Origin of the sequence: Corynebacterium sp. MSK044 (assembly GCF_030232825.1) — a bacterium.
In the GTDB taxonomy this organism is placed as follows: Bacteria; Actinomycetota; Actinomycetes; order Mycobacteriales; family Mycobacteriaceae; genus Corynebacterium.
In genome coordinates, this window is the sequence record NZ_JASPJJ010000013.1 from 1 (window position 1) to 57,671 (window position 57,671).

44 protein-coding genes, 1 tRNA gene and 1 pseudogene (1 of these 46 running past the window's edge) are annotated in these 57,671 nt (G+C 61.0%); 23 read left to right on the top strand and 23 right to left on the bottom strand.

All coding sequences use genetic code 11. From position 1 onward, the window contains the following. The first annotated feature begins 150 nt into the window (after positions 1–150). The 6 genes from QP994_RS08140 to QP994_RS08165 all read left to right on the top strand — a co-directional run bounded on the left by QP994_RS08140 (position 151) and on the right by QP994_RS08165 (position 8,660). A complete protein-coding gene (locus QP994_RS08140) occupies positions 151–1,146 on the top strand; it encodes a hypothetical protein (protein ID WP_284866105.1) in 996 nt (331 codons plus the stop codon). 194 nt (positions 1,147–1,340) lie between these two features. Further along, positions 1,341–2,000, top strand: coding sequence for a hypothetical protein (locus tag QP994_RS08145; protein WP_284866107.1), 660 nt, complete (start codon positions 1,341–1,343; stop codon positions 1,998–2,000). A gap of 158 nt (positions 2,001–2,158) precedes the next feature. Continuing rightward, positions 2,159–3,625, top strand: a complete 1,467-nt coding sequence (locus QP994_RS08150; protein ID WP_284866109.1) for a DUF3375 domain-containing protein — start codon at positions 2,159–2,161, stop codon at positions 3,623–3,625. Further along, entirely contained in the window at positions 3,622–4,236 is a 615-nt protein-coding gene (locus tag QP994_RS08155) for a DUF4194 domain-containing protein (protein WP_284866111.1), read from the top strand. Before QP994_RS08150 ends, QP994_RS08155 begins: the two co-directional genes overlap by 4 nt. Further along, positions 4,233–7,526, top strand: coding sequence for an ATP-binding protein (locus tag QP994_RS08160; RefSeq protein ID WP_284866114.1), 3,294 nt, complete (start codon positions 4,233–4,235; stop codon positions 7,524–7,526). Before QP994_RS08155 ends, QP994_RS08160 begins: the two co-directional genes overlap by 4 nt. Positions 7,527–7,532: 6 nt before the next feature. Then, a complete protein-coding gene (locus tag QP994_RS08165; RefSeq protein ID WP_284866116.1) occupies positions 7,533–8,660 on the top strand; it encodes a DUF3322 domain-containing protein in 1,128 nt (375 codons plus the stop codon). Here QP994_RS08165 and QP994_RS08170 read toward each other — a convergent pair. Genes QP994_RS08170 through QP994_RS08180 form a run of 3 tightly spaced genes read right to left on the bottom strand, consistent with a single transcriptional unit; the run spans position 8,657 to position 11,522 of the window. Further along, positions 8,657–9,331: an RloB family protein gene (locus QP994_RS08170; RefSeq protein WP_284866118.1), complete on the bottom strand. Its 675-nt coding sequence runs from the start codon at positions 9,329–9,331 to the stop codon at positions 8,657–8,659. The genes QP994_RS08165 and QP994_RS08170 overlap by 4 nt on opposite strands. A gap of 13 nt (positions 9,332–9,344) precedes the next feature. Continuing rightward, positions 9,345–10,745, bottom strand: a complete 1,401-nt coding sequence (locus QP994_RS08175; RefSeq protein WP_284855281.1) for an AAA family ATPase — start codon at positions 10,743–10,745, stop codon at positions 9,345–9,347. A gap of 9 nt (positions 10,746–10,754) precedes the next feature. Continuing rightward, a complete protein-coding gene (locus QP994_RS08180; protein WP_284866120.1) occupies positions 10,755–11,522 on the bottom strand; it encodes a class I SAM-dependent methyltransferase in 768 nt (255 codons plus the stop codon). 36 nt (positions 11,523–11,558) lie between these two features. On the opposite strand from QP994_RS08180, the gene QP994_RS08185 reads away from it, so the two are divergent. Then, positions 11,559–12,623: a glycosyltransferase family 4 protein gene (locus QP994_RS08185; RefSeq protein ID WP_284866122.1), complete on the top strand. Its 1,065-nt coding sequence runs from the start codon at positions 11,559–11,561 to the stop codon at positions 12,621–12,623. Between the two features lie 12 nt (positions 12,624–12,635). On the opposite strand, the gene QP994_RS08190 is transcribed toward QP994_RS08185, so the two are convergent. Further along, the gene (locus tag QP994_RS08190; protein ID WP_284866124.1) at positions 12,636–14,114 is read right to left on the bottom strand and encodes an MmpA family trehalose lipid delivery protein; all 1,479 of its coding nucleotides are present in this window, start codon (positions 14,112–14,114) and stop codon (positions 12,636–12,638) included. Further along, entirely contained in the window at positions 14,098–14,757 is a 660-nt protein-coding gene (locus QP994_RS08195; RefSeq protein WP_284866126.1) for a porin PorA family protein, read from the bottom strand. Before QP994_RS08195 ends, QP994_RS08190 begins: the two co-directional genes overlap by 17 nt. On the opposite strand from QP994_RS08195, the pseudogene QP994_RS08200 reads away from it, so the two are divergent. Next, positions 14,756–15,697: pseudogene (locus QP994_RS08200) on the top strand (acyltransferase family protein); the annotation flags it as partial. The gene QP994_RS08195 and the pseudogene QP994_RS08200 overlap by 2 nt on opposite strands. Positions 15,698–15,761: 64 nt before the next feature. Here the strand turns inward: QP994_RS08200 and QP994_RS08205 are convergent. Both QP994_RS08205 and QP994_RS08210 read right to left on the bottom strand, forming a co-directional pair. Further along, the gene (locus QP994_RS08205) at positions 15,762–18,767 is read right to left on the bottom strand and encodes an alpha-(1->3)-arabinofuranosyltransferase domain-containing protein (protein ID WP_284866128.1); all 3,006 of its coding nucleotides are present in this window, start codon (positions 18,765–18,767) and stop codon (positions 15,762–15,764) included. Next, positions 18,751–18,948, bottom strand: a complete 198-nt coding sequence (locus QP994_RS08210; protein WP_034662727.1) for a DUF2613 domain-containing protein — start codon at positions 18,946–18,948, stop codon at positions 18,751–18,753. The genes QP994_RS08205 and QP994_RS08210 overlap by 17 nt, the downstream gene beginning before the upstream one ends. A 68-nt stretch (positions 18,949–19,016) precedes the next feature. Here QP994_RS08210 and QP994_RS08215 point away from each other — a divergent pair, with 68 nt between their 5' ends. Next, entirely contained in the window at positions 19,017–20,159 is a 1,143-nt protein-coding gene (locus QP994_RS08215; protein ID WP_284855275.1) for a glycoside hydrolase family 3 N-terminal domain-containing protein, read from the top strand. A gap of 21 nt (positions 20,160–20,180) precedes the next feature. After that, positions 20,181–21,887 (top strand): VanW family protein, encoded by a 1,707-nt coding sequence (locus QP994_RS08220; protein WP_284866130.1) that lies wholly within the window; start codon positions 20,181–20,183, stop codon positions 21,885–21,887. On the opposite strand, the gene QP994_RS08225 is transcribed toward QP994_RS08220, so the two are convergent. Beyond that, complete coding sequence (locus QP994_RS08225) at positions 21,884–22,639, bottom strand: alpha/beta fold hydrolase (protein WP_284855273.1); 756 nt, start codon at positions 22,637–22,639, stop codon at positions 21,884–21,886. The two genes, QP994_RS08220 and QP994_RS08225, sit on opposite strands and share 4 nt — an antisense overlap. A 136-nt stretch (positions 22,640–22,775) precedes the next feature. Then, positions 22,776–22,849: transfer RNA gene (locus QP994_RS08230), tRNA-Gly, on the bottom strand. Between the two features lie 81 nt (positions 22,850–22,930). Between QP994_RS08230 and dcd the strand changes: the two genes are divergently transcribed. Next, positions 22,931–23,494, top strand: coding sequence for a dCTP deaminase (gene dcd, locus QP994_RS08235; protein WP_284866132.1), 564 nt, complete (start codon positions 22,931–22,933; stop codon positions 23,492–23,494). A 137-nt stretch (positions 23,495–23,631) separates the two neighbouring features. On the opposite strand, the gene QP994_RS08240 is transcribed toward dcd, so the two are convergent. Then, positions 23,632–24,180 (bottom strand): putative endonuclease domain-containing protein, encoded by a 549-nt coding sequence (locus QP994_RS08240; RefSeq protein WP_284855271.1) that lies wholly within the window; start codon positions 24,178–24,180, stop codon positions 23,632–23,634. 655 nt (positions 24,181–24,835) lie between these two features. Between QP994_RS08240 and QP994_RS08245 the strand changes: the two genes are divergently transcribed. Then, a complete protein-coding gene (locus QP994_RS08245) occupies positions 24,836–26,188 on the top strand; it encodes a UDP-glucose dehydrogenase family protein (RefSeq protein ID WP_284866134.1) in 1,353 nt (450 codons plus the stop codon). Between the two features lie 343 nt (positions 26,189–26,531). On the opposite strand, the gene QP994_RS08250 is transcribed toward QP994_RS08245, so the two are convergent. Next, the gene (locus tag QP994_RS08250; RefSeq protein ID WP_284866136.1) at positions 26,532–27,797 is read right to left on the bottom strand and encodes a pyridoxal phosphate-dependent aminotransferase; all 1,266 of its coding nucleotides are present in this window, start codon (positions 27,795–27,797) and stop codon (positions 26,532–26,534) included. A gap of 10 nt (positions 27,798–27,807) precedes the next feature. Continuing rightward, positions 27,808–28,446, bottom strand: a complete 639-nt coding sequence (locus tag QP994_RS08255; protein ID WP_284866137.1) for a DUF1707 SHOCT-like domain-containing protein — start codon at positions 28,444–28,446, stop codon at positions 27,808–27,810. Positions 28,447–28,582: 136 nt separating this feature from the next. On the opposite strand from QP994_RS08255, the gene QP994_RS08260 reads away from it, so the two are divergent. Then, positions 28,583–29,671 (top strand): hypothetical protein, encoded by a 1,089-nt coding sequence (locus tag QP994_RS08260; RefSeq protein ID WP_284866139.1) that lies wholly within the window; start codon positions 28,583–28,585, stop codon positions 29,669–29,671. Here the strand turns inward: QP994_RS08260 and QP994_RS08265 are convergent. Both QP994_RS08265 and QP994_RS08270 read right to left on the bottom strand, forming a co-directional pair. Then, positions 29,668–31,614, bottom strand: a complete 1,947-nt coding sequence (locus tag QP994_RS08265; RefSeq protein WP_284866141.1) for an ABC transporter ATP-binding protein — start codon at positions 31,612–31,614, stop codon at positions 29,668–29,670. The genes QP994_RS08260 and QP994_RS08265 overlap by 4 nt on opposite strands. Then, positions 31,611–33,284: an ABC transporter ATP-binding protein gene (locus QP994_RS08270; protein ID WP_284866143.1), complete on the bottom strand. Its 1,674-nt coding sequence runs from the start codon at positions 33,282–33,284 to the stop codon at positions 31,611–31,613. The genes QP994_RS08265 and QP994_RS08270 overlap by 4 nt, the downstream gene beginning before the upstream one ends. Before the next feature lie 137 nt (positions 33,285–33,421). Here QP994_RS08270 and QP994_RS08275 point away from each other — a divergent pair, with 137 nt between their 5' ends. Further along, entirely contained in the window at positions 33,422–34,576 is a 1,155-nt protein-coding gene (locus QP994_RS08275; protein WP_284866145.1) for a Fic family protein, read from the top strand. Between the two features lie 2 nt (positions 34,577–34,578). Here QP994_RS08275 and QP994_RS08280 read toward each other — a convergent pair whose 3' ends face one another. The 4 genes from QP994_RS08280 to QP994_RS08295 form a co-directional block, all read right to left on the bottom strand. Further along, complete coding sequence (locus QP994_RS08280) at positions 34,579–35,508, bottom strand: substrate-binding domain-containing protein (protein WP_284866147.1); 930 nt, start codon at positions 35,506–35,508, stop codon at positions 34,579–34,581. Beyond that, entirely contained in the window at positions 35,501–35,881 is a 381-nt protein-coding gene (locus tag QP994_RS08285) for a hypothetical protein (protein ID WP_284855262.1), read from the bottom strand. Before QP994_RS08285 ends, QP994_RS08280 begins: the two co-directional genes overlap by 8 nt. A gap of 11 nt (positions 35,882–35,892) precedes the next feature. Then, on the bottom strand, positions 35,893–37,230 hold the full coding sequence (locus tag QP994_RS08290; protein ID WP_284855261.1) for a Na/Pi symporter: 1,338 nt from the start codon (positions 37,228–37,230) through the stop codon (positions 35,893–35,895). Positions 37,231–37,384: 154 nt separating this feature from the next. After that, on the bottom strand, positions 37,385–38,008 hold the full coding sequence (locus QP994_RS08295; RefSeq protein WP_284866149.1) for a hypothetical protein: 624 nt from the start codon (positions 38,006–38,008) through the stop codon (positions 37,385–37,387). 444 nt (positions 38,009–38,452) lie between these two features. On the opposite strand from QP994_RS08295, the gene QP994_RS08300 reads away from it, so the two are divergent. Beyond that, positions 38,453–39,130: a GOLPH3/VPS74 family protein gene (locus QP994_RS08300; protein WP_284866151.1), complete on the top strand. Its 678-nt coding sequence runs from the start codon at positions 38,453–38,455 to the stop codon at positions 39,128–39,130. Here the strand turns inward: QP994_RS08300 and QP994_RS08305 are convergent. The 3 genes from QP994_RS08305 to QP994_RS08315 are packed head-to-tail and all read right to left on the bottom strand — an operon-like array spanning position 39,127 to position 42,148. Further along, the gene (locus QP994_RS08305; protein ID WP_284866153.1) at positions 39,127–40,185 is read right to left on the bottom strand and encodes a lipoate--protein ligase family protein; all 1,059 of its coding nucleotides are present in this window, start codon (positions 40,183–40,185) and stop codon (positions 39,127–39,129) included. The two genes, QP994_RS08300 and QP994_RS08305, sit on opposite strands and share 4 nt — an antisense overlap. Continuing rightward, positions 40,182–40,712, bottom strand: a complete 531-nt coding sequence (locus QP994_RS08310) for a type 1 glutamine amidotransferase domain-containing protein (RefSeq protein ID WP_284866155.1) — start codon at positions 40,710–40,712, stop codon at positions 40,182–40,184. The genes QP994_RS08305 and QP994_RS08310 overlap by 4 nt, the downstream gene beginning before the upstream one ends. Before the next feature lie 47 nt (positions 40,713–40,759). Beyond that, complete coding sequence (locus tag QP994_RS08315) at positions 40,760–42,148, bottom strand: AI-2E family transporter (RefSeq protein ID WP_284866157.1); 1,389 nt, start codon at positions 42,146–42,148, stop codon at positions 40,760–40,762. A gap of 362 nt (positions 42,149–42,510) precedes the next feature. Between QP994_RS08315 and QP994_RS08320 the strand changes: the two genes are divergently transcribed. Next, positions 42,511–43,362 (top strand): hypothetical protein, encoded by an 852-nt coding sequence (locus tag QP994_RS08320; protein ID WP_284866159.1) that lies wholly within the window; start codon positions 42,511–42,513, stop codon positions 43,360–43,362. A gap of 71 nt (positions 43,363–43,433) precedes the next feature. Here the strand turns inward: QP994_RS08320 and QP994_RS08325 are convergent, their stop codons facing one another. After that, positions 43,434–46,490 (bottom strand): Ig-like domain repeat protein, encoded by a 3,057-nt coding sequence (locus tag QP994_RS08325; RefSeq protein WP_284866161.1) that lies wholly within the window; start codon positions 46,488–46,490, stop codon positions 43,434–43,436. 131 nt (positions 46,491–46,621) lie between these two features. Here QP994_RS08325 and QP994_RS08330 point away from each other — a divergent pair, with 131 nt between their 5' ends. The 7 genes from QP994_RS08330 (at position 46,622) to QP994_RS08360 (ending at position 56,476) form a co-directional block, all read left to right on the top strand. Next, the gene (locus tag QP994_RS08330; RefSeq protein WP_284855253.1) at positions 46,622–47,431 is read left to right on the top strand and encodes a hypothetical protein; all 810 of its coding nucleotides are present in this window, start codon (positions 46,622–46,624) and stop codon (positions 47,429–47,431) included. Between the two features lie 226 nt (positions 47,432–47,657). Then, entirely contained in the window at positions 47,658–49,502 is a 1,845-nt protein-coding gene (gene dnaK / locus QP994_RS08335; RefSeq protein WP_284855252.1) for a molecular chaperone DnaK, read from the top strand. Positions 49,503–49,514: 12 nt separating this feature from the next. Next, a complete protein-coding gene (gene grpE, locus QP994_RS08340; RefSeq protein ID WP_284866163.1) occupies positions 49,515–50,084 on the top strand; it encodes a nucleotide exchange factor GrpE in 570 nt (189 codons plus the stop codon). Positions 50,085–50,297: 213 nt separating this feature from the next. Then, positions 50,298–51,503, top strand: a complete 1,206-nt coding sequence (gene dnaJ / locus QP994_RS08345; RefSeq protein WP_284855250.1) for a molecular chaperone DnaJ — start codon at positions 50,298–50,300, stop codon at positions 51,501–51,503. 12 nt (positions 51,504–51,515) lie between these two features. Next, positions 51,516–51,914, top strand: a complete 399-nt coding sequence (locus QP994_RS08350) for a heat shock protein transcriptional repressor HspR (protein WP_284855249.1) — start codon at positions 51,516–51,518, stop codon at positions 51,912–51,914. A gap of 126 nt (positions 51,915–52,040) precedes the next feature. Further along, positions 52,041–54,047, top strand: a complete 2,007-nt coding sequence (locus QP994_RS08355) for a Rib/alpha-like domain-containing protein (protein WP_284866165.1) — start codon at positions 52,041–52,043, stop codon at positions 54,045–54,047. 11 nt (positions 54,048–54,058) lie between these two features. Beyond that, positions 54,059–56,476, top strand: a complete 2,418-nt coding sequence (locus QP994_RS08360; RefSeq protein ID WP_284866167.1) for a zinc metalloprotease — start codon at positions 54,059–54,061, stop codon at positions 56,474–56,476. Here the strand turns inward: QP994_RS08360 and QP994_RS08365 are convergent. Beyond that, positions 56,473–57,671 carry the 3' portion of a pyruvate dehydrogenase gene (locus tag QP994_RS08365; RefSeq protein ID WP_284866170.1) on the bottom strand. It continues 553 nt past the right edge of the window, so only the last 1,199 of its 1,752 coding nucleotides appear in the window; the start codon falls outside the window, past its right edge — the gene reads right to left on this strand; its stop codon occupies positions 56,473–56,475. The genes QP994_RS08360 and QP994_RS08365 overlap by 4 nt on opposite strands.

Here is a 57,671-nt window from a genome sequence, read left to right on the forward strand (position 1 = left end):
ACCCCTTGCAGTACCGGGTACGTGGAACACCGGTACCAACTACGCGGACTCACGGTACCAACTACCCCGAATCGACACCACGGCGAGTCAATAGTAAAAAGCAGGATGCCATGCCTGACAGTGGTGGTTGGGAAACCATGGAGGTCAGTCATGAGCCGATTCCTTACCGTGATGGAGGGAAAGAATTGGTTGCTCGTTGGTCCCAAGATCATGCAGCAATCGACCCGTATCGTCACCCTGGGTACTGACCATATCGCCGAAATAGAGAGGAAGACCATGTCAAAGACTTTCAATGAGATGTTTATGGAGGCCACGTCCAAGGATCCACGGGCGAGGACTATTGAGTTTGAGGGGAAGACTCTGCATCTGGGCTTGCGGGTGTTTCCGGAGCCGGGGGTGGAAACCCTGATTGAGTGGGAGTTTGATTCCCCGCATCCTGTAGGTGAGGTTGCTATCCAGTTGAGTGCAATTCGGTGTAGTTTTCGGTTCACCGGTGTTGATAAAGCCGAGACTGTTATTGGGGTTCATGGGGAGGCTAACCGGGGGTGGATCATTGTTGACAAGCTTGGTGATGACCCGGTGGTGTTGGTGACAAACGCTTGGCTTGATCCTCGTCTTGGGGACCAGTTTGAGTTTAATTTTGGCGATCAGGCGATGCTTATTGATGAAACGCAGCCCGGCGCGTATGTGATCCGGGCAAATAATGCTGTAACGGATGATCGTATGGCGTTTAGTGATTTCACTGCGACGGTGAAGGTGACCACGCTTGGAGCCTCTGCGGGTTATGAGCCCGGGTATGGGGAGATTCACCCTGATTATCCGATTGAGAATTATCGTTATGTTGATACTGGTGGGCAGGCGTTGAGTGCCGAGGGGTATCAGGCGATGAGTTTTGATGCTGATGATTCTGCGGTGTCGACGGATGCTATTGCGATGGTTACGCACCGTTGGGATGATGTTGCCACTGTGCTCGGCCGTGGCAGGAACTTTGTGGATTTACGTTTGAATCTTGAAGATGAGTCGATGAGTGAGTTTGGTATTCGTGATGAAGCGAAGCTGTGGGGGCTTGCAGCGGTGCGTCTAAGTGATGGCACGATCTTGGAAGATGGCACCATCCGGTACCAAAATCCCGATCAACCATTTTAGCCTTGTAGCACTAGGGCCAGGTTAGACACTGCGAGACTGTTGTGGCTGTTTCCTTCCAGTTGCTAGAAAGTGTGTTCTATGAGTGAAAGCATTGCAACAGAAGTTGCCCGTTTGGTGGGGATTAAGTCCTGTGAAGATAGTGTTTTCTGAAGACCATGATCACCTGATTTTGAAAAAGGATGATGGTTACGACCTTGCCTGACATTATTGCGGTTGAGCCAACTGCAGAGAAGCTTTTGTTGCCTAGTGTGCCGCAGCGTTTGGCGCTGCCGCCTCGTTCTACTCCGGCGTTGGAGCGCTTCGGTGAACAAGTCCTTGGTGAGTACATCCCTAGTTTTGAGGTCATTGGGGATGGGATTATCGGGTTGACTGTCAACCACCCATACCCCAGTTCACTTGCAAAGAATCGGGATAAGATTGCCATTGAGAACCATGTGTGCCTTGCGGTGCCCAAATTTAGTTACGTTGTCACCCGTGGTACGGAACGTCCCACTCATCGCATTCGCACCTACGAAGATGATCTGCCGTATTATTCCCCGGAACTGGTTGATGAGAGGCTCGAGTTCATGACCAACATCACCATCCCTAAAGGGAGTGAGAGTTTTATTGTTGTTTCTCAACGCAACAGTGATGATGAGGAGGATGATTATGATGATCTGCGTACCAGTCATATCCGTGCGCGGTGGGAGGCTGAGAACCAGGACTGGGCTGTAGAATACCGCAATGCGGATACAGGTGAACAGTTCTTCACTTTCACTCCGTCGAGTGATGAAGTTGCACGTTTGATTAAAGGGTGGGTCGCCCACCAAAAGGATATCGCCAGCTTGACTACGTGGACACCACGCCAACGATAAACGCACTTGCACTGAACTGCTGTGAACTGCGCCCCATTAGTTGCCATTAGGGGGGGGAGCTTTGCCCGGTCGCGTGCCCTCAGCTCCCGGGAATTGTGAACATGGGGCCAGCGGGGCGTCGTTTAGCGGGGGCGGGGTCCTGCTCATAAGATCGACGTATGGCTCTTCAGGCCCGGGCGCTGACATTCAAGCGCCAGAAGGAACAGTCGGCGGCAGTGCGCCTCCTGCACGCTGACCATGCGCCTGTGGTCCTGGCCTTGATCGCTGATTACTTCCCGCGCGGCGCCGAGCCGAGGCCTGCCAGCGAAGTCTATGAGCGGATGGCCGCCGATTTTTCGCTGCTGCGCGACACCTTTGACCTGCCGAAGACCCCGCAGGCGTACTGCAATGATTGGGTGAAGGCGGGGTGGCTGGTCCGCAAATCGGGCACCCAGGTGACGGGGGAGACGCTGGAGCCGAGCGAGGACGGGCTGTTGGCGCTGCAGATGATGGACCGGGTTGGGGGTCCGTATTCGGCGGTGACGGCGAGTAGGGTGGCGTCGATAAGCAATGCTTTGCAGGACCTCGCGCGGGACACGGACCCGAATATTGCGACGCGTCTGGAACATCTGTATCGGCAGCGTGAGCGCGTGGATGAGCTGATCGCGAGCGTGGAGCGCGGCGAGTTTGAGCTGCCTTCGAATGCGAGCGTGCAGGAGCGGGTGGGCGATATTTTGGGCATGGCGTCGGCGATCCCGAGTGATTTTGCGCGTGTGCGGCACCAGTTGGAAGTGCTGAACCTGGATTTGCGCAGGCAGCTGCTGGATCCGGAGGGTAACCGGGGTGATGTGCTGGAGGAAATCTTCGCCGGTGTGGATGTGATTTCGGAATCAGATGCCGGGCGGAGCTTCAACGGATTTTACCGGCTGGTGGTGGACGCGGAGCATGGCGCGTGGGTGGAGTCCTGGATCGCGGAGATCTTGGAACGCGTTGATGGTGGTGTGCTGGACCAGGAGACGCGTTCGCAGTTGAGGAATCTTTTCCGCAACCTGGAAGACGCAGGTTATGAGGTTAATCGGATGATGACACGGCTGGCGCGGAACCTGCGCAACTACGTGTCGAGTGAGCAGTTCGCGGAGGACCGTCGGATGATCGAGCTGTTGCGAGACACGCGCAAGCTTGCGGCGGATGCGGCGGAGGCCGAAGAGCTTTCGCCGACGAAGCGGATGGATACACCGCTGCAGCGGATCGGCATGGCTGTGAATTCTGTCGCCCAGATCAAGTTGGCGGATCCGGGGGCGGAGGTGATCACGTCGGATGTGGAGCGCTTCGAGGCCACGGAGGGGGATGCCGAGGCGTTGCTTGAACTCGTGCGTGAATCGGAGATTGACCTTGAGGAGCTTGCCGGCGCCATCGCGGAGGCCGTCCACAAACAGGGCAAACCCTCTATCGCGGATGTGCTTAGACGCCACCCCGCGACGCAGGGCCTGGCATCGGTGGTGGGGACGGTGTACCTGGCCATGCAGTTTGGTGTTCAGTTGGATGGGCGTGAAACAGTGCGCTTTGAGGAAGATGATGGGTCTGTGCGCGTAGCGGCGATCCCGCTATGGACCTTCGATGCCACATCAGTAGAGGAGATGCGATGACGGAAGCATTGTGGAGCGGGGACACGGGAACGTTGTCCTATGAGTCGCGCCGGGCGTTGGTGGATTTGCTCAAAGGGCCGCTGATCAGTGCGGACCGGAAGAAGGACTCGTGGAACGCCATCTTGAGCGACAAGGAGGCGTTGCGCAGCTGGCTGCATGACGTGTTCCTAGAGTTGGTCATTGATGAAGAGGCTGGCATCGCGTTCACCCGGCACGTCCGCCCGGACAATGATGATGTGCACGTCCCGCCGGTGCTGCGCACGGATGCCCTGACGCACCTGCAAACAGCGATCCTTCTGCAGCTGCGCCATGAGCTGGGCATGAGTACGCCCGGTGAGCGCGTGGTGGTGGGTGAGGATGAGCTGTACACCGCGATTGGGTACGTCCGGGCGGTGGATAACCGCGATGAGGCTGGGTTTAAGCGCCGTTTTGATGCGGCGATCAACACGATCAAGAACAAGTACAGCCTGCTCACGGAGACAGAGACAGACGGCCGCTACGTGGTCTCACCGGTGCTACGCCATATTTTTGACGCGGACACTGTTTACGCGCTGCGCGAAGAGTACCTGCGCCTGGCTGAAGCAGAAGAGGCTGAGGGAGAAAATCAGTGACCGAGCAATTCAGGTTGGCCCGCGTACAGCTGGTGAACTGGGGGACGTTCCACGGGTACTTTGACATTCCCGTGGGCCAGAAAGGTTTCCTCATTACAGGTGCGTCGGGTTCGGGCAAGTCCACGCTTATCGACGCTTTCTCCACCATCCTCGTCCCCCAATCCAAAATCCGTTACAACGCTGCGGCGCAGCAGGATACGAACCGGGATAAGGGCCGCAGCCGCGTGTCCTATATACGTGGTGCCTGGCGCAGGAGCGAAGACCCGACCACGGGGGAGATCCGGAGCCAGTACCTGCGGGAAGGTGCTACCGCGACTGTGGTTGCGATGACGTATCGCAGCAAGAGCGAAACATACACGTTGGTGGCAATTTTCCGCCTGAATGCAGGACAGAACTCTGAAGCCCAGGTAAAAACGCTTTACGGGATTTTCCCAGACGAGGTGGACGTGGATACATTCATGCCACACCTGGTGAACTCGCTGGACAAGCGCAAACTGGAGCAACAGTTCAAAACACCAAGCAACGGTGTGACGTTCACGGACCAGTATTCGGTGTTTGCTAACCGTTTCCGCGCGCGCCTGGGCATTGACAGTGAGGACGCGCAGATGCTGCTACACCGGACTCAGTCAGCAAAGTCCTTGCGCAGCATGGACGAACTCTTCCGGGAGTACATGCTAGAAAAACCGTTAACGTTTGAGTTGGCAAAGGAAGCCGTGGCCACACACGGTGACTTGCGTTATGCCTACGAGCGTTTGGAGGACCTCAACCGCCAGATTGAGGCCCTAGCACCGCTGCCCGGTTTGCAGCATGCGCTCGAGGAGGCGCAGGCCCAGCGGGCGCATGCGGAGGAGTCGGCGGCGGCATTGCCTTCGGTGCGCAGAGCGATTGAGGCCGCTGAGCTGCGCGATGCCATCACGACGTATAACGCCCAACGCGAAGCCGTCAAGGTGCAAGAAAGCACCCTGAGCCAGCGCAAAGAGGCGCAGCAGGCCGCTGTGCAGCGCGCCTACGCGAAGCTTGGGGGCTATCAGGCTGAGAGCATCACGGTCTTAAGTGAGCGCATTGAACGTGAGCAGCGAGAGCTGGAGTCACGCACGGCGAAGGCCAAGCAGCTCGAGCAGATCCTGGGAGTGGACGAGCTGACCACGGAGCTGTTCGCGGAACTGAAGGCGCAGGCGCGCCGCGAGGTTGAGGAAGCGCCCGCAGAGCGCGCAGCATTGGACGCCGCGTGGTCTGACGCCCGCGCAGAGAAGCGGCAGCTTGAGCAGCAGGAACGCGCTATCGAGCAGGAGCTCGTGGGGCTCGGTAAGCGTGAGAACAACATCGACCAAGGCTTCATCGACCTGCGCGCGCAGATGTGCTACGACACGAACATCGATGTCCAAGAACTCCCGTTCGTGGGCGAGCTGATTGACGTGCTGGACAGCGAGGCCGAGTGGGAGCCGGTGATTCAACGCCTGCTGTCCAACTTTGCCATCACGCTGCTGGTTCCCGAGGAGCACGAGCGCGCGGTGAACAGCTGGGTCAACAGCCGAGCACTGGGCCGCAGGCTGGAGTACCGCACGGTGCCAGCAGGCGCGACACACCCGAGGCGGCCGAAGAACACCGCCAGCCTGTTCCATAAGATCCGGGTGGTCAAAGGCGCGATGCAGCCCTGGCTGGAACAAGTCCTGGCCAGCACCTTTGACTATGCGCTGGTGCGCACTGTTGAGGAGCTGGAGCAGCAAACCCAGCGCGCCGCAACCATCGACGGCCTGGAGCGCAACGCGCGCGACCACACCAAGTCCACGCGCTACGTCAAAGACGATCGCCGCCGGCTTGGTCAGCGCCGCGATTACCGTCTGGGTTCCTCCAACCACGCCAAGCTGGAATCACTGCGCACCGCTCTGAAGGAGGCACGCCAAGAAACAACAGCCGCCCACAACCGCGTCCAGGAACTGCAGCGCAAACGTGATAGCCTGCAGCACCGCTTGGAGCAGGTGAACCTGATTGCGGAGATGGAGTGGGAGGAGGTGGATAAGGGGGGCGTCGAGAAGCAATTGGTGCTTTTGCGTGAAGAGCTGGAGCTTTCCACGTCTTCGCCCGAGGCGCGGCAGTTGAGCGAAGCCTACGAGGACGCACGCGCCACCCTGCAGGCCACAGAGAAGGAGCTGCAGGAGGTGCAACGTCAGATCACTGTCGCCGAGACCAGCATTGAGGCTGCTCAGGCACGGCTTGCGGAGGTCGAGCTCACCGTCGAGGTCGATCCCGCGATCTTCGAGGAACTGGAAAGCAAGCTGCGCAGCCGCAAGCGCCGCCTCACGCGCGAGAACATCAATTCGCTTTCGGACGAAGTCCAGGCCGAACTCGACTCCACCCTCAAACGCGCTGCCCAAGCCATAACCAGCGCGAACACCAAGATTGGCAATATCTTGACCAGCTACCTCGCCGGGTGGCCCTCCGAATCCGCTGAACTGCGCGCCGAACCGGAGTTTGCGGGCGAGGCCATCAACCGCCTTGAAGCGCTACGTGCAGACCGCCTGCCGGAATTCCGCGGCCGCTTCCTCGAGCTGCTCAACGGTCAGTCCGTCATGCACTTGAGCCACATATCCACCCAGCTAGCGCGGGCGAAGGGCGATATTGAAACGAACCTTGGCCCGATCAACGCGTCCTTGAAACGGTCCCCGTACACCCCCGAAGGCGGCGGCCGCTACCTGCAAATCGAGGTCCGCGATAACCGTGGGCCGGAAGTCCGCGAATTCCAGCAAGACCTACGCGACGCAACCGCCGGCAGTCTGAGCGTCGCGGATGAAAGCGAAGCGATCGAGCGCTACCACCGGCTGGCAAAGATCATGGACCGGCTCGCCTCCTCTGAACGCGCGGATACCCGCTGGCGCAACCTGGTTCTGGATACCCGCCGTCACGTGAAATTCGTGGGCAATGAAATCGATGCGGATGGTGAGGTGTACAACACCCACGTCGACTCCGCTTCTCTGTCCGGTGGGCAGGCACAGAAGCTCGTGTTCTTCTGCCTCGCGGCGGCCCTGCGCTACCGCCTTGCCGGTGTTGACGCTGACTTTCCCACCTACGCCACCGTCGTCCTCGACGAGGCCTTTGACCGCGCTGACCCCACCTTCACCCGCACCGCGATGGACGTGTTCACCAGCTTCGGGTTCCACATGATCCTGGCCACACCGATGAAGCTGATCAAAACGCTTTCGCCCTACGTGGACGGGACCATCGTGGTCAACTACACCGAAACGCCACAGGCACGGTCCACCTTCGAGTTCATCGATACCCACGATGGGTAGTGCCTGATGCGTTTACCTGATCAGCTTCCGTTGAGCCTCAACATTGAGCGTGCGCTGTTGGGATCTGGCTTGCCCGGATCGATTCCCCTGCACCCGCCGACCGCCAAGAGTGTCCTGGCGGACCCTGCTTCCGCCACCTTGTTTGTCCGCGCCTGGCAAGCATACGAGCCTCAAGCCGAAGTGGAATGGGCCACCCGACGCTGGGCGCACCTGGGGCAGCAGCGCGTGCCGGTACGCGTGAATATTGGCAGTTGGGAGCGGGTAGCGGAACTCACCGGGCAGGCTGACACGTTGGCGTTGGCGCGTTCGCGCTTTGCCGCACTTGTGGCGCTGTTCCCGTATTCGCCGGGCTTGCCTGGTTTTCGGGGGGCCGCCGCACGCACCCACACCGCCTGGCTGCCCATGGATGATGCGGACTTCAACCGCCTGCTTAGTGTCCTGACCTGGCTCTACACCCACCCCGCCTCTGGCCTTCGCCCGCGCGCCGTGCCCGTCGAAGGCGTGGACACCAAATGGATCGACCGCCACCAGGGACTCCTCTTGCGCCTGCTCAAGCCACTCGGCTACGCCAGTTTGGGGCTCTCGCTGACTGACGCCACCCTCCGCCTCCGCTTCCTCGACCCCGCCCTCGCCCCCACCCCCGATCTCCTGGATATTGCCGTGCCGGTTAATGCTTTGCGGCTTCCTCAGGGTCTGACAGTTGTGATCGTGGAAAACAAGGAGACTTTCCTCGCACTGCCGCAGGCTCCTGATGGGTCCCACGCCGTCCTTGTTTTCGGGGCTGGCTACAACGGTACGCAGCTGGCGGAGCTTGACTGGATCCGCGCCGCCAACGTCCTGTACTGGGGTGATGCGGATTCGGACGGCTACGCCATCCTCAACGCGCTACGTAGCCATATGCCGGAGCCGGGGGCTGTGAGGAGTGTGGGGATGGATAGTGCGACCGTCGAGAGGTTTTTGCACCTGTCAGTGGAAGATCCTGGCGACCCCACCCGCCACCTGCCGCACCTCACCGAGGAGGAGGAATGCGCCCGTCGTCTCCTGGTCACCCGCGGCAACCGTCGGCTGGAGCAGGAGCGAGTGGCGCTGGACTGGGTCCTCGCCCAAGATGCCTTCGCCGCGATTTGGGGCTAGTGGGGGCGGGCGCGGGCGTCGTTAAGCGAATGCACCAAGCGTTCGACGAGAAAGTGAACCGTCGTCGAAGCAGTCCCCCGCCCAACGGTGGCATCGAGCTCGGCCAAACTGACAAATTCTTCCGGTACACGCGATCGAGCGCGAGAGATCGCAGTTTTAATGTCGGTCTCAGAGAAAGACATTGGCACGTTCTTTCTGTACCCCGGCAGATAGCGCTCTAACCGGTGAAGTACCTCGGATTTCGTGCCTACGCCACGGCCGTCCTCAAAGTGGAGGAGAAGCCAATACTCGAACTGTGGAATGCAGAGCCCAACTCCTCTATCCCCTTTTTCGCTCCGCTCCCGCGACCACCGGAATACCTCTTCGAGTTGGGCATCCGCCCAGTCGTCAGCGTCGAGTACCACCCACATCTGATCCCCACTTCGTAGCTCTCCGCCACGCTTCAATTCCTCGATGAGCGCGTCAGCTGCGCGAGCTAATGCAGGTGGATCATTGGGTTTACCGGGATTGACCATCACTTTGACTGAAGGTTCATGGAAGTAATCCATGTCGAAGTAGCGTTTCTCCGTTTCCCCTTCGACCACAATGCCAAACAACGAACGGATTTGCCGGGTGCCAGACGAATGAGTTTTCCGCCCGAGCTTGTCACGGCGCCGCTGTCTACCGGACACGCTCCTTTTCCGGCTAACCATGTGCAAACTCCAGCGGATCCAGCGCGGGAACTCCTCCGAAACGCCCCTGTAAGTAGCTCTTGCGGAGGTCGGCGTCTTTGCGGGCCCCCTCGTAGTCAGAAAGCGCCGTTGCAGAAGTTTGGCCGCGGTGATCTTTTTCGATCAGCCAGATCTCGTCGCGGCGGAGTATCTGCGGATCCATAAGTAGCAGATCGTGTGTGGTGAAAATCAACTGTGCTCTGCTATCTGGCTCGCATGTGTTGAGGAACCCGCGGATGAGTGCGCGGGATAGTTCGGTGTGAAAACTACGGTCAATCTCATCAATCATGAGAACTCCGCGCGCACCCTTTGCTGCTAAGACGGAAACCAATTCCAGCAAGCGGGCTGCCGCTTTCGTCCCGTCGGATTCATCTGACCATTTCAGACGCACAGGCGTGTTTGTGCCGTTGTCGTGCTCCAGTGTCATCCGGTGCACCACCAAATTGTCCCCTTTTAGTGCTACCCGGAATCGGCCGTGTTCGTTTTCCGCCTCGATGGGCGCTGGGTAGCGTTCGAGTGCTTGCCGGTACTCACGCAAGTACTCAGGGCTCACGCCCATTGCGGAAGGTTCCACTTCCTCGGCATGGACACCGGCAATGCCAGCGTCGATGTGCGTGATGGTTTTCTGCCAGTCTCCAACACCGAACTGTCCCGTTGTCACATCCACCGCGCCTGCAGGTACTACCAGCACTGCCTTTAGGAATTCGCTCACTGCCAGCAGAGGTTCGAGCATTTGCTTATCGACGTCCCCACCAAAATTCACCTCCGCCACATACGACGCTAGTGGCACCTTCTTTGGTACGGCTTCAAGCAATGTCCGTACTTTCTCCGCGCCGGAGTCCTCTTGGTCGAGATACGGAAACGAAAACGTGTCGCCTTCCCGGGCAAACACTTCTTGATCCACGCGAGAAAGCAGCTTGGTCAGGTATTCTTCGACGACAGAATGCGCGTTGAAGCAGAGCACGTACTCATACATCATCCCGTTCCACTCAAACAGCAATTCAAACGAGGTTGGTTGCTTCGAAGCGGAGTGCTCCAAGGCGAAGGGATCGTAGGGCATCGGCTCGTTTGGGCGGGGAGGGTTAGAGACTAAATCTTTCAGCGTTTGCATCGCTTTGAGGAAATTTGACTTCCCCGCAGCGTTCGCGCCAAAGAGACCAGCAATAGGGTTGAGGGTTTTCTGGTACCGCTTCGAGAGCACCGGGTTTCGTTCCCGTAAGTGCTGTTCACGGGTGGCAACCATGTTCAGTGAGGCGGGCTGATAAATGGAGCGGAAGTTAGCAACGGTGAAGTCTAAGAGCATGAAATCATAATAAATACTTTCGGTGAAGATGCAATAGTTCTGCGTCTTCTTGTTTATATGAGAATCGTGCATGCAGCCGGGTCAGGCGGCTGGCGGGCGGAGGACGAGCACCAGGTTCGACACCGCGAACTCACGCAGGACGGGAACGTGGGTGACCCACCACGCCCAGCGCGGGTGATAGCGGGGGAAAGCGGCGACGAGTTCGGCGCGGCCGGTGGCGTCCATATGGCGGGCCCAGGACAAACCCTCGCTGGCGGAGACGGCAAAAAGGGAGGTGCCCCACACATTCTTGGGGGGATGGCCGTGCTTCTTCTCGTAGTGGCGGCGAGCAAAGTCACCGCCCACGTAGTGCTGCCACAGGCCGGTTTCGTGGCCGCCGAAGGGGCCGAGCCAGACGGTGTAGCTGAGGATAGTCAGTCCGCCCGGTTTGGTCACGCGGAGCATTTCTTCCCCCATGGCCTGCCAGTTGGGGATGTGTTCGGCGACGTTGGAGGAGTACACCACGTCGAAGGAGTGGTCCCGGAAAGGCAGCGCGGTGCCGTCACCGCGTACGGCGCCGTAGCCGGTCAGGCCGGCGGCGGACATCTCCGACACGTTGGGTTCCAGGCCGATGTACCAGGTGTCCGCAAACGCATCGGCGAAGTAGCCGGGGCCGCCGCCCACGTCCAAGACGGAACGGGTGGGGAGAGGGTGGGGGGTGTCGGCCAGGAGGGCGTCGATAAGCATGCGCGTGTCTTGGGCGAGAGCACCGTAGAACTTCGCGGGTGCGCTTTGCTCGTGGCGGAAGGAGGCGAGCAGGCGCAGGGAACGCCGCAGGGTGGCAAAACGGCGGGTCCGTGGCAGGGGCATTGGGTGGAGTATACGCGGTGCTACCATCGACAGGCGATGAAGATTCTCCTCCTCTGCTGGCGTGACACCACCCACCCGCAGGGCGGCGGCAGTGAGCGCTACTTGGAGCGAGTGGGCGCGCACCTGGCCGCGCGGGGGCATGAGGTGATTTATCGCAGCGCAGCGCACACCGACGTCCCGCGACGTGCCGTGCGTGATGGCATCCGATTTGAGCGTGCCGGTGGCAAATACACCGTCTACCTGCGCGCACTGTTTGCCGTGTGGCGGCATCGGCCCGATGTGGTGGTGGATACGCAAAACGGGATTCCGTTCTTTGCGCGGCTGTTTACGCGCGCGCCGGTGGTGCTGCTCACACACCATTGCCATAAGGAGCAATGGCCGGTGGCGGGGCCGATCATTGGGCGGTTCGGCTGGTTCCTGGAATCGCGCGTTGCGCCGCGCGTGTACCGTGGCGCGCCGTACGTGACGGTGTCGCAGGCCTCCAAGGCTGACCTGGTGGCGCTCGGTGTGCGGGCCCGTGACATCAGCATCATTGAAAACGGGGTCGATCCGGTGCCCATGCGCTTGCCAATGTTGCTGCCGAGTGGCCAGACCCACATAGTCACCCTCTCCCGCCTCGTCCCGCACAAACGCATTGAGCAGGCCATTGATGCGGTGCGGGACCTGCCGGGGGTGGTGCTGGACATCATTGGTTCCGGCTGGTGGGAGGACCAACTGCGTGCCTACGCTGCCGACCTGGGGGAGCGGGTGGTGTTCCACGGGCACGTCGGCGATGACCTGAAGCACGCCCTCCTTGCCCGCGCCTCGCTGCACCTCATGCCGTCTGCCAAGGAGGGGTGGGGCATCGCGGTGGTGGAAGCCGCCCAGCATGGGGTGCCCACCGTGGGCTACCGGTCAGCGGGTGGTCTCAGGGATTCCATCATTGATGGCGAGACGGGCGTGCTGGTTGACAGCGAAGCTGAGTTCACGGAGGCGGTGCGGGAGCTCATCGCTCAGCCGGAGTCTCTGGCGCGTCTGGGTGATCGCGCTCGCGCCTGGTCAGGCCGCTTTTCATGGGCGGAGACGGGGCGGAAATTCGCGGAGCTGATCGAGGGGCTCTAGGGACTTTGGGCTTTAGGGCTTGCGGCGGTCCAGCAGCGCCAGCAGCGGCACCGCGAACCACAGGCTGAGTAGCGCCAATCCGCTCAGGGGCAGAGGGCGGGCCGGGATGCCGGTGTCCTCGACGATGTACCCGCCACGCCCATCCGGCCGCGCGACCAGGCCCACCTGCGGGTCGGAGAAGTACCACTGGGCTTTTTCCGGGGCTTCAGGGGAGAGCATGCCGTTGTTGAACAACACGTCCGCCACCTGCCAGCGCGGCGGCGGCCCATCCACTTCCACCCCGTCCACGGTGAGCACCCCGGATTCCACCACGTTCATGGCCTTGGTGGCGGGATCCACCACGGGCACGCCATCGGTGCGGGTGAGCAGGGTGGGTCTGTCGGGGAAGAAGACATCGCGGCCCTCGTGCGCGATGGCAGGCACGGTGACCTCCACCGGTGCGAGCACCGCCAGCGCCCGGGGCGCGTCCGGGACTTGGAGGAGCGCCAGGCCAAGTGCGGCGCCAGCCAGGTCATTGCGGGACAGGCGTGCGGCGGCGAGAACATACGCCGGCACCGCCAAGGCCAGGAACTTCTGTGCATCCCGCACGAGCCCACCACCGGGGACGTGGCTGACAATCAAGGCCTGCACGCCTGGAAGCAACCAGGACACCAGCGGCACAGCGAAGCCGATACCGGCGAGGATCAGCATCGAGCGAGGCACTCGACGCAGCGCGAGAGCCAACACTAGGAACAACACGATCCCAGCGAGAGCGAAACCAGCCGAGCGGGAGGCCGGCACCGCATCGGCGTTCCAGATCCCGCCCAGGCCGAGGAGGGCGCCGAGCGTGCCGGTATAGGTTTCCGCACGCGGGGCGAAAGCAGCAGCAGACGAAGCGGAGGCAGCGCCGTCCACGACCTGCAGCACCGTCGCCCCCACCCACGGCAGACACGCCAACGCGGCGGTCCCCACGGCGAGCTTTGAGCGCCGCACCAGCAGCGCCGTGGCCAGCGCAAACAGCCCACCGGTGGGGGTCAGTGAACATCCCCAGATGGCCAAAAGACGCCCGGGACCACGGCAGAACGCCACCGCGGGTAAGAGCCACGCCACCATGGCCAGGGACCACTGGCCCTGCAGGAGGCGTTCCACCACGAAGGGGTTCCACACCGCCACCGTCATGGCAGCGGCGCGGGTCCAGGGGGATGAGCCCAAGCGTGAACCCACCCACGCCGCCGCCCCCGCAGCAGCCGTGACCGCGATGGCCACGAAGAACGTCGCCGGCAGAACCATCCCCACCACCGCCAACACGGCATCCTGTGGGACATTACGGGCAGCCAAGTCCCCGAAACCCAGGGATGCGTGGGTGAGGTACGGGTGGGGCAGCACCATCATGTCGCGGGCAGCTAGAGCCGCGCCGGGTCGCGCGAAGACCAACCAGAATGGCCAGGTGAGTGCCCCAACGAGGAAGGTCCCCCAGGCAACTGTGAGGGAACGACTAAACCCGCCGGACAAGAATGATCAACCCCATGACGGCAGCCAGAACAGCAAACACTCGTCCCGCGAGGGCGAGGAATTGCAACCACCACAGAATGCGGACGCGGGAAGAGGCCTCACGGACCAATTCATCTTGGGTACTCGCAGCAAGGGTGACTTCCCCGTCAGCGGTCGTGCGCGTAGCGGCCACGACACCGCCGGTGCGGCGCTCCACATCAAAAGTGCGGGTTACTCGATCAGGAGAGTCAGAAGAGCCTGGAGAGTCAGGAGAGTCAGCCGAGCCAAACTCGCCTGAGAACCGCAGCGCACGCAGCCCATTCACTTCCACGGGCCCAACGTAATCAAGGGGGGCGGTGGTGGCGGTGGAGACGTCGTAAAACGCAAAACTACGGTGCTCCGGCTCCCACGGGAAGAAAAACACGAGGCCTTGCGGTGTTTCCATGGAGAAGCGGGAGATTTCCATCTGCTCATCGCCCACCGTCACCATGGCATCTTTCTTAGGGCCGGTGACGTTGAACACCTCGCGGGTGCCGTCGCTCCATTCCACAACATGTTCACCGTTGGCCAGCGGTTTCATGGAGCTGATTACCGGGGGTGCCACAAAGTTGCCCAGCGCCACGCTGATCACAAATACAGCCAGGCACCACCACAGTCGCTTCATGGGTCTCCTTTACACTTGGAGTATCTCGAACCCTAGCACGCGCCTACCGGAGCTCGAGGGCCTGCGGGCGGTCGCGGCCCTCGGGATCGTCATCACGCATGTTTCCTTCCAGACGGCGCTCGGTGCCGCGATTTGGGAACGCTTCGATTACTTCGTCGCGGTCTTCTTCGCGCTGTCCGCATTCTTGCTCGCGCGCGGCACGCATGGGCGGGGCTACTATCGACGGCGCCTGGCCCGCATCGCCCCTGGTTACCTCGCGTGCGTGAGCGTGGTCATGGTGGCGTTGCCCGCGCTGAGCGGCATCACGCGCTCCCAAGTATTAGCCAACCTTTTCCTCGTGCAGGTCTACGTCCCAGACGGCCTCGTCGCGGGGCTGACCCACATGTGGTCGCTGTGCATCGAGGTCGCGTTTTACCTCATCCTCCCCGCGTATCTCGCCCTGCGCACGCGAGGCCGCATCGTTGCTCTCGTCGTTGCGGTTGTGTGCAGTGTGCTGTGGCCTTGGCTTATCGACGCCCCCTTTCCCCTCAACCTCCAAACCACCCCACCCTCCTACATCCCCTGGTTCGCGGTGGGTTTGGTGTGCGCGGAGGTGGAGCGCTACCGCCTTGTCCGGCCTGTGAGGAACCTGCGGTGGCGGTGGATCGGGCCCGTGCTTGGCTTGGCCGTGGCATGGCTGGCTAGCCGCGAGTGGGTGGGCCCGCGCGGGTTGGTGCATCCGAGTCCGGCGGAGTTCAACGCGCGCATTCTTCTGGGTGCGGTGTTTGCCGCCTGCTTCCTGGTGCCGTTTGCGCTGTGGCCGGTGAAGACGGGGCAGCGGACTGTCCTGTCGGGTGCGATGGCAACCGCACTCGGAAGGTGGTCTTATGGCATTTTCCTGTGGCACGTGGCGGTGTTGGACATTGCTTTTCCGGTGCTAGGCATCCAAATGTTCAGTGGGCGGCCCATGGACTTTGTTCTTGTGCTCATTTTCACCGTGGCCGTGTCTGTGGCGGTGGCCTACGTCAGCTACGAGCTGGTGGAAAAGCCCGCTTCCCGCTGGATCCGGCAAGGCTGGCCAACACCACGCACCCAGCCAAAGCAATCGCGAGGGAATCCCCCGCATAATTCCCAGCCGGCCACGGTGCCCGGGCGAGCCATAGCCCCATAACCACCGCCGCACCCCCGCCAAGGAGCCGGGTGGGGATGAGAGTGAACCGCTTGATGGCCATCCCCGCTGCCCAAGCCACCATGCCGAGGGCACCCGCGCACACACCCGCGGCCACGAGGGTGGTGGCGGTGGTGAGGTAGGGGGCCTCCACGGGTGCGGCTTCGGTTGCTTGGGGGTGGCGCCGCGAAATAAAAATGCAGAAGACTAGCGTGAGTGCGCTGAGTGCGCCACCGCCGAGCAAGCTGGCGCGGTAAAAACTTGAACCCGCGAAGCTCATGGTAAATTCGCCGGCCACACCTGCCGGGACGATGAAGCCCTGCATGCCGGAATCCACCTTCACGGGTTCCAGCGGGGTGTCGCCGATCGTGCCACGCAAGCCCTCGTTGAACGCGCGGGTGGTCAGGATGATCTGCTCCTCATCGCTGGCATTGACGGTGCCGGTGAAAGGCGCCCACGTGTCGGCTGGGACGGGTGCGCGGGTCAGCGTGACTGTCTCCGCATCACTGACCAACTCGTGGCGGCCGGAGGGAAGGGTGAGGGGGCCGGGGGGATGGGGGGTGCCGTCGATAAGCGAGTGCGCACTGAGTTCCCACTGGGAGTCCGTGGCTGTGGTGAAGGCGCGCTGGAGCACATCCGTTTCGGGGAGAAGTCGCTGGAAGAAGTACGTGTCGCCGGTGCCGGGGACCTCGACGATGCGGCGGACCGGTGCGTCGAGGCTCAATCCCACAGGGTCGTGTGGGAAGAGGGTGGCAGGGCCGGTGACGGTGACCGGTTCATTTGCGGTGAGGGACAGCTCTTCCTCGCCGTCGGGGCTGGTGACGGTGAGCTGCGTGTCCTCGGTGGCGGTGATGGTGATGGGACCTGGTGCGGCGACTTCTAACCACGGGGCCGCATCGCCCGGCGCGGGGTGCCAGAACGTGTCCTCCAGGCCGTCGACTGAGGCGGTAAGGGATTGCGATGGGATGGCGCCGCCGAAGCTACCCGCATCCGCCGCGGAACTGGACGCGCTGACGGTTCCGCCCGTTTCCCGCACGCCTACGCGCTGGCCGGCGGAGGGGTAATCCACCTGCTTGTTGCGCACATTGCCGCCCTCGCGCGGGCTGGCGGGATCCGGCGGGAGGTGGGCGGAGACCGGGCCGCGCAACGTGCCGTAATTGCGCTTCACCAGGGCGGGGGTGTCGGTGATGATGTCCGCTTCGTTGTGGTCGGTGAGCAAGCGCGGCTGGTAGCCGAACTCCCTGTCCAGCAGGGGCAGAACCTCCCCGCCACCGTTGACGGTAGTGAGGGTGCTCGTGGGGGCGATCATCATTCCGCGGGAGGGGTCGAGGACGTGGATGTCAATGTCCCCGAAACTCACCGTCGGTTCCCCGAAAGCGTCGGTGGGTTCTGTGGGGGCCTGTTCTGGGTCGAGGTCCTTGCGCACCACCACCGCGCCCACCCCGATGGCGCGCAGGGCCTCCGGCGACAAGGCCGTGACCTGCCCGTCCAGGCCACGGATGGCCTCCGGGTCTACGAGGGGCACGGCGTCACGCACCGCGAAGGGGACGTGGGTGAGCGCCTGAATCGGCTCATCGCGTGTCCACCCCCAGGTCTGCCGGGCGAAGGAAGCCTCCGGCACGACGAGCGTCCGCGTCCCAGCCATGTTGTTGTCTAGGTACTTTGCCGCTGCCAGCCAATCCGGGGAGACCTCTTTCCACGTCCCAGTAGGCGCCAAGCGCAGGGACCACGCCGGGGCCACCGCGATGACCGCTGCCAATCCCACCGCCACCGCTTGTGGCAGTTTCACGCGGGTAAGCACCGCCGCCACACCGATGACCAGTGGCAGGCGCACCAACGGGTCGAGCTTGTGCAGGTTACGGAAGGGTGCGCCAGGTCCGTCCAAGAAGCTGAGCCAGGCCTGCTCGAAGGGGCCATGCGCCGCACCCATGAGCGCCACACCGAGGCACAGCAACACCACGAAGTAGCCGCGCCAAGGGGAGTGCCACGCGACCAGTCCGACGATCCCGACTGCCGCGACAGCCATGGTCGCCAACACAAAGACAGGTTCCGCGACGAGGAGGTGACCGGCGGTACGTTCCGTATCCACGAAGGGTGCCCACGAGGTTGTGCCCCGGAAGATCTCTGCCAGGTTGAGCCACCGAGTGGTCACGTAGGAGGACTCGATGAAATCCGTAAACGGCGCCGAATACTTCCCCAGCACCAGCAGTGGGCCGATCCACCAGGCACTCACCGCAGCGGCACCAACGAGCCACCCGCCCAGGTGCTTCCACGCCCCACGCCACAGCAGAAGCACGAAGGCGGACAGGCACGCCATCATCGTCGCGGTGGCGTTCACAGCGCCCATCAGAGCGATGGGCACGACCGACGCGGCAACATCACGCCAGGTCAAACGTGTTGCGCCGAGGAGCGGCAGCAGAGTCCACGGCACCAAAGCAACAGGCCAGGCTTCCGAAGAAATCGCGGTCAGCGTGGTGAGCACTCGCGGGCTCAACGCGTACAGCAGCCCCGCTGCCCAGGCCGGCCACGGAGTGAAGCCGAGCTTGCGCGCCACTAGGTATGTGCCGGAGAAACCCACCCCCATGACCACGGTCCACCACAGTCGCTGCGCCACCCAATCCGGCAGCGGGTCCGTCAGCAGGAAGAACAGGCCGTGGGGGAACAGGTACCCGTAGGCCTGGTTCTGAATCTGCCCCAAGGTGAACGTATCGGTGTACGCGTGCCCCGCCGCAGCCAGGAAGCCCGCCGGATTCACCAGCAGATCAAACTTGGTGTCCGCTGCTGTGCGGCCAGGGGCCTGCAGGAACGCCAGCAGCCCAAGTATCAGCCACGTATATACATGCGCGCTACTGGCGCGAGCCATACTCCGGGCCACCAAGAACCGCCTGGTCAGCGGGCACAGCATTGCCGGTGGGCACACGGTTCTGCCCGGAGAAACCCGCGATGCCCACGACCGCCACGATGCCCAGCACCACGCCCGTTACGGCGCTGGCAAGAACGGGGCCGAGCGTGCGGCGCGGCCACGATGCGGTGCGGTTTGTCATGCTCACAGACCATACCAGCCACGGGGAGTTAGGATGGAACCGTTTTCCACGTACTCCAAGGACTTTTCATGCGCGCAGTCATCACAGCCGTTGTGGCGTTGTCTGCTGCGCTCATGCTCAGTGCGTGTGCGCCCACCACGTCAGAGTCCGCGCCGGAGACATCCACTGCCACCGTGACCAACACCGTCACTGAAACGCCTGTGAGCGAGGCACAACAGCGCGTGCCGGAGGACCTTCGCATGCGGGTGGCATCACTCATGGTGGTGGGGGTTTCTACTTACGACGACGCCCGCGCCGCCCTCGAACAAGGCGTCGGCGGCCTGATCATCCCCAGCTGGGCGGACCCAAGTCTGCTCACCGAAGAAGGCCGTAACATCAATGCGCTGCGGGAAGAGTTCAAGCGCCCGTTCATCGTCGCCATCGACTTCGAAGGCGGCCGTGTGCAACGCCACTCGCAGATCCTCGGGTCCTTCCCCAGTCCGCGTGAGCTGGCTCAACAACCCAACAGCGTCATCCAGGGTACCGGCTACGACATTGGTAATCGCCTGCGCCAATACGGCATCAACGTGGACTACGCGCCGCTGCTGGATCTTGATGTCACGGACCTCAACATCGTGGGCGACCGCGCTTTCGGCCCTTCCCCAGAACGCGTCAGCGAGGTAGCTACGCTCTTTGCGCAGGGGCTTGTCGACGCGCACGTGGCCCCCACCTTCAAACACTTCCCCGGCCACGGCCGCGCCAGCGGCGACACCCACCACACCCTTGCGGTGACCCCGCACGTGGACGAACTGAATGGGTTTGACCTTGCCCCCTACGCCACCGTGCTGCCGAAATTCCCTACCTCCTCCGTCATGGTCGGCCACATGGTCGTCCCTGGAGTAGGGGAGGACGGCACTCCTGCTTCTCTCAATCCCGCCATTTACGAGCTCTTGCGCTCCGGTTCGTACCCCGGCGGGTCTCCCTTCAACGGGGTCGCAGTGACCGATGACCTCTCCGGTATGCGTGCCATTACGGACCACATGTCCACCCCCGAAGCCGTCCGCCGGGCCATCGCCGCCGGTGCTGATCAGGCGCTGTGGTCATCCGGTACAGATCTGCCCGCGGCTATCGACGGAGTGGTCGCCGCCGTCAACAACGGCGACATCCCCGAAGAGCGCATCACCACCGCAGCCACCCGCGTCCAACAACAATTCATTGACACTGAATTTTGATCATCAACTACCCTGGATCGGGTGAGTTCCAAACAAACATCCACGAACTGGTCCGGCGGTTCCCGTGGTGGCAAGATCGCCGCGGGGTTCTTCGTCGGCTTCTTCGTGCTTCTGCTTGGCCTATATCTCGCGGATGTAGGGTTCAACCGCGGCACCGTGCCACGTGGCACCACGGTCGGTGGAGTGGGAATTGGAACAATGCAGCCCGCGGCGGCGGTGAGTTTGTTGGAGGGGGAACTGGGGGACGTCGATAAGCGTCCTGTAGTTGTGCATGCCGGCGAGATGGAGGAGACCTTCACCCCTGAAAACGCTGGTCTTGGCGCTGACTGGCAGGCAACTGTCGATGCGGCTGGCGTGGAATCACTCAACCCGCTCTCGCGCCTGCTCGGCTTCTTCCGCACCAACGAGGTGGATATCGTATCGACGATCGACGCTGAGAAACTCCAGCCCGAAATCGACCGTCTATCTGCGGGTTTGGCGCGCGAACCGAAGGATGGGACTTTGGCGCTGGACAATGGTGAGGCCAAGGTTGAGGAGCCCATCGACGGCCAACACGTCATGCGCGATGACCTTGAACGCGCGATGACGCTGAACTGGATCAACCCGGATGGCGTCACCGTCGAACCGAAGACCACTGCGCCGGCGATTAACGACGATGTGATCAAGCAAGCCGTCGATGGACCCGCGGCCGCGGCACTCAAAGGGCCGCTGACCCTGCGCGGCGGCCAGGGCGAGGAGAAGGTCGACGCCGTCATTGAACCTTCGCGCATGGGCGAGATTGTCACCTTCCGCAACGAACCGGAAAACAAAACCATCGTCCCCGAAGTCCACGCTGAGAAGGCCGAAGAAATCTTCGGTGAACAGCTCAAAGACACCATCACGCAAAGCCAGAACGCCACGATTTCAGCCTCCGGTGCGGTGACCCCCTCCCAGGATGGCAACGAGATCGCCTGGGACAACGTCCTGCGTGATCTTGATCGCCGCGTGCTTGGCGGCGAGCCCCGCGAATGGGACGCCGAATACCGCGACGTGCCCGCCACCTTCACCACCGAGCAAGCGAACAATGCCACCTTCAACGAAGAAGTCGGCTCGTTCACCACCGGTGGCTACTCCGCCGCATCCGGCACCAACATCGAAATCGTGGCGCGCACCGTCAACGGCGCTGTGGTCAGCCCCGGCCAAACCTTCTCCCTCAACGGCTACACCGGCCCGCGCGGAGTGGCGCAAGGGTATGTGGAATCCGGCATCATCATCAACGGCCGCGCTGGCAACGCCGTCGGTGGTGGCATCTCCCAATTCGCCACCACCCTCTACAACGCCGCCTACTTCGCCGGCATGACCGATGTCGCCCACACCCCGCACTCCTACTACATCTCCCGCTACCCAGCCGGGCGCGAAGCTACCGTGTACGAAGGCTCCATCGACCTGGTGTTTAAGAACGACACCCCGTACCCCGTGAAGATCGTCACCGAATTCGGCGGCGGCCAAATCACCGTCCGCATGATGGGCGTGAAAGATCGCACCGTTGAATCCATCAACGGCGGCCGCTGGGCACAAACCTCCCCGTCCCCACAGACCGTCTCCGGTTCCGGCTGCATCCCGTCTGGCGGCGCCCCCGGCTTCACCACCTCTGACACCCGCATCGTCCGTGACCTCGCGGGCAACGAGATCTCCCGCGAAACCACCACCACCGTGTACAGCCCCCAACCGATCGTCCGCTGCGACTAAAACGGTGGGGTGGTCTCACCCAGTTCCCGCTCCAAACCCCAGCGGGTCAGTCGCGCGATCTCCATATCTCGTGGCATAAGAGGGTGCAGTGGTGCGCCCGGGATCTCAAGATTCACCACATCCGCGCCGTCCACAGACTCAAGCATGGAGGTACTCATCGGCGTCACAATATGATCCCGCCGCGAATACAGCGAGGTGTACACCACATCCGGGTGCGTATCCGGGACCACTCGTGCCAGTAGCCACTCCGAACCCACCAAGTGCTGCGTGACGCTCTCCCCGAAAAGGCGGTTCACCACGGTTTTCTGTTTGTTCAATAGCGGGGAAATAAGTGCAGCGCGCCCATCCAAGTCCGTGCCATGGAACGGCGAACCCATCGTGACCACCCGCCGCACCTTCTCATGCCCACCGGCCGCAATGAACAACTTGGTCACCGTGCCACCCTGCGAATGCGCCACGATGTCCACCTTCTTCGCCCCCGTCGCCGTGAGCACCTTGTCCACATTGGCGGCCAACTCGTTGACCAGCTCATCCAGATCCCCCGTGCCATACAACCCCGGTACCCGCATCCGGCCATAATCAAACCCCCACACCCAATAACCATGCGCGGCAAGATACCGAGCCTGTCGCGTAAAAGCACTGGTCCTGCCCTGAAAACCATGCACAAACAACACCGGTGTGGGGTGATCCACCGGTGTGGGGTGATCCGGTGTGAAGTTCGGGTTGTTGAACACGGGTTTAGGCAAGCGCACACGCGCCACGCTAGCAGGTTGAGCCTCGGGTGAGTCCGAGAAATCTGACCGGGACGCTGCCCTTGTGCGGTAAATCCCCAGGTCGAATTTTGTTGGTCGCGAGATTTCTCGACCAGCCCCCTGGAACACCCCCACTTGGAGCCGGCGACGAGAATCGAACTCGCACTCTCAGCTTGGGAAGCTGATGTTCTACCACTAAACTACGCCGGCGCAGCCACAATGAATGCAGCGGGGAACATCGTAACACCGCCACCCCTCATGCCCCCAAATGCGCGGGGTTAAGATTGGCATGTGCTTCTTTCAGATCGTGACATTTCCTCCGCCATCGAGTCCGGCCGCCTGCAGATCGACCCGTTCGGCCCGGATCTGATTCAGCCATCGAGCATCGACGTGCGGATTGACAACCTCTTCCGCGTGTTCAACAACTCCAAATACACGCACATCGACCCCAAAGAAGAAATGCCAGACCTCACCACCGAGGTCGCGGTCCCCGAAGGTGAGCCGTTTGTGCTGCATCCCGGCGAATTTGTGCTCGCCGCAACACTAGAGCACTTCACGCTTCCCGACGACCTCGCCGGCCGCCTCGAAGGCAAATCCTCCCTCGGCCGCCTGGGCCTGCTGACCCACTCCACCGCCGGATTCATCGACCCGGGCTTCTCCGGCCACATCACCCTGGAACTTTCCAACGTGGCCAACCTGCCCATCACCCTCTGGCCCGGCATGAAGGTCGGCCAGCTCGCCCTGTTCAAGATGAGCTCCCCGGCCCAAACCCCGTACGGCTCCAGCAAGCTCGGCTCCAAGTACCAAGGTCAGCGTGGCCCGACCCCGTCGAAGGCGTACCTGAACTTCCGCTAGGGCCAAAGCGGACTGGCCCATCCGTTAGGGCCCATCCGTTAGGGCCCCATCCGAGATTTCTCACATCCCCTTTTCCGCGACCTGCCCGTTTAGGTTCTGCAAACGGAGATTGTGTGAGATTTCTCGAATCTGCCATTTCATCCCACTTTTCCTGCGGCTTGCACTGCCCTGAATAGGATCCAGGGCAGCTTCCGCAGCGTCCCTGCGGAGAATCTCAGAACAGTCCAGCCCTGCAGTTGGCATTCAAGGTTGATGTCAAAGTCTTTATCGCGCTGACTTCTAGCGAGATGGTGTTCCCCGTCATACATCAGAGCAATTCTTAGCTCTGGGATAGCCAGGTCAAGCACGGTGACAAGTTGGTTGTCCAACGTGACCGGCATTTGCTCTACAAGCTGGAGTTTCAATGGTGTGAGTGCATCCACGATGTAATCCCACTGCGGTCGGAAAGCTAATGGAATGTGGCCCAGAACCGCCATGCACATGAGACGCATTTCGGTCTCCTTCGGAGACTCTGCGAGTGGGCTGGACAGACGCATTGCTTGGGTCATCCATCGTTTATTCACCCGGTAGTGTGACGCCTTGAGCAGCAGCGCTGGGGAGAGGGAGAGACGGTGGCAAGCAGCGTCAATGAGCATGACGGCCCAGTAGGTGGGACCGTCGGTGATCCAGCGAGGCTTGGGCCACATGTGAAATCCCGCACGTATGTCTTGCAACGCTTCCGTCACGGCTTCATGTGGCTCACTGACAGGCAGGTCAATGCCACGCCAAGTGACGTTCCAAGGGGTGCGAGTCTCTCGGCGCCTCACTATGACACCGGTGTCTTCTCGCTTGTAGGTGGGTGAGTTGAGCGTGGTGTCACATGAATTCACTAGGTAAGGCACGCCATAGAGCGCTAGCGCGCTAGTCCCCGCAATTGCACAGTGTGGATGCTCCAGTGATTGGGCGATGGCACGAAGGTTTGCAGGCACCTCGAAACCCCGGCCGCGTGGGTGGGCTTGAGCTTCTAATCGGGTGATCTCAGGAGGGCGGGGCGCAAACCCTGAGGCCAGGTACTTTGCTGATGCGTGTTGGCCCGAGCCAGGCACGTCCGCAGGGTGGAGATGGCCCTGTACTAGGTAAGTGATGTCCATGAAGTCGTGGACTTTCGGAAAAATAAGTTTGTTCATATTGACTTAGACTGCTGAAACTCTCGTTCGGTTCCCTCACAGTCGAGATTTCTTCCAAGCGGTTGTCTGCCACCTGCGCCTTTAATACCGACTCCTGCACCAAAGCGTCAGATTTCTCGAACGCCTTCTCGCACTCACCCTGCGTAACCTCCCCGCACGGGTCATAATGGCCGGTATGCGCATGACTGTGATTGGCACCGGTTACCTCGGCGCGACGCACGCCGCTTGCATGGCGGAACTCGGCCACGAGGTACTGGGAATCGACGTTGACCAGGCAAAAATCGACACTTTGAAGGCGGGGAAGGTGCCCTTCTTCGAGCCTGGTTTGCCGGAAGTGCTGGAGCGGAACCTCGCGAATGGTCGACTGCGTTTCACCACGGATTACAAAGAGGCCGCTGAGTTCGCCAACGTGCACTTCATCGGCGTGGGCACCCCGCAGCTGCGCGGAAGTTACGCGGCGGATACCTCCTATGTTGAGGCGGCAGTGGATAGCCTCGTGCCGCATTTGCAGGGAGAGCACGTGATCTTTGGCAAGTCGACGGTGCCCGTTGGCACGGCTCAAGCCCTCCAAGAGCGGGCTAATAAGCTTATTAATGCCCCCGCCACCATCGAGATCGCCTGGAACCCCGAGTTCCTCCGCGAGGGCTACGCGGTCAATGACACGATCACGCCGGACCGCATCGTCCTCGGCGTCCGCAGCACAAGCGACACCGAAAGCCTCACCGAAGAACCCGCCGAAAGTCGCGCCGAAGAAATCGCCCGCGAAGTATACGCAACCCCGCTGGCGGATGGGACACCGTTCATCGTGACGGATTTGCAGACCGCTGAACTGGTCAAAGTCTCCGCCAACGCCTTCCTGGCCACGAAGATTTCCTTCATTAATGCGGTCTCAGAGGTCTGCGAAATCGTCGGAGCGGACGTCACCCAGCTTGCTGATGCCATCGGCCACGATGAACGCATCGGCCGCAAGTTCCTCGGCGCTGGCCTCGGCTTCGGTGGCGGCTGCTTGCCCAAGGACATCCGTGCGTTCATGGCCCGCGCTGGCGAGCTCGGTGCTGACCAAGCTCTGACTTTCCTCCGTGAGGTCGACGCGATCAACATGCGCCGCCGTGAGCGCGTCGTTGATCTGTCGCGCGAGATCCTCGGATCCCTCATCGGCCGTCGCATCACGGTTCTTGGTGCCGCGTTTAAGCCGAACTCGGATGATGTGCGTGATTCGCCCGCGCTCGCTGTCGCCGGTCAGCTCAATCTCGCCGGCGCGTCCGTGCGCGTCTACGACCCGGAGGCGATGGACAACGCCCGCAAGGTCTTCCCAACGCTGGATTACGCCGACTCGCTTGATGATGCGCTCACGGACGCTGAACTCGTCATTCTCGCTACCGAGTGGGACGAGTTCAAGAACCTCGATCCAGAACATGCAGGTCAGCTCGTAGCAACCAAGACGCTTATCGACGCCCGCAACGTCCTCCCCGTCCCCACCTGGCGCACCGCCGGCTGGAACCTCCACGCCCTCGGCCGTTCCCTCTAGCCACACCGCTCCCTTGAAGAATGTCGCTCCCTTGAACAGCTAATGTTTCGGCCCTGAAGAGCGAGCTCTTACGGAAAGTCCTTTTGAGCAAGCCCTTTTGAGCAAGCCCTTGCGAGGAAGCTCTTACAAGGGAAGCCCCGACAAGGGGGCGGGAGGTATGTCGGCGGGGCATGCGGACAAATCTGTCCCTTTGGTACCTGCGCTGCAGGTCAGAGCAGGTATCAAGTGTGGACGCACAGTGCGTCCACATGTAAAAGGACTATCTTCCCAGCGTAAGGGCTATCGCTGAAGACGTGCGGACAGATTTGTCCGCACCTCACAATGCCCTATATGGCGCTGGGGATTAGTGCTGGTGGTAGTCCGAGAGGAAGTTGCCCAAGCGCTCGATCGCGTTCTCCAGCTGGGATGCCCACGGCAGAGTGACCACGCGGAAGTGATCTGGCTTCGGGTAGTTGAAGCCGGAGCCGCCAACCATGAGGATTTTCTCGCTCTTGAGAAGGTCGAGCATGAAGCGCTCATCGTCGTGGATCTGGTACATGTCCAGATCGATCTTCGGGAAGGCATACATGGCGCCCTTTGGCTCAACAACGGAGACGCCGGGGATCTCGCGCAGCTTCTTCACCGTGATGTCGCGCTGCTCCTTCAAACGGCCACCTTCACCGGTGAGGGCGTAGATGGACTGGCGTCCGCCAAGAGCCACCTGGATGGCGTGTTGTCCAGGGACGTTCGCACAAAGGCGGGTTCCGGCGAGCAAATCCAGGCCTTCAATGAATCCGGTAGCGCGGCGTCGTGGGCCGGTGATGACCATCCATCCAGCGCGGTAACCGCACACGCGGTAGGCCTTAGAGAGGCCGTTGAAGGTGCAGGTGACCAGGTCGGGGGCGATGGTGGCCATGGAGTGGTGGACAGCGTCGTCGTAAAGCACGCGATCGTAGATCTCGTCGGAAAGCACCATGAGCTCATACTCGCGCGCGATGTCGGCGATGCCTTCGAGGATTTCCTTGGAGTAGACCGCGCCTGTTGGGTTATTCGGGTTGATCACCACGATGGCTTTGGTGCGCGGGGTGACTTTGGAGCGGATGTCCTCGAGAGACGGGTTCCAATTGTCCTCCTCGTCGCAGACGTAGTGGACAGGTTTGCCGCCGGCGAGAGAGGTCGCAGCGGTCCACAGCGGATAATCGGGGGAGGGGATGAGCACCTCGTCGCCGTTGTTCAGCAGCGCCTGGGTGGTCATGGAGATGAGTTCGGAGACGCCGTTGCCGAGGTAGACATCGTCGATATCAAAATCCGGGAAGCCCTCGATCTCCTCGTAGCGCGTCACCACAGCGCGACGAGCCGGGATGATGCCCTTCGAAGTGGTGTAGCCCTGCGACGTTGGCAGCGCGGCAATCATGTCGCGCATGATCACATCGGGTGCGTCGAAACCGAAAATGGCCGGGTTGCCGGTGTTCAGCTTGAGGATGGAGTGTCCATCGCGCTCCATCTCCTCCGCCGTCGCCGCAACGGGACCGCGGAGGTCATACGCTACGCCTTTCAGCTTGTCCGCCTGATCAAAGTGGCGGTGCTTCTTAATACGGGGGGAAGATTTCGTCTCGGGTTGGTCGGTCATGGGGGCCATCCTACTCATCTGACTTGCGGGTCATTTTGTATCTCTCAAGGGTCCTTTGCGCGAGGTCCATCGCGGACCCTGATATTTCGTCGAGTTTTGCGGAACGTAAGGCTTTTCTGCGTTCCTCTTCTACACGTCGTTCAGCCTGAATTTCGCGGAGTCGTTCGCGCTCAAGCTGCCGTGGGCTGGGTGTGTACCAGCTGTCCGGCCCGACCTTCATCACGTAGAGCAGGATGAACAGAGTGGGAATGATGAGGAAGATGAGTGCACCAATCCCCGGAAAACCAGCTTGACCTGCCACCGATGTGAGCGCGATGGTGCCAATCGACCCGAGGCTGAAAATACCCAAGCGGGTGCGTTGCCCGCTTGCCCGCGACTGTTCGATTTCGCCGCGCGTGTACACCTGGACTTCCTTCGACTGGACTGCCGGTGCGGAGGGGTTCTTGCTTGGGAGGTCCCGGAAGAGCGGGATGAGATCCCCGTGGATGGTGGCCTCCGCAACGGCATCACAGCGACGGTCATACTCGGCCAGATCTAGCCGGCCCTCGCCATAGGCGAATGTGAGACGAGAGAACGCGTCTGCACGGTCGGTGTCCGATAAACGCAGCTGAAGTTTCGATGGCGGCGTATTTTCTGGCTGATAATTCACAACTCACATAGTAGTGAGAAACCCCTGCTCTGGCCTAGTGGGGCACGGTCGAGGGAAGGGAACGGGAACTATCTAGGCATGGTGTGAGTGAAACTTTTTCCACGCATATGTCCGAATGTTCGATACTGTAGTGGGTATGACTAATCCGAATGATCCACAAAATGGCTACAACAGCACCGGGGGCACGGGCGAGAACCCGTACGGTGGTAACTACGGAAACCAGCAGTTCCCCCAGTACGGCAATGAAGGGGAAAGTGGCCAGTACGGTCACTCTGAGCAGTCCGGCTACGGTCAGGACCAGGGCTATGGCCAGAACTACGGCCAAGAGCAGGGCTACGGCCAAGGCCAGAACCAGGGCTACGAGTCCTACAACTCGTACGCTTCGCAGGACTCCTACGGTCCCGGCTACGTGAACCCGAATGCTGCTTCGCAGTCCGGCCAGCCGCTGGTGACCAATGCTGGTCCGCTGCCGGTCATGGAAGCGCTGTCCTTCGGCTTCAAGCGTGTGTTCACCAGTCAGTGGCACGTGTACCTGGGCTTGGCAGTGATCCCGATGGTGGCGGCCCTGCTCGGCAGCGTTCTCGTGGCTGGCCCATTGGTGGCTGCCGCCATGCAGGACCCCGAGAACTTTGTGCCGGGTGCAGGCACTTTCGTTTCGATTGGTCTGTTCGTGGTCATCGCGGCCCTGGTGACTATGGCTTTCCAGATTGTGATGGCCAAGGTGGCGCTGCGTGACACTGCGGGTGAGGCACCTGCGTGGGACAAGGCATTCAAGGATGTGCCGTGGGCTGCAGGTTTCCTGGTGTACATCCTGGTGGGCTTGGCCTTCAGTGTCGTTTCCTTCGTGGCAATGATCATTCCGATGCTGGTCCTCGCATTGGTGTCCCCGCCACTCGGTGTGTTCCTGGTGCTGGTTGTGGGTATCGGTCTCATCTTCCTGTACCCGTTCACCGCGGTGATCCCGCTGTACGCGATTGATGGTCGTACGTCTGTCACGGGTGCTTTCTCCGCTGCGATCAACGACATTAAGCCGCAGTACTGGCGAGTGTTTGGTGCACTGGCTCTGGTCGGGTTGATCTCGATTGTTGCAAGCTCGATCACCCAGGGTTTGTCCAGCCTCATCATGTCGCCGGTGACCGCACTGGTGTCGGTGTTCGTGTACCGCTGGATCAGCACTCGTCATGAGCAGCCGACCCAGCAGGACGGCTACATGAGCATGTACTAATCTTCGCCGCTGAACTGGGATTGGTTCAGCTCGAAGTACGTTCCTCGCCGGGCAAGGAGTTCCTCATGGGTTCCTTGCTCGGCGATTTTTCCGTTCTGCATGACGATGATGAGGTCGGCGTCACGGATCGTGGATAGGCGGTGCGCGATGACGAAGCTGGTGCGATTGTTGCGTAGCGCGTTCATCGCCTTTTGGACGAGGACTTCGGTGCGAGTGTCTACGGAGCTGGTGGCTTCGTCGAGGATCAGCAGCGCGGGTTGCGCCAGGAAGGCACGCGCGATGGTGATGAGTTGGCGTTCGCCGGTGGAGATGGAGCCGGCGTCTTGGTCGATTTCGGTGTCGTAGCCATCGGGGAGTGTGCGCGCGAAGCGGTCGACGTAGGTGGCCTTGGCTGCGGCGATGACTTCTTCATCGGTGGCGTCGAGGCGGCCGTAGCGGATGTTGTCCATGATGGTGCCCTTGAACAGCACAGCGTCCTGCAGCACCATGCCTACCTGTGAGCGGAGGGCGGCGCGGGACATATCGCGGATGTCGGTACCGTCGAGGCGGATAGCGCCGGCGTCGATGTCGTAGAACCGCATGATCAGGTTGACCAGGGTGGTTTTGCCGGCGCCGGTTGGCCCGACGATCGCGGCGGTCTGGCCCGGTTCCACCCGCAGGTTTAGGTCCTGAATGAGTGGCTCGTCGGGGTTGTAGGAGAAGTCGACGTGATCAAATTCGACGAGGCCCTGGGAGACCACAGCACTGTCAGAAGATGTGTCGGGGTGTTCCTCGTCAGCGTCGAGAAGCTCGAAGACACGCTCCGCGGAAGCGACACCGGATTGGAGCATCTGCATCATGCCGGCGACTTCACCGAGGGGGTGGTTGAGCTGGCGCGAGTATTGGATGAAGGCGGTGGCGTCACCGAGCGTGAGCTGGCCGGATGCGACCTTGAGGCCACCGAGGACAGCCACGGCGACGTAGGACAGGGACCCGATGAACTGCATGATCGGGTGCATGGCATTGGCCAGGAATTGGGCCTTTTGGGCGGCAGCGGCGAGTTCTTCGTTGCGTTCGCGAAACTGCGCGCGGATCTGGTCAGAGCGCCCAAAAATGGTGGTCACGTCATGGCCGGAGAAGGCCTCTTCGACGTGGCCGTTGAGGTCGCCGGTGGCCTTCCACTGGGTAACAAACTGTTTCTGGGAGCGGGTGCCCACCAGGCCCATCACGGCGCCGGTGAGTGGGATGGCAAGTAGCGCGACGAGGGCGAGCTGCCAGGAGATGACCACCATCATCGCAACGATGCCGACGATGGTCAGCAGCGCGTTGAACAGCGAGGACAGCGACTGTTGCAGAGCCTGCTGCACGTTGTCCACGTCATTGGTCGTGCGGCTCATCACATCGCCGCGCTGCCACGAATCGAAGTAGCGCAGTGGCAAGTGGTTGATCTTCGCTTCCACGCGTTCGCGCAGGGTGTACACCGTGCGCATGGTCAGTCGGTTCAGAATCGCACCCTGTGCCCACATGAGGAACGAGGCCGCGAGATACAGCGCGAGCACCAGCGTGATCAGTTGGCCGAGCCTGTCAAAGTCAATGCCACGCCCAGGGGTCAGCTCCATCGCCGCGGCCATGTCGGCGAAGCGGTCCTGCCCCGCGGCGCGCATCCCTTCCACGGCCTGTTCCTGGGTCATGCCCTCCGGAAGCTCGCGCGACATCACGCCGGAGAAGATCACGTCCATGGCCTGCCCCATCACGCGCGGCGCCCACACAGCCAGCAGCACCGATACCGCGTTCATGAGGAACACCAAGGTCAGCGCGAATTTATAGGGCGCCAGCAGGCCTAAGAGTCGCTTCGCGGACGGCCAGAACTGCTTCGCTTTGCGGGGAGCCTTGCTCGAGTAGTCATCGCCGGACATGGAGGCTTCGTATTCGGCCAATTGCTCGTCGTTAAGCTGCTCGCTCATGCCGTCACCTCCTGCTGGCTCGCCGCGATCTCACGGTACGTTTCACTCGTGCGCAGCAGCTCCGCATGGGTTCCGCGCGCCACAATATCGCCAGCTTCCATCACAAGGATCTGGTCAGCATTGCTTATCGACGCCACCCTCTGCGCCACCACCAACACCGTCGCCCCCTCCGCATACGCGTGCATGGCCTTGTGGAGTCGGGCTTCGGTGAGGGCGTCGAGGGCGGAAAATGAGTCGTCGAAAAGCAGCACATCCGGCTTAGCCACGAGCATGCGCGCAATGCACAAACGTTGGCGCTGACCACCGGAAACATTGGTGCCGCCCTGGGAGATGGGCATGTCTAAGTCTTCCACGAAGTGAGCTTGGGCGACGCGGAGTGCTTCCCAGAGTTCCTCATCGGTGGCCTCCGGGTTGCCCACGCGGAGGTTAGTGGCCACCGTGCCGCGGTACAACCAGGGCTTTTGGGGGACCATGCCCACTTTTCCGCCGACGCGAATGTGACCGGACGTGGGGTAGTAGAGCTCCGGGATGAGGCCCATGAGGGTGGACTTTCCGGATCCTGTGGAGCCGATGATCGCGGTGAACGTGCCTGGTTGTGCGGTGAAAGAGATATCCCCCAGCACAGGTTCTTCCGCGCCGGGGTAGCGGTAGGACACGTTCTGGAATTCCACGACACCGGGTTCCACATTGGTGCTCATCGCATGGTCAGGGCGACGGGTGTGCTCATAGCGCACGACCTCGCTGATGCGGCGGGCACAGACGAGCGCGCGGGGCAACATCATGAGTGCGAACACGCCCATCATCACCGCCATGAGAATCTGCATGAGGTACTGCATGAACGCGGTGAGTGAGCCAACTTCCACGAGGCCTTCATCCACGCGCTGCCCGCCGAACCACAGCACTGCTGCGGTGGCCAGGTTCAGGATGAGCATGATCACGGGGAACATGGTTACGAACACCCGCCCGATGTTGAGGCTGAGTTTGGTCAGATCTGCATTCGCGTCGCGGAACCGCTTCTCCTCGAACTCTTCCCGCCCAAAGGCGCGGACAACGCGGATGCCTGCGATCTGTTCACGCAACAGGCCGTTGATAGCGTCCAGTTTGACCTGCATTTTCCTGAACATCGGCAGCAGCAACGCGGCTGTGATGGCCACCGCCACGGCAAGCGCCAGGACCGCAACCACCACGAGCCACGACATTCCTGCATCCTGGCGCAGCGCCATGATCACTCCGCCAACGCCCATGATGGGTGCGGCAACCATGAAGTTGAGCAAAAGTAGCGTGGTCATCTGCACCTGCTGCACGTCATTCGTTGCGCGCGTGGTCAACGTGGCCGGCCCAAAGTGGCTCATGTCCTCAGCGGTGAACCGGCTGACGTTGTCATAGACCGCTCGGCGAATATCCCGGCCCGTGCGCATCGCCGCCGCGGAGGCGAACCACACCGCCGCCACCGCTGCCGCCACCTGCGCCAGGGACACCGCGAGCATGACCAGCCCGACGTGCCGGATGTACGCCACGTCCGCCTTAGCGACACCGTTATTAATGATGTCCGCGTTCAAATCCGGCAAATACAACATGGCCAGCGTGGACACCAGCTGCAGCACCACAACCGCAGCGATGAAAGGGGTGTAGGCCTTGCCATACTTCCCAGTGAGTCTGATGAACTCCACGAATTTACTCCCTGATCTAGGTTTCGCAGCCATACTAGACCCCGGGTGCGACACGCGCCTATCTCTATGGATTCCGCCAGAAACCCGCCAGAAACCCGCCCCAACTAGACCTTGTTTACCAGCGGAAATAACTCCTCATGTCGATTTTGGGGGAAAAAATCGACATATCGCGCGGATATGTTTATTCTTTCGACATGTCCGAGAAAACCCCGCCTGGATTCGACCCGAATCGGCCGTTTAATGATCTGCCGTCTTTGCCCCCACAGGAGGAGCTGGAGACTGCAAGGGTGCTCAAAGCTGTCATTGACGCACGGAGTGAGCTTGCCGCATTGAATACGGCATGCCGGTTGATTCCGAATCCGGAGATCATCACGTCAACGATTCCTCTGCGCGAGGCTCAGGCCTCCACGGAGATAGAGAACATCGTGACCACGAATGATGAGTTGTTTAGAGCGCAGTGGAGCGTGGATCTTGAGCCCACGCCGGCAACCAAGGAGGCTCTCCGCTACCGCGACGCGTTGCGGCGTGGGGTTGAGTTGGCAGAAGAACGGCCTGTTTCGGAGAAAGTTGCGCTGGAGGTGTGCTCGGTCCTGCAGGGAAATCAGGCTGTGGTGAGATCAACCCCGGGCACTTTCATTGGTGATCCAGTAACGGGTAAACGTGCATATACCCCACCTGAGGGGCAGGACGTGATCCAGCGACACTTGGCGGCGTGGGAGCGTTACCTTCATTCGGATCATGGCCTTGATCCGCTGGTGTTGATGGCTGTTGCGCATTACCAGTTTGAGGCGATCCACCCGTTTTATGACGGCAATGGCCGCACGGGTCGTATCCTCAACATTCTTCTCTTGTTGCAGGAAAACGTTCTTTCCTTGCCGGTTCTCTATTTGTCCGGAACGATCGTGGACAACAAGGAGGAATATTACAGGCTGCTCAGTGCAGTCACATCACGTGGTGCATGGGAGGACTGGATCATTTTCATGGTCAATGCGGTCGCCGAGTCCGCGCGCAGCACAAGCCTGCTTATCGACGATCTCCAAGACCTCCAAGACATCACCACCTCCCGCGTGCGTGCTGCAGGTGTGACACCGGCAGCCGAGCTGACGGAATTGTTGTTCGTGCAGCCCTATATCCGCATCTCTGATGTGATCGATGCCGGTTTGGCGCAACGACAGACCGCATCGCTGTGGCTCTCCCAGTTGGTGGATGCTGGTGTTTTAGATGAACAGAGAATTGGTCGGTCGAAGGTGTTCTTGAATCAGGATGCGTTGGGGATCTTGACCCGCCGATAATCTTATGACTGCCAGCGTGCATCCGGCCCGGCGGTGCGGTCGGCGTAACGCTTCTGCGCGGCCGCGTAATCCTGCTCAGGCAGCTGGTAGAAGTACACGCGCGGCATGACGGCCTCCGCGTGCTCGAGATAGGTGGTGACAAACTTATCCACGTCTTCCCGCTTCGCCGCCTCCTTGTTCACGTAGATGAACAGCGGGCGGGCGAGCGGGTAGTTGCCCTTCTTCGTCTCATCTGCGGTGGGTGCCACGCCATCGACGTTGACGTTGTCAATGAGTTTCAGGCTGTCCTCTTCGGTGGCCAGGTAGTTGCCGATGCCCATGAAGGACAGCGCGTTCTTATCCTCCGCGACCCACGTGGACAGCTCCTGGATGTCGTCGGTGGCCTGGTAGTCCTCGCGGATTTCGTCCCCCTTGAGCACCAGATCCTCGAACACGCCGAGGGTGCCGGAGCCATCCGGGCGACCATAGAGAGTGATCTCCTCATCCGGCCAAGACGGGTCAATGTCAGACCACTTCGACACCGCGGAATCCTTGGCCCAGATGTCATGCAGCTGGTCGATGGTCAGGTCCGTGGCAAAGTCATTGTCACGGTGCTTGACAATCGTGATGGCATCGAGACCGATCGGCAGCTCAACATACTCAACCTTATTGTCGGCGCACTGCTGCTGAAATTCGCCCGGAATAGCTATCGACGAATCATTGATATCAGCCTCACCGCCACAGAACTTCTCAAAACCATCCGTGGAACCGACCGCCTCAATATTGACGTCGAAGTTGTAGCGCTTAGCGATGTAGGAGGTGATCGGCTCCACCGTCGCGGAACCGGTGACCTGGATGGCGTTCTCACTCGGGGTGGTGTCCGAGGAGCAACCGGCGGCGAAAACAGCGACGGCAGTCAGGACGGCGACGAGGGATACTCGAGTTCTAGCCATCGTGCTTGCCCCCTTGCATCTCAGCGCGGAACTCGCGGAGCAGGCGGAAGAGGTTCTTCCAGGAACCATGCGAGGTGCCCCAGTACTTAGCGAAGGTCTCGTCCAGCTCCGCCTGTTGCTCAGGGGTGACGTTTGGGTTGATCTTCTTGTGCCGGTGGTGCCCATCTTCGGCGTGGTCTGTAGCGGTGTCAGTCTCCTGGTCCGCCGTCAGACTCTCCTTGTTGCGGCCACGTGCGCGCAGTTCGACGCGGAGTTCGTTGGCGGTTTCCTCGAGCTCGTCGAGAAGCGCGACGAGTGCTTCGTCTGGAGCCTCATTCTTGATGAGGTCCTGGGCCATCGGGGACAGATCTGGGGTCTCGTTCGGGTTCGTCATCGAAGGCTTCCTTACATAAGGGAGTTGGAAATGAACACGGCCAGCAGCGGGAGAGCAAAGAACACGCCGCCGATGTAGATGAAGATGTACAGCTTGTTCTTCTCGGCCAGGCCCGCCAGCCAGTCAGAGCACCTCGGCGGGACGTCGCGCAGGAAGGGTAGACCGAGAATGAGGATGGCGGCGAAGAGGTTAAACATCGTGTGCACGAGTGCACCAGCCATGGCGGCTTCGGCCTCCGCGCCGGACGCAGAGAACGCCGCGATGAGGCCGGTCACGGTGGTACCGATGTTCGCGCCGACCACGAACGGGAACAGTGTGCGCACGGAGAACTTGCCGGACGCAGCCAGCGGAACCGTCAGCGCGGTGGTGGTCGAGGAGGACTGGACCAGGGCGGTGATCAGGGCGCCGGAGAGGACACCGAAGAAGGAGTTCTTGCCCAGTGCGGCGTACAGGATCTCTTGAGCCTTACCGACGAGCAACGCATTCAGCAGCTTGCCGATGAAGCTAATGGACAGCAGCACCAGTGTGACGCCGATGATGGCAAGGAGGATGCCACCCCAGACGCTGCCAAGCGGAGAGACCAGCGCCCCCGCGACCCCGACGAGAGGTTCGGTGATGAGGTCAATGAAGTCGCCGAGCGACTCAAAGATGCCAGCAATAACACCATCGCCTGAACCGGAGAGGGACGGTGCAACCGCGGAGGCCGTCTTGCCCAGGAATCCCGTGAACATCTCCAGTGTGAAGAAGAACGTGATACCGATCAGGTTGAAGAAGTCATGCACGGTCGCCATAGAGAAACCGTTGCGGAACTGCTGCTTGTTGCCCGCCAGGCCTAACGCCACCAGCGTCGAGGTAACGGAGGTGCCCATGTTGGCGCCGAACAGCATCGGGATAGCAATCTCCAGCGGCAAGCCACCCGCGATCATGCCCACCACAATCGAGGTGGTTGTGGACGAGGACTGGATAATCGCCGTGGTCACAATACCGATGGCCAGACCCACGAACGGGTTCTCCGCAAAGGAGAACAGCTCTTTAGCCTGGTCGCCGGCGGCCAGCTTGAAGCCGTCGCCGATCATGCCCACGCCGTTGAGCAGCAGCCAGACGCCGACGAACACTGCAATCCAGTTAACAACCTGCTTAGCGGTGCCGGTGAACGGCAGAAACCCCAACGGGTCCTTCATCTGACCATCATCCTCATGGTCAGTAGCCGTGCGCGTTACTGCGTTGTCCTGGCCTTCAACCTCGGCTGATTCAGAATCTATCCGGCTGCGGTCGATGACACCCACGTCTTCTCCTTCATTAGGATCATGCTCATCGGTGAGCCCGTGGGAAAGACCCTCGCTGCTCATGAGTTCTCTCTTCTACGTACTGATAAGCCCTGACAAGGTTAGCCACAGGTTCTTGCCAGTAAGTAAACGAAGGTTGAACTCGGTGAGAACCTTTGGCATAACCAGGGGATATGCGGTGTCAAACCGAGGTGCCTAGGGGGTGGCTTGCCGCCCCTTAGAGCACTGCGGGAACCGATGTCGCGGCCGCAACTATCGCGGACCATTGCGCGATGCTCACGGTCCCGGCCGCGTGGGTGTTCGGTGTGTGGGTTGGCGTGCTCGCCTGCTTGAATGCTGGGCGGTGCCAGCCGGTCCAGGTAGTAAAAGGCAGGCCACGCTTTTCCAGGAAAGCAACAATCGCCCCCGGCTGGTCCGCGGGGGACGGGTCGCTGACCACAGGAGTGCGGCTCACGGTCACGTTGTTGGCCCTGCTCAGATGCTCGTACACAGTCACGGTTTCTGGGCTGGTTCCCACGATGGTGAGCTCCGGGCCCTCAGTGTCGTCAGTAGCAACGATTACAGTGTCGTAATAGCGGGTCAGCTCGCCGATGGTGATGTCCGTTCCTACACTCACGTTTCCAAAGAGGCGCAGGCGCGGCACCAGGGAGCCGCCGGGTTGGGTGCTCGCTGGGCGGTGTTGGCTGGCAAAGCGCAAGAGACCGATTGGTGCCGGCGCTGAATCAAAAAGATCCACAAAGAACGTGTGGTCCCCCATGCAGATCAAGGCGTCCGATGCATGAATGCCGGCTGGGCCGGCGCCGACGATGGCCACGCGGTGTGCGCGGAACTCGTGCGTCATGATGACTCCTTTGATCAGTTGGTACAGACTGCTTGGTCTGTAAATGTACGCGCTCCAGGTGTCGTGTCAAGGGATCCGGGGGAATTATATTCACCGCAAATGGACTATGACGTGCTGAATTAATGAGTGTGGGGAGGAAGGGCCTCGCTCTAACCGGGCGTAAATAGGCGCTGCGCACGAAACAGACCGAACGGTCTGGCAATTTGTTGTGTGGGAGGGGACCTACGGGGGCGGGTGAAGGATTTCGCACTCGATCCCGGAATGCTTGGTGCGCCCCACTTTCACCTGTGGGTTTCCCGGATAGTGGCGGAAGGGCCACGCAAATCCTTCACTCGGCCCCGTGTAATCACCACCAAAGCCCCAGAACTGAACCGGTCGGGCTAGACTGGCCCAAGTTCATCCGCTAGACCCGCTAGTTGAAAGACAGTTGAAAGACCATCAACCATGCTCGTTAGTGAAGCACTGTTTCTCTTGCTCTCAAATAAGTCCGCACACCCGGAACTGGGAGTGAGTCACCAGCGCGTTGCCTTGAATGGTGCGTTGCTGTGTGACCTCGTGGCCACGGGCTTGGTAGAGGTCCATGGCGGTAAAAGCCCCACGCTGACCGCTGTTCCCGGCGCAGCCGCCCGAGCACAGTCTCATCCGGCACTGGCCCACGGCGTTGAAAGGGTGGAGCGCAAGGGGCAGCCCACTTTGTATTCGGCCCTCAATTCACGGAAGTTCGCTGCTAAGGAAGCGATTGCGGAGCGCCTCATTGAGGAAGGCGTGCTCGATGAGGAGCGCGCTGGTTTCCTGGGGTTGAAGTGGTCCCGCTTCCCTGAGAAGGACGAGACCATTGAGGCCACCATGCGCCAGCGCTACCGGGACATCTTCCGTGGCAAGGCGGAGCCCCGCCCGGAGGAAGCCATGCTGATTGTGCTGCTGCGCAATACTGGTGAGCTGCGCCGTCAGTTCCTCGAGGAGATTGAGGGCATCCCGTTTGATGCGCTGCGGGTGCGCGTGTATGAGATTGATAAGAATGTCCTGGACGCCGCCACGTATGAGAACGCCGAGGGCATCAACCTCATCCTCGACGGCGTAGCCAGGGTTGCCGCGATCGAGGAAGAGGCGGCCTCCAGCTAAGGCACGCGGTAGGTCCACTCGTCGGTGCTGAACTTTTCAGCCACGAGTTTTTCAGCCGCCGCCAGATCCTCATCAGACAAAGATCCCAGCTGGGATGGGTAGCGTGCCATGAAGGTGCTGATCAGCGCGTCGATGACCTCTGAACGTTCCACACCTGTCTGGCGGCGCAGCGGGTCCACGCGCTTGGCGGCAGACTGCACGCCTTTGGAGGATAGTTTCACCTTGCCCACGCGCAGGACTTCGAGCATCTTGTCGGCGTTGATGTCGTAGCTCATGGTGGTGTGGTGCAGCACCGCACCGGGGATGCGCTTTTGGGCGGCGCCGCCGATTTTGCCGCCGTCGGAGGTGATGTCGTTGATCGGCACATACCAGGCGTTCACGCCTAGGGACTGCAGGCCGGCGAGCACCCACGTGTCCAGGTACTGGTAGCTGTCCACGTAACTGAGTCCCGCCACCACATCGTCGGGCAGGTACATGGAGTAGGTGACGCAGTTGCCGCCCTCCATAAACATGGCGCCACCACCAGAAATGCGGCGCACCGGCACGATGTTGTGCTTCTTGATCCCTTCCGGGTCCAACTCATTTTGGAAGGACTGGTAGGAGCCGAAGACCACGGCCTTGTCGTCCCATTCCCAGAAGCGCAGGATCGGGCCCTTGCGTCCGGCCGCGACTTCCTCGAGAAGGTACTGGTCCAGCGCCACATTCACAGGGGTGGGCAGGACCGGGCAGTGGATGACAGTCCAGTCATAGTCCGTCAGGTCCTTCGCATCGAGCAGTGCGCGTCGCGCGACCACGGCCACGTCGCGGGTGGAAAAGCCGTGCAGGGAGACGGGGCCGAGGGGGGCCAGGGCGTCGTCGATAAGCTTCTGCAACTCGGCTGCACTTGCGCCAACGGGTGCGCCGACGAGCGCGCCGTTGATTGCGTCGAAGGCTTCCTCAGGCTCGAGGAAGAAGTCGCCAGAGATGCGGGCGTCGGTGATATGCGCGCCGTCATCGTCGATGTCCGCGACGACGAGCTTGCCGCCGGCGACCTTCACTTCAAAGTGGTGCTTCACTTAGCAAACTCCCCGACGATCGCCTTGTTGAATGCCGGCAGATCATCCGGGGTGCGCGAAGAAATAATTTGCTTATCGACGACAACCTCCTCATCCACCCACTCCGCCCCCGCATTCTTGAGGTCGGTCTTCAGCGAAGGGTAGGACGTCATGCGAACGCCCCGCAGCGCGTCCGCATCGGTGAGAATCCAACCACCGTGGCAGATCACACCAACCGGCTTGCCTGCCTGGGTCAGCTCGCGGACGAAGGCGACAGCGGCCTCGTCCATGCGGATGTGGTCGGCGTTACCGGTGCCGCCGGGAAGAATCAGGGCGTCAAAGTCCGCGGCGTTGGCCTCAGCCGTAGTCAGGTCGACGTCTACGTTTGCGCCCTTCTTGCCCTCAATCGTGCCGGCCTCCGGGGCAACAACCACAGCCGTTGCGCCAGCGGCCTCGACCGCCTCGCGCGGGCCAGTCAGCTCTGAATCCTCAAAGCCGTTGGTGGACAGGATGGCAACCTTCTTGTTCTGCAATGTGTTTTCACTCATGCGTCCCCAGGGTAGAGAAAAACACCAACCCATGTGTTGCAGAAGGTCTAGGCGTCCTGCTCGGCTTCGTCCTTCTTGCGGCCGATGGACAGCATCCTGTCACACACGGCTTGGTACGCCTCGCGCCCGTCCATGCCCTGGCTTTGTTGGGTGGCAAGCTGAATATCATCCGCCGTGATCTCCCCGGTGCGCAGGGACACCATCTCCGCCCAGTAGCGGAACCACACCGCGAAGACAGCTGCGATCGGCACAGCCAGGAACGCGCCCACAATGCCAAACAGCGTGCCACCCACCGCGACGGACAGCAGCACGATCGCGGCGTGCATGTTCATCGAACGGGACTGCAGGATCGGGGACAGCACGTTGCCCTCCAGCTGCTGCACCAAGATGACCAGGCCGAGTACCAACAGCGCATTGGTCAGGCCGTTAGACACCAGCGCCACCACCACGGCGAGGGCACCCGCGGTGAACGCACCGATGATTGGGATGAAGCCACCGAAGAACGTGAACACCGCCAGCACCGGCGCCAGTGGAACGCCAAGGATGACGAGGCCGACGCCGATAAAGACGGCGTCGACAAGCGAAACGATCGCCTGCGTCCGAATGAACCCCGCGAGCGTATTCCACGAACGCATTAGCACCTCAGAAAGATGCCAACCCGCCCTCTGACCAGCGTATTTGCGTAGCCACGGCAAGAAGCTGTCGCCGTCTTTGAGGAAGAAGAAAGTAAGCACCAGCATCAGCAGAAGCGTCGTGCCTATCGACGTCACCGCCCCCACACCCGTCACCACACCCGACGCAATATTGGAAGCCTGGCCGCGGACAAACTCCCCGATCCTCTCCACAGCTTCCTGAATCTGGGCCGTATTCACATCGAACGGCGAGGACGTCTCAATCCACCCCAGAATCCGCCGCACACCCTCCTCCGACTGGCGATACAAATCCACCGACTGCGTCTTGATCATCGGCGCCATCGCCGCAAACAACCCACCAATCGCACCAAAGAACGTGATGAGCACCAAAAACACCGCCAACGCCGACGGCACCTTATGGTTCCGCAGCCACCGCACCGGCGGCCACAACACCGTGCAGAAAATCAGCGCCAACAGCAGCGGCAGCACGCCCACCCACACGTAGCCGATGATCTTGAACAGAAACACCGACGCAATCACCACAACAATGAAGCGCAGCGCCCACGCCGAAGCCGCCTTGCCGTCCCCGGCAATCACCTTCGCGCGGTCAATGCTCTCGCCCCGGTTCACGGGCTCCTGCTCGCGCTCTTTATCTTGAGCTTTGTCTGGCTCTTGCTTCTGCGCTTTCTCTCGCGCTTGCGCCTCTTCGCTTGGCTTCTGCGCCTCTTCGCTTTGCTTTTCGCTTTGCTTATCGACCGAATCGATCAACGTCTCAGCAAAATCCTTCGCACCCTTTTCAGTCACAAAGGTGCATTCTGCCAGACATGCGTGAAAAGCAATACCAGCAATGCTGTTGTGCAGCAGGTTTGGGGCCAGGTTTGAGGGTCAGGTTTGAGGGGCAGGTTTGCGGCCGGGTTTCTGGGCCGGGGTTTCTGGGCCGGGGTTTCTGGGACCGAGGTTAGTCGCGTGTGACTTTTGAGTCACTGCAGTTACATCCGACCTGGCCTTTTCTCAAGCTCGTTTCAGACGCGACTAACCGCGCCGGAATGAAGGCGGGTTCCCTGAGGGGGAAGCACAAGAAACTGGGAATTTCCCTGACAAATAAATGGCAATTGCGTAGCATTCCTTATCGATCCGAAGTTTTCCCCCTGAAAGGAACCCCTGCCATGAAGGTTTCCCGTTTTTCCCGCGCTGCAGCCACAGCGGCGCTAACTGTTGCGGTTGCTACTGGCGCAACCGTCGCTCCTGCGAATGCGTGGGAGAACACCTACCAAACCTATGAAGAGGTCGGGAACAACGAAGGCCTGTGCACCCTGGAGTTCACGGCCGACGAGGTTCAGCGCATCAATGACGCTTACAACTTGATGTTTGAAACCATGGCGGATCTCTCCGCTGAGAAACTTCAGAATAGGGAGAGCGCGGACATTTGGTACCCGTGGGCGAAGGAGAACCCAGACAAGAATCCTTTGGCATGGCACCTTGGCACCAAGTACAAGGGCAAGGACGTCGGTAATGCGCAGCGGAAGCTGGCGACAATCCATCCCAGTAAGAACTCTGGCCCGTACTTCATGGCTGGCAAGTTCCTGCAGCAGTCTCGCGAGCCGATTCTGACCAACGAGACGCTGAAAGTCACCCCCTCTCAGGCTAAGGACATGAAGGGGGCCGGCGCTGTTAAGACAGGCGGTCTCATCGCGCCGGGTCTCTGGGGTCTTATCACTGGCAGCCTCAAGATCAATGACGCCACAGGTATGGCCGCTGAGGCTCTGAACAAGCTGGGGCCGCGCATCCAGCCGACGATTAAGACCTACGAAGAGGCACTCACCGCGTGCGAGGAGCGTCGCAGCACCAAGGGCCAGATCAGCAAGGGCTCCAGTCTCGATACGGACCAGTTCATTGGTGTTGTCGCCGGTGGCATTCTCGGCGGTCTTGCGCTGCTCGGCCTTATCGCTGTTGCGGTTGGCCCGCTGGTCAACGACTTCTTCACTAACTTCTGGAAGAACGCCGGCGTCCTGCGCTAACCCCCACTCAACGAAGTGCTCCCCGTCAGCTGGAACTGTCCAGCCAGCGGGGAGTTTTTCGTGGTTAGCGCCTAGTAGCGGATGCCCATCTGCTCGAACCATTGGCGCACCGGGGGCGACTGAAGCACCACCGCGGCCAGGGCGCCGAGCAGCAGAGCGAGCAGGCTGCCGCCAATCGCGAAGGAGATGGCACGGTTGTTCTCCGAGCTCGAGGCATCAGTGCTTGTCGACGATCCCCCGTCCCCCGGAGTATCTGGAGTATCCGGAGTGGTTTTCTCCGCAACAGTCACGGTGAGAGGTACGGAGCGCTCTCCCTCGGTGCCGTCCTCAGCGAGGACGTAGGCACGCACCTCGTACTGCCCTGGCTTGTCAAAGGTGTGCTTGAAGCGGGCGGTGCCGTCGGGGTCGATGGGGGCGTCGCTGAGCTTGGTGCCGTCGGAAAGCTCAAAAACCATGCGACCTTTTGTCTTCGGCGACGTGCCTGCCGTGAGCGTGATTTCGCGTCCGTCGGTGGTTTCGATTGCGCGGGAGGCGTCCACCGCGGGTGTGGCCGGAGCCTGCTTTTCAGGCTGTGCTGTGGCGGTGGTGGTGACGGTCACCGATTCGGTCGTGGTGGTGTTCACCGTGGTTGGAACAGTGGTTGTGACGGTAGTCGGCTCAACTTGGGTGGAGACCTCCGTCACGGTGGTCGGCTCCACCTGGGTCGTGGTCTCGCGAACTGTTTCACGTTCAGTCTCAACCACGGTGGTGGGCTCGACCTGGGTGGTCGTGTTGGTCACGGTGACGGCGGGTTTTTCGTCGGCGACGATGGCGGAGTGGGTGGATTCGGAGGGGTTGAATGCTGCGGTGTCGGCGGCATTGGCGGGGGTGACAAGGGCAGTGAGGTCGATGTCCTCACCGGTGGTCACCTTGGAGGGGCCGGCGAGGAGCACGGCGGTGTCGTGTTTTTCTGGGGTGACGGGAGGTGCCGGGTTGACGGTCACGGTGGTGGTGCCGGTGGAGCCGTTGTGGGTGTCGGCGGCGCCGTCGGTGGGGACGTATTCGGCCTTGATGGTTTTAGGGCCGTCGGTCTTCGGGGTGTAGGTGAAGGTGGCGGTGCCGTTGGTGACGGGTGCCCAGCCTTGAACGCCGTTGTCATCGGTGTAGGTGACTAGGCCGGTGGTGGCGCCGGCGATGGTGGCGGTGACGGTGGTGCTTTCACCAAGCGTCAGTTCGTTGGGGTTGGCGGCGAGGTCGAGGGTGGTGTCCTTCTTGTCGCGTGAGCCGATGACCAGGGTGTGTGTTGCTTCGGCCGGGGAGTAGGTGTCGCCGGCGGTGGGGGTGAACACGGCGCGGAGGTCGTGGCGGCCGGTGGGGAAGGTGTCACTGATGGTGGCAGTGCCAGACGCAGTGCCGGTGGCGGTATCCACGGGGCTGGTGCCCAGGGACTGGTCGCCGTTGAAGAATTCGACGGTGCCGTCCACCTGCGGGGTGACGGTGGCGGTGATGGCTACGTGGTCGCCGCCCTTCTTGTTGTCCTCGGCGGTCAGTTGCAGGGTGGTTGCTTGCTTCTCCACTTCGAGTTCAAACGTGGTTTCAGAGCCTGCGAACGCGTCTGCGTCGGCAGGGGTGAACACGACTTTGAAGGACTTGGTGCCGGTTGAATCCGGGGTGTAGGTCGTGGTGGCCACGCCGGATTCGGGTTGGGTGGGGTCGGAGAGGGGGGTGGGGGTGGCGTCGATAAGCTCGAAGAATTGCACGGTGCCCGGGGTGTCCGGGTTGACCTTGACTTTGAGCTGCGCGGGCTTGTTCACGGTGCCCGCGCGGTCGCCCATGTACGTCAAGGTCGTGGCGGTTGCAGGAAGCTTTTCGACGTTCACCGTCGTCCCCTTCCCCGTCGCCGGCGTGAACGTCGCTGGGTTGTCTGGCGTGAACTCGGCGGTGATCTCGTTGGCGCCCAGGGGCAGGGTGTGGGTCAGTTCGGCGGTGCCGTTAGCAACGGGGACGGGGTTGCCGATGTTTTCACCGTTGTTCTTGAACTGGACGGTGCCAGCAGCATTGGCTGGGGTGATGGTTGCGGTGAGGCGTGACTCGGTGCCCTCGATGACGGTGCCTTTGTCCGCGCTGACGGTAAGGCTGGTCTGTTCCGCTGGCAGGTCGTTGCGCGGCGGGAGTTCCTTCGGTGCGATCTTGAAGGTGGCCTCGTTCATGGGCACGAGGACGTGGAGGTTCTCCATGTACTTGTAGGCGGCGTACTGCGGGATGTGGATGCCGGGGATGTCCGGTGCGATGAAGTCACCGCCGAGTTCCCAGGTTGTGCCCTTGGTGACGGTATACGAGCTCTTGTGCTGGAAGCCGATGTAGCCTTCGTTGACCGTCGGCCAGGTTTGGCCATCGGTGGTCTGACCCCAACCCGGCGCTTTAACGAGGGAACCAGACTCTGTGATGGACAAACCGTTTTCATCAGCGCGGGTCTTTACCGCTACGGAGCTATCCGCGTTGTCTGAATCAGCGTGGTAGCGCGCACCAGTGCCTTCAACGTAGGTGGAGCCGGGTGCGGGGTTGAGGCCGACCTCGAAAAGGCGACCAAGCTTGGCGGTGGTCATTCGGCCGTTCAGGGTGTAGGTGTCACCCGGTTGGAGTTCGATGGGGTTGTCGATGCTGCTGACCTGCTTGTTGATGGTGAAGCGATCGTAGGTGTCCCCGTCGGTGCCGGTTTTACCCTTGCCGTCCATGTCGAACTTGGTGGGGAAGGGTGTGGTGAAGGTGGTGGTGCCGTCGGGGTTGAGCGTGTAGTCAACGTCGTTGCGAGTGGTGATGTATCGACTGGTCAGGGTGTGCTCGCCGTAGGACTTCGGGGTGATCGAGGCGGTGGCAACACCTTCGCCGTTGACATCGGTGGTGGCTACCAGGACGCCGTCGAGGAAGAACTGCACCTTGCCAGTGGTGGCGCCTGGGACAGTGGCGGTGAAGGTGGCCGGCTGCTTCGCGGCAACGGTGCTCTCGCCGGTAACGGTCACCGCCTCAGCGGCCTGGGCGATCGCCGCAGCGATGATCGAGTTGTTCGCTGGGACGACAACAGTGGGTGTGGCAACCGCGAAGGCCGTCAAACCAGCAATAGCAATATGGAAGGGAAAACGACGGGACACGTTGAAAACCTCAAGGTTGAGGCCCTCTTTTGGGCAGAGAGCAGGGGGACAGGGGAGAGATGTAGACAGGATTCTACAATTGTTTGAACATTTCCGGGCAGTTTTAGTTGAAATTGAAAGGTTTTCCTGTCTTGAAGCTTCGTCATGTCGCCATCGCGGTCGCCACCGCCACCGCTGTTGCTAGTGCCACGCTGAGCGTTCCCGCGCACGCGTACACCGTCAGTTATGACGAGGAAACCCACAAGTGCACAATCTCCTTCACCGAGCAGGATCAGGCTCGCGTCAATGATGCCTACAAGAACGTCTATGGGCGGCTTGCGGATCAGCTAGTGCAAACGCTGAGTGAGAAGGAGTCCACCAGTTCGTATTCGCAGGAGCAGCGCAAGCAGGACCTGGATATGTACGTGGCGTGGGCGAAAACGGTGGATGACCCCAACCCGTACTCCGATGACCCTGAGGTGAAGGAGGCGCAAAAGCGTCTGTGGCGCTACGAGCGTCAGAACTACAACATCTTTGTCGCGCTGACCAGGGCGTCGAAGAAGGATATGATCACTGATTCTCAGATGGAGCTCACCCGCGAAGAAGCCAAGAAACTCGGGGAGACCCTGGGGCTGGATCTGAGTACCGTCCTTGGTGGCGGTGGTCTCGGTGGGCTCCTGGGCAGTGTCCTTGGCGGTGTGAGTGACATCAGCCATTCGGTGAAGATCATGATGCGCGAAGATGCCCTGAAGCTTGCCGGCCCCATTGCTGGCTACAACAAGGCCCTGACTTCATGCGCGGAAGGCGCGAGCGACTCCAGCTCCGTCCCGGCCGGTTCCTCTCTGTCATTCACCGAGATGTTCGGTGTGCTCATCGCCGGAATCGTTGGCCTCGTGCTCGTTGCCGCGGGCATCGGCTATGCAGTACGGCCAGCGGTGGATGACTTCTTCAGTTCGCATTAAAGGCTCCTAACCCGACCCTTAAAACCTCACTTGGCCTGCTTTAATGAAGAAAGTTGAGCGGAGTGGGAACAACTTTAAGCGTCGCGCCGTTGTAAGGATTGAGTCAGTCAGGCTCAACCTTGCGACACTGAATTCCCTTTGAGTGGTACAGTGGCTCGCAGAAGTTGAGTCGAAGGGACTTAACTTGAGAAACGAAGACACTAAAACACTTAGGAGGACATGAATTATGGGACGCGCAGTAGGTATTGACCTTGGTACGACGAACTCCGTCGTTTCCGTTCTGGAGGGTGGCGAGCCGGTAGTTATCGCCAACGCGGAGGGTGCACGCACGACTCCGTCGGTCGTCGCTTTCGCGAAGAACGGTGAGATCCTTGTTGGCCAGTCTGCAAAGAACCAGGCGGTGACCAACGTTGACCGCACCATCCGTTCCGTGAAGCGCCACATGGGCGACAACAACTGGAACGTTGACATTGATGACAAGAAGTACACCCCGCAGGAAATTTCCGCTCGCACGCTGATGAAGCTGAAGCGCGACGCGGAGGCTTACCTGGGTACTGACGTCACCGACGCGGTGATCACCGTGCCGGCATACTTCGAGGACGCACAGCGTCAGGCAACGAAGGAGGCTGGCCAGATCGCAGGCCTCAACGTCCTGCGTATTGTGAACGAGCCGACGGCAGCTGCCCTGGCTTACGGCCTGGACAAGGGTGAGAAGGAGCAGACCATCCTGGTCTTCGACCTGGGTGGCGGTACGTTTGACGTCTCCTTGCTGGAGATCGGCGACGGCGTTGTTGAGGTTCTGGCTACCGCTGGTGACAACGAGTTGGGTGGTGATGACTGGGATCAGCGTGTGGTGGATTGGCTCGTCGATAAGTTTAAGAGCCAGCACGGCATCGACCTGACGAAGGACAAGATGGCTCTGCAGCGTCTGCGTGAGGCTGCTGAGAAGGCGAAGATTGAGCTGTCCTCTGCGCAGCAGGCCTCCATCAACCTGCCGTACATCACGGTGGATGCGGACAAGAACCCACTCTTCCTCGACGAGAGCCTGTCCCGCACCGAGTTCCAGAAGATCACTTCTGACCTGCTGGATCGCACCAAGCAGCCGTTCAACCAGGTGATCAAGGACGCTGGCCTGTCCGTCGGCGACATTGATCAGGTTGTCCTGGTTGGTGGTTCCACCCGTATGCCGGCTGTGTCTGACCTGGTCAAGGAGCTCACCGGCAAGGATCCGAACAAGTCCGTCAACCCGGATGAGGTCGTGGCACTCGGTGCTGCACTCCAGGCTGGCGTGCTCACCGGTGACGTGAAGGATGTGCTGCTTCTCGACGTCACTCCGCTCTCCCTCGGCATCGAGACCAAGGGTGGTGTGATGACCAAGCTGATCGAGCGCAACACCACCATCCCGACGAAGCGTTCGGAGACCTTCACCACGGCTGAGGACAACCAGCCGAGCGTGCAGATCCAGGTCTTCCAGGGCGAGCGCGAAATGGCTTCCGCTAACAAGCTGCTCGGCTCCTTCGAACTCGGCGGCATCGCACCGGCACCGCGTGGCGTCCCGCAGATCGAGGTCACCTTCGACATCGATGCCAACGGCATTGTCAACGTGACCGCGAAGGACAAGGGTACCGGTAAGGAAAACACGATCAAGATCCAGGAAGGCTCTGGCCTGTCCCAGGAGGAGATCGACCGGATGATCAAGGACGCCGAGGCTCACGCTGACGAGGACAAGGCTCGCCGCGAGGAGCAGGAAACCCGCAACAACGCGGAATCCATGGCATACCAAACCCGTAAGTTCCTGGACGAGAACTCTGACAAGGTCACCGAGGACATCAAGTCCAAGGTCACCGCTGCTGCCGATGAGGTCGACGAGGCTCTCAAGGGCACCGACATCGACGCCATCAAGGCCGCAGTGGAGAAGCTGTCCACCGAGTCCCAGGAGATGGGTAAGGCCATCTACGAGGCGGAGGCCAACGCTGGCGCTGCTCAGGCTGACGCCCCGGCCGATGACAATGTCGTCGACGCCGAGGTTGTTGAGGACGACGCTGACGCTGACAACTCCGAGGACAAGTAAGGAGCTGCCACCATGACCAACCCGAACCAGCCCACGCCCGAGAACCCGGAAGCTACTGAGGCGACTGACGCTACGGAGGAGTTCGTAGCCGATGAGCTTACCGACACCGAAGGGCTCGACCCCCAGGTCGCCCCTGACGTGGACGGCGATGGGGAGGTCTCTGACCTGGAGCTTCAGCTTGCTGAGCGTACGGAAGACCTCCAGCGCGTCAGCGCCGAGTACGCCAACTACCGTCGCCGCACGGACCGCGAGCGCACTCAGATCGCTGATCTAGCGAAGGTCAAGATTGTCTCGCAGCTGCTCCCGCTTCTCGACGATTTGGAGCTCGCCCGCCAACACGGCGACCTGCAAGAAGGTCCCCTGAAGGCATTCGCCGACAACCTGGCCGGGGTTCTGACCGGCCACGGTGTGGCTCCCTTCGGTGACGAGGGCGATGCCTTCGACCCGGAGATCCACGAGGCAGTGCAGGATCTGTCCTCCGGTGATGACAAGGTCATCGGAACGGTTCTGCGCCGCGGCTACAAGCTGGGTGACAAGCTGATCCGCAACGCGATGGTGATCATCGCGGATCCTGCAGAGTAATCGCCCAGGCTGACCATGGGGGCGGGACGGGGAACCCCGCCCGCCCCTTTTGCTCGACGGGGTCGAGAAATCTGGCACCCGAAAAATCGGCTCTTTCGGGCCTAAGGCTCTGACCAGTACTTTTAGTAACTCAACAAAATTGGCTCCCGATGGGGGCGTTAGATATATCGAATTAGTTCCGAAAGCTTCCTATTTGGAAAGGAGGAGGTGCACATGGCTATGCAACAGGAATGGTCCAACAAGGACTACTACGGTGATTTGGGTTTGAGTAAGTCGGCCACCACCGCTGAAATTAAGAAGGCTTACCGCAAGCTGGCTAGGGAGAACCACCCGGATTCGAACCCCGGCAATAAGGCAGCGGAAGAAAAATTTAAGCGCGTGGCTGAGGCGTATGACGTGCTCGGCGATGAGGCTAAGCGCAAGGAATACGACGAGTTTAAGTCGATGATGGACTCCGGAGGCTTCATGCGCTTCGGGGGGAGGGGAGGCTCGGGTTTCCCGGGTGGGTTTCGCACGACGGGCTCCCAAAACTCCTCGGACTTCAGCGGAGGATTCGACGACTTCGGGTTTGGACAAGGCGGAGGATTTTCTGCGGAAGGCGGTCTTGGTGACATCTTCGGTGGCCTCTTTAACCGCGGCGGCAATGGTGGCAGGAATGCTCGGCCGACGCGGGGGGCCGACGTCGAAACGCAAATAACCCTTGACTTCCGTGAGGCGGTGAAGGGCACGACGATCCCGGTGGAACTCACTGGTGAGGCGCCGTGTACGGATTGCCATGGCTCTGGTTCGAAGGACGGCAAAACCACGACGTGCCCGGATTGTTCCGGGAGCGGTTTTGTCAGTGAGCAGCGGGGCGCTTTCGGGATGTCCCGGCCGTGCACTCGCTGTGGCGGCACCGGGCAGATCGTGGAACACCCGTGTGGCACGTGCCACGGTGGTGGGACGGTGCGAAAGACCCGTTCGATCACGGTGCGTATTCCGGCTGGTGTGATTGATGGGCAGAAGGTCCGTCTGGCTGGCCAGGGTGAGGCGGGCCCGAATGGGACGCCGGCGGGTGACCTGTTTGTCAACGTGACGGTCCGCCCGGACAAGGTGTTCACGCGCACCGGGGATGACCTAGAGGTGACGGTGCCGGTGAGCTTCAGCGAGTTGGCTTTGGGCGGCACGGTGACTGTGCCCACCTTGGATAACCCGGTGAAGGTGAAGGTGCCTGCTGGTACGCCGAATGGTCGGACGCTGCGCGTGAAGGGCCGTGGTGTGCCACGCCGATCGGGCACGAATGGTGACCTGATGGTTACGGTGCAGATTACGGTGCCGAAGAACCTGGACACGGCAGCGACGAGTGCGCTGCGTGCCTACGCCCAGGCGGAGAAGGACTCTGGCTTCAACCCGCGTGCGGGTTGGGCCGGGGCGGTCTAAGGGGTGAGCGAAATGGCTAGTTCGGAACAGTATTCAGGCGAGTACTTTGTCATCTCCGTTGCCGCTGAGCTCACCGGCATGCACGCCCAGACCCTGCGCACGTATGACCGGATGGGGTTGGTTAGTCCTGTGCGTACCTCCGGTGGCGGTCGCCGCTATTCGGAGCGCGACATCAAGCGCCTGCGCCAGGTTCAGCACCTTTCCCAGGAGGAGGGTGTGAACCTCGCGGGGATCAAGACGATCATTGAGCTTAGCGAGCGGATTGATCAACTTGAGGATGAGAATGCACAGCTCAAGGAGCACCTCGCGCAAGCACGTGTTGCTTCTCGACGAGGTGGTGAACTCGTCCACGTTCCCCGCTCCACCGCGCTGGTGGCGTGGTCCCGTTCGACTCGTCGTGAGCGGGGCTAGGGGAAGCTGATATTTCCTGGCCACACTTGTGCGTGGTCGTGTGTGTTTGCCTCCTGCGTTGTTTCTGGCAAGATCAATTACAGGTATGCCCTTTCGGGGCATGAAAAGAGAAGAGGACGCACCGTATTGAGGTCTGCACACCGCCGGATCACGGCCATCGCTGTCGCTATGACAGTGGGGCTTTGCGTTCCTTCGTTCACGATGCATGTCGGTGGGCCACACGGCTTTGGTCCAGCTGTTGCCCAGGCGCAGCAAGCTGAACCCCGTGTTGTGTACATCGGGGACCGCGTGGTGCTCAGGCCGATTGATTACACGCCGACGAAGCAGGAGTGGGTTGTCAGCGGAACCGTGGTGAAAAGCTGCGAGTTCCCCAACGGTTTTGATGCTTCCTCGTGTGCGCTGCGCATTGATTATCCGGCGGGCACCCGCATTGATTTGGTGAGCTATTCGCCCACGCATGAGAGCACCATCCCGCTTGTGGTGAAGGACCCCGCAGCCGGGTTTAGTTTCGCGGGTACGCAGGAGACGACGGTGAGCCGTGAGGTGGGGGAGACCGTGGCTTTGCGGGTGGACGAAGAGTTGCCGCCAGCGGCGAACACGATTGTGTGGCGCCGGGGTGCTCAGGTGGTGAAGAAGTGTCAGGTGGCTTCCGCTGCTGACGTTGCTGCCTGCTCTTACACACTCGGTGCGGAAGACGAAGGCAAGGAGGTCACCGTGGACCTTCTGTACCGCAACCGCGCTGTGTCCACTCTGACTATCAACGTGGGTGCAGTGACACCGGAGCCGGGGGAGGATGAGCCGGAGGATGCCACGTTGGCGGACACGCATGAGCCGGTGTACCCGCCGTCCTTTGCCCATGTTGGCCAAGGCGGGAGTAGTCATGCACCCACCTTCAATGTGGTCCATGGGGGTGTGACTTTTAACCGCCAGCCCACACCAGAAGGCACGAGCTTTGAGGTCGTGTCTGGGACTGCCGTCGTGGATGCGGAAGGCAAGCTGACGGTGCTTACTCCGCCGGGCATGCAGGTGGGCGAAAAAATCCCCGTGACGGTGAAGGTGACCTACGCAGACGGGTCCTTCGACACGGTGGTCGTGGAGTTCTTGCTGGTGGGCGACCTCATGGCGGAGAAGTACTCCCCGGCGTATGAGGAGAACCGCACCGCGGCAAAGGGCAAGACGATCACCGTGCACCAAGTCGGGGAAGCCAGCATGCCCGAGGTGGAGTACTTCGTGGTGGAACCCGCGGAAGGATTCCGTGGCTGGCTGGTGGGCATTGATAAAAACACCGGTGCGCTCCGCCTCACCGCACCTGAAGAAGATGCCACCCCACTGACCGTCACCGTTCATGCGGTGTACCCCGATGCATCAGTCGATGAACTTACGGCCACTGTCCGCATCAACCCTGAGGGCAGCGACGCCAGCCAGTTCCTGCCATCCCAGCCTGTCCCGATCATCGTTGCGCCGGGTGAGGCCGGAAGTTTCACCCCACAAGGGTTGCCTTCGGGAACAACGTTTGATTCTGTCAGTGACGGTGGCCTGGAAAATCTCACCGTTGACCGTGGGACAGGGCAAACTGACTTCACCATGCCGCGCGATGCTGTTCCAGATGCGCTGTACCTTCCCACCATGGATGTGCTGTACTCGGATGGCTCGGACAACCGCATTGCTACTCCGGTTCACGTTTCCTCCCTTGCGCAAAAAGCGCGGCCGAAGTGGGGCGCAATCACGGTTCGCGCAGGTCGAAGCGCCAGCGCCGCACAGACCGGCACGGTTCCTGCCGGCACCACTTTCGCGTTACCACGCAGCTTCACGCCAGAAGGGTGGCACGTGCGTATCGACGCGACCACGGGCCACCTCACCGTCACCACCACCCGCAACGCCACCCCGGAAAACCACATCACCATCCCCGTGATCGTGACCTATTCTGATGGTTCCCATCGGGAGGTAGCGGTTGAGGCGGAGATGACGGGTGGGGGTCAGGGGTCGTCGATAAGCGATAGGCTGAGATTGAGCACTCTGGACTGGGTTGGTCTGGCGATGACTCTCCTCGTGGGGATTCTGACGACACTGGCTGCGTCTCAGCGTGCACTGCAACTTGTTGAGAAAATCAACCGGCAACTGCAAGCGAGGTAACAATGCGTGCGATGCTCCCAAGACTGATAGCTGCAGCAACAGCCGTCACGCTGGCGCTCAGCGGGGCAGTTTCTCCTGCACACAGCCAAGAGATCGCACAAACTGAGACCTCACGCGCGACCGCGAGCAGCGGCAGCTTGGTTGGTGCGAAACTCCTGCCGACCAATAAAGACAGTGCTGAACTGACCTGGCGCTCCAGCGCGGGCACGCTGCTGACGCGACTGGATTCCACCGTGTACCTCAATGGCATTCCGCAACGCAGTGCTGCTGATTCTGTGACCACCCGCCGTGAAGGTGCAACCGAAATCTTTAACGTGCGCAGCATCGATCACGCAGCCGGCTCCAATACGGGCATTGAAGTCCTGCGCACCTACCGTATCGACGGCACCACCGCCACACTTGATGTGACCCTGCGCAACACCACATCGCGCGAACAGAGGCTTCAGGTGGACCTACGCCACGCCGGGGTTCATTCCAGCCCGAACTTCACCGCCATGTCTGCCGACAACACGCTGGTAGCCACCACCACGCGCCCGGACTACACCGTCAGCGTGGACTTTGACGGCAACCCGCAAGCAACCGGATTCTCCGGCGACGGCACCTGGCCCGACGTGGCCTATGGTGTCGACGGCGCCAAAGGGCAGCGCGGCAGCGGTAGCGCGCGCTACCAAAACGGACGCTGGTTCAAGCCTCTACAACCGGGTGAAACGTTCACAGGCTCCATCAGTGTGACAGCCGTCCCGGCTGTACGACCCACGGACGCTGACGGTGATGGCATCCCCGACGAATGGGAACGCCACGGCTTTAAGCCCACCCCCAACGAACACTTGGACTTCCCCCGCTGGGGCGCATCCCCCGACACACGCGATGTGTTCCTCCAACTCAACTGGATGCAGCCCGAAGTGGACTCTAAATCCTGCGCACCTGGTGGCCGTTACGCACGAACGCCCCGCGGCTACACCGACTTCCTCGAGTGCGCGGAGGCCAACAAGAACGAATACCGGCCCTCCAAAAAGGCTCTCCGGGACCTCATTGACCTGTTCAAAGACAAAGGCATCAATCTGCATATCGATGCCGGAGAGTGGTTCAACACCTTCACCACCAACCCCGCCGAGATGAAGGGCGGACCGACGGTGCCGTACCGCGTCCCGTACTACGCATCCGAGGACACCATCAGTCCCACCCTCTTTGCGGACCGCGCCGACTATCTTGGCGCACGTGACGGTATCTTCCGCCTGGGCATCATCGGCGATCAGCTACTGGCCGGCGACTACTCCTCCGGTGTATCCACCACTCCCGGCGGCTCCTTTTACGTGGCCAAACAGTTCACCATGACCAGCGACGAGCAGGTACGCAACACCATCCTGCACGAGCTTGGCCACAACCTTGGTCTCACCCACGCCGGCACCTCCACCGTGCCAGCCAACCATGGTCTATCTAACCTGCCCAACTACCTGTCCACGATGAACTACCTGTACCAGTTCTCCCACTTCGGGTACTCCGACCGGGAATACCGTGATGGTGGTGCGTTGCCTTTGGTGTGCCTGGTGAAGACCTGCTACGAGGGCCCCTACACCGTGCCGGCTGACTGGGACAACCTTCTCCTCGCGGACGGCCTTGGCCGTTTTGCCATTCCTGACACCGACCAGCATGACCACCACCAGGAGGACTCCACCGTCCGCGACCTGGAAGTGATCGCCGCCGACAAAAACTCTGGCAAGGGTGGCTTCCGCCTCACCCAGGACCCGGACATCCACAACGGCATCATCCCCGCGCTGCCCGCGAACGCTATCACCGGGGAGATCACTAACCGCGGCCGGAAAGAACAAACCTTCATCCTCGAAGCCACCTACCCCGGTGGCCCCATGTGGCGGGAAAGATTCCGGGTTGAGGGCATCCCAGAGGACCTGCCTGAGGATGACTCCACCAACCCCACAGCCGGCAAACTCCCGGTGACCATCCCGATTGAGGTTGACCGGACCTTCACCGGCTCCTCTTTGCCCGTAACCATCCGCCTGTTCAACGCGGCAGGGGTGGAACAGTTCAACGAAACTTTCTCCATCCCGGTGCTGGATTACACCGCGGAGGATATCTCTAACGTTTTGACGGAGGTTCTCGCCGACCCCACCATCGACCCCAAGGTCAAGCAGGCAGCAGAACAAGCTCTCGCCAGCCTTGGCAGCGCCGACGGCGACAGTGGCGACAGTGGAGATGCTGGCGACACTGGATCAGAGCCCAAACCGGGCACGAACCCTGGCAGTGATCCCTGGGTGAATCCGCCCGCCCCAGGCACGACGACCACACCCCCGCTACCGGGGGAGGAGGGCTTGGGGTGGAAGATTCCGCTCATCGTCCTCGGATCCCTCCTCGGCCTCGTGGGATTGATCGAGGGGCTGCGTTGGATCTGGGAACAGTTCGTGGAGTTCTAGAACTCGATCGCCGCCGCACCCTTGATGTTGCGGAGGTTAGAGCGGGCAAGGGTGACCATGTTGCCAATCCCGCCGTCGAGCACCGTCTTCACCGCGGACTCCGTGAAGCCCTTGATCATGGACCAATCAAAGTTCGGCGGCAGGGACAGTGCATTCGGGTCGGTGACAATGTCCACCAACACTGGGCCGTCGTGTGCCAAAGCCTTCTTCAGGGTCTTCTTTAGATCCTGTGGCTTTTCCACACGGAAGGACGTAATGCCCGCTGCGGATGCAATATCTGCAAAGTTGACGCCCTCGTGGGAGGTACCAAACTCCTTCAGGCCAGCCACCATCATTTCGAGTTTGACCATGCCCAAGGTGGAGTTATTAAACACCATCATCTTCACCGGCAGGTTGTGTTCCTTCACCGTGATGAGCTCGCCCAGCAGCATGGCCATACCGCCGTCGCCGGAGAATGTGATCACCTGGCGGTCACGGTCCGCAGCCTGCGCACCAATTGCTTGGGGTAGCGCGTTGGCCATGGTGCCGTGGCGGAAGGAAGCCAACTCGTCCTTCTTGCCGTTCGGGGTGATGTAGCGGGCAGCCCACACGTTGCACATGCCGGTGTCGACGGTGAAGAGGGCGTTGTCGTCCGCAAGCTCGTCGATAAGCTCCGCAGCATACTCAGGGTGAATCGGGGTGGCTTTCTCGTTGTGGCCGAAGTTCTCAATGACGTTGTTGAGCAGTTTCGCGTGTTCCTTGAGCATCGAATCGAGGAAGGAGCGATCCTTCTTCTCCTCAACGTGCGGCAGGATGTTCTCAATCACGCTCTTCACATCGCCCACAACCGGGTACTGCACCTTGGTGCGGCGGCCGATGTTCTCCGCCTTGATGTCCACCTGTGCCACGTTCTTGGTGGGCAACCACACGTTGTATGGGAAGTCCGTGCCCAGCAGGATGAGCAGGTCAGCTTCGTGTGAGGCCTCGTAGCAGGCGCCGTAACCAAGCAGCCCGTTCATGCCCACATCGAAGGGGTTGTCGTGCTGGATGTGCATCTTGCCACCGAAGGAGTGCCCGATGGGGGACTTGATCTTCTCCGCTAGTGCGAGCACTTCATCCCGGGCATCTGCCGTGCCAACGCCACAGAAGAGCGTCACCTTCTTTGCCTCATTGATGGCCTGCACGAGGCGTGCTGCCTCTGTTGGATCTGGGAAGA

Coding starts and splice junctions, on each gene's coding strand:
- QP994_RS08140 (WP_284866105.1), top strand. CDS start 151: ATGAGCCGATTCCTTACCGTGATGGAGGGAAAGAATTGGTTGCTCGTT.
- QP994_RS08150 (WP_284866109.1), top strand. CDS start 2,159: ATGGCTCTTCAGGCCCGGGCGCTGACATTCAAGCGCCAGAAGGAACAG.
- QP994_RS08155 (WP_284866111.1), top strand. CDS start 3,622: ATGACGGAAGCATTGTGGAGCGGGGACACGGGAACGTTGTCCTATGAG.
- QP994_RS08165 (WP_284866116.1), top strand. CDS start 7,533: ATGCGTTTACCTGATCAGCTTCCGTTGAGCCTCAACATTGAGCGTGCG.
- QP994_RS08175 (WP_284855281.1), bottom strand. CDS start 10,745: ATGCACGATTCTCATATAAACAAGAAGACGCAGAACTATTGCATCTTC.
- QP994_RS08180 (WP_284866120.1), bottom strand. CDS start 11,522: ATGCCCCTGCCACGGACCCGCCGTTTTGCCACCCTGCGGCGTTCCCTG.
- QP994_RS08185 (WP_284866122.1), top strand. CDS start 11,559: ATGAAGATTCTCCTCCTCTGCTGGCGTGACACCACCCACCCGCAGGGC.
- QP994_RS08195 (WP_284866126.1), bottom strand. CDS start 14,757: ATGAAGCGACTGTGGTGGTGCCTGGCTGTATTTGTGATCAGCGTGGCG.
- QP994_RS08205 (WP_284866128.1), bottom strand. CDS start 18,767: ATGGCTCGCGCCAGTAGCGCGCATGTATATACGTGGCTGATACTTGGG.
- QP994_RS08210 (WP_034662727.1), bottom strand. CDS start 18,948: ATGACAAACCGCACCGCATCGTGGCCGCGCCGCACGCTCGGCCCCGTT.
- QP994_RS08215 (WP_284855275.1), top strand. CDS start 19,017: ATGCGCGCAGTCATCACAGCCGTTGTGGCGTTGTCTGCTGCGCTCATG.
- QP994_RS08240 (WP_284855271.1), bottom strand. CDS start 24,180: ATGTGGCCCAAGCCTCGCTGGATCACCGACGGTCCCACCTACTGGGCC.
- QP994_RS08245 (WP_284866134.1), top strand. CDS start 24,836: ATGCGCATGACTGTGATTGGCACCGGTTACCTCGGCGCGACGCACGCC.
- QP994_RS08250 (WP_284866136.1), bottom strand. CDS start 27,797: ATGACCGACCAACCCGAGACGAAATCTTCCCCCCGTATTAAGAAGCAC.
- QP994_RS08260 (WP_284866139.1), top strand. CDS start 28,583: ATGACTAATCCGAATGATCCACAAAATGGCTACAACAGCACCGGGGGC.
- QP994_RS08265 (WP_284866141.1), bottom strand. CDS start 31,614: ATGAGCGAGCAGCTTAACGACGAGCAATTGGCCGAATACGAAGCCTCC.
- QP994_RS08275 (WP_284866145.1), top strand. CDS start 33,422: ATGTCGATTTTGGGGGAAAAAATCGACATATCGCGCGGATATGTTTAT.
- QP994_RS08280 (WP_284866147.1), bottom strand. CDS start 35,508: ATGGCTAGAACTCGAGTATCCCTCGTCGCCGTCCTGACTGCCGTCGCT.
- QP994_RS08285 (WP_284855262.1), bottom strand. CDS start 35,881: ATGACGAACCCGAACGAGACCCCAGATCTGTCCCCGATGGCCCAGGAC.
- QP994_RS08290 (WP_284855261.1), bottom strand. CDS start 37,230: ATGAGCAGCGAGGGTCTTTCCCACGGGCTCACCGATGAGCATGATCCT.
- QP994_RS08295 (WP_284866149.1), bottom strand. CDS start 38,008: ATGACGCACGAGTTCCGCGCACACCGCGTGGCCATCGTCGGCGCCGGC.
- QP994_RS08300 (WP_284866151.1), top strand. CDS start 38,453: ATGCTCGTTAGTGAAGCACTGTTTCTCTTGCTCTCAAATAAGTCCGCA.
- QP994_RS08310 (WP_284866155.1), bottom strand. CDS start 40,712: ATGAGTGAAAACACATTGCAGAACAAGAAGGTTGCCATCCTGTCCACC.
- QP994_RS08320 (WP_284866159.1), top strand. CDS start 42,511: ATGAAGGTTTCCCGTTTTTCCCGCGCTGCAGCCACAGCGGCGCTAACT.
- dnaK (WP_284855252.1), top strand. CDS start 47,658: ATGGGACGCGCAGTAGGTATTGACCTTGGTACGACGAACTCCGTCGTT.
- grpE (WP_284866163.1), top strand. CDS start 49,515: ATGACCAACCCGAACCAGCCCACGCCCGAGAACCCGGAAGCTACTGAG.
- dnaJ (WP_284855250.1), top strand. CDS start 50,298: ATGGCTATGCAACAGGAATGGTCCAACAAGGACTACTACGGTGATTTG.
- QP994_RS08350 (WP_284855249.1), top strand. CDS start 51,516: ATGGCTAGTTCGGAACAGTATTCAGGCGAGTACTTTGTCATCTCCGTT.
- QP994_RS08360 (WP_284866167.1), top strand. CDS start 54,059: ATGCTCCCAAGACTGATAGCTGCAGCAACAGCCGTCACGCTGGCGCTC.